A 57,671-nucleotide genomic window follows, 5' to 3' on the forward strand; every position below is an offset into this window, starting at 1 on the left:
GTACGAAGAACCAGACTACCAGCGTGCCGGCGAAGAGTTGGCCGATCGGGAAAAGTACCAGCGCCCCTGCCGCGGTCACGATGGTGCCCAAGATGGTGATGACATCCGGCGTCAAGCCGACCCGCAGCAACGCTCTTGCGGTCGGAGTCGTGAGCCGCGTGAACGCCTCCCTGGACAGGAACGGCACCTTGCTCATATACTTGGCTTTGTATCGTCGCCACTGCGGCTCATGGGCTGCTTCGTCCACTCTGTTGCAAGCAGTTGCCGAGTATCCCGGAGCAACTGCGGGATTACTTTGGAGCCGCCGATGATGGTGATGAAGTTTGCGTCGCCACCCCACCTCGGCACGACATGCACATGCAGGTGCTTGGCTAGCGACCCTCCCGCTGATGCCCCCAAGTTCAGGCCCACGTTAAAGCCATGTGGCCGAGACACGTTCTTGATGACGCGAATAGCCTTCTGAGTGAATGCCATCAACTCCGCACTCTCCGCGTCGGTTAGGTCTTCAAGCTCGGAAACCTGCCGGTAGGGCACCACCATCAGGTGCCCGGGGTTGTACGGGTAGAGGTTGAGCACGGCGTAGACGAGGTCACCGCGGGCCACCACCAAGCCGTCTTCATCGGACAGTTGTGGAATGTCGGTGAACGGCTGCGCCGGGGTGGAGTTGTCGTGATTGACTGGCGCTTCAGCCAGATAGGTCATTCGGTATGGTGTCCACAGCCGCTGCAAGTGGTCGCGTTCGCCGACGCCCCTGTCCAAGATAGTGCCGTCTGCGTGATCGGCACATGCGTCAGGTCTTTCCTGCTCACTCACAGCCGGTTACTTTCACCAATTCTGCTGTGGGAAAATTATTTTCGCGTTCGGCGATCCAACACACGATGGCTTCGACGGCGTTGTCGCGGGCGACACCGTTGATCTGTGTGCGGTCACCAAAGCGGAAGCTCACCGACCCGGTTTGCACGTCGCGGCCGCCGGCCAGTAGCATAAAAGGCACCTTCTGGGTCGTGTGACGGACGATTTTCTTGGCCATCCGATCGTCGCTGACATCCACCTCCACCCGCACTCCACGCGATTTCAATTGCGCGGCGACCTCTTCCAAGTAGGAGATGTGCTCACCGGTGACCGGTATACCAACCACCTGAACGGGCGCTAGCCAGGCAGGGAACGCTCCTGCGTAGTGCTCGGTGAGGATGCCGAAGAATCGCTCGATTGATCCGAATAACGCCCGGTGGATCATGACTGGGCGCTGCCGGGTCCCGTCCGCGGCGGTGTACTCCAATTCGAACCGCTCGGGAAAGTTGAAGTCTACCTGGATGGTGGACATCTGCCAGCTGCGACCCAGTGCATCGCGCACCTGCACTGAGATCTTGGGGCCGTAGAACGCGGCGCCACCTGGATCGGGAATCAACGCAAGAGCCGAATCCCGGGCGACCTCAGCCAGCGTGGCCGTAGCTTCTTCCCAAATCTCTTCGGAGCCAACGAATTTCTCTGGGTCTTTAGTAGAAAGCTCAAGGTAAAAATCTTCTAGCCCGTAGTCGCCAAGCAGATCCAGTACGAACCGGAGCAGCGACGCCAGCTCGCAGTGCAACTGCTCGCGGGTGCAGAAGATGTGAGAGTCGTCCATGGTGAACCCGCGGGCACGGGTAAGCCCATGCACTACACCGGATTTCTCGTAGCGGTAGATCGTGCCGAACTCGAAGAGCCGTAGTGGCAGCTCCCGATACGAACGTCCGCGCGAGGCGAAAATCAGGGTGTGCATTGGGCAGTTCATTGGCTTGAGATAGTAATTTTGCCCCGGCTTACGCACCGTGCCGTCATCGTTGTGTTCGGCGTCGAGGTGCATCGGGGGGAACATACCCTCGGCGTACCAGTCCAGGTGGCCCGAAGTGTGGAACAGCTGCGCCTTGGTAATATGCGGGGTGTTCACGAATTCATATCCGGCTTCGATATGCTTGCGCCGGGAGTACTCCTCCATTTCCCGACGGACTATACCCCCTTTGGGGTGGAAAATCGCTAAGCCGGAACCGATTTCGTCGGGGAAACTGAACAGATCTAGCTCAATGCCCAGCTTGCGATGGTCGCGGCGCTGGGCCTCGGCAATCATCTCAAGGTGGCGATCGAGGGCCTCCTGGGATTCCCATGCGGTGCCGTAGATGCGCTGCAGGTTGGCGTTCTTCTGATCGCCTCGCCAGTACGCAGCGGCACTTCTGGTCAATTTGAACGCAGGAATGTGCTTAGTAGTCGGGATATGCGGTCCGCGGCACAGGTCACCCCAAATGCGTTCCCGGTTGCGGGCGTTGAGGTTGTCATAGGCGGTGAGCTCGTCGCCGCCGACCTCCATGATCTCGGCATCGCCGGATTCGTCGTCGATAAGTTGCAGCTTGTATGGCTCGCCGGCCCACTCGGTACGAGCTTGCTCCTTGGATTCGTAGATCCGTCGCGAGAACAGCTGTCCGTCCTTGACAATCTGCCGCATCCGTTTTTCTAGCGCCTCCAAATCTTCAGGGGTGAACGGTTCGGCCACGTCGAAGTCGTAGTAGAAGCCATCGGTAATAGGCGGACCGATCCCCAGTTTGGCTTGTGGGAACAGATCTTGGACGGCTTGGGCCAAAACATGTGCCGTCGAATGCCGGATCACGCTGCGGCCGTCGTCGGTGTTGACGGGTACTGGAGTAACCTCGACGTCGACGTCTGGAACCCAGCTTAGGTCGCGTAATTTCCCGTCGGCGTCACGCACCACCACAATCGTGTCGGGAGTGCCACGTGTCGGCAACCCGGCCTCGCTGACCGCGGCCGCCGCGGTACTACCGGCAGGAACCCGGATTGGGACTTGCGGCGACCGCAAGCCCGGGGTAGCCGGGCGCAGCGGGTCGCCGCCGTCGGCTCCAGGGACAGGGTGTACGGGGGCGCTCATCGGGTTGGTCTCCAAGACGTATTTGTAGCGGGGTTGTAATTGGGGAGTTAACTGATAACGGTTGCCATGCTATCGGGGCGGGCTTTGAGGAAACCAAGCCCATTAAGGGTCGAGTGCGTCTTGGTCAGTCCGCATCATGGCTGGGTTTAAACCGCACAAACAACGTGTCAGCTTTGTTCAACAGCGTGTCGCCGTAGATCAACCGTTCCGAAACGAAGCTCTTGCGCCCGTACACCCGGTTGACGCCGACATCGAGCTGCAGCTCCTTGCCAATCGACGCGATGTGCCGATAATTGATTTTGAGGTAGGGCAGTGCGCTGGTAGGGAGCTTCGGTTAGCCCCGTGGGCATCAACCGCAGCACAGCATCGAACAGCATTCCGGGAGCTCCGCCGTGCGCAACATCGTTGCTTACCAGATTAAGCCGGGCCGATCACGCCCAGCCACGAATGCGGCCGTTGTCGATTTTATCGGCAGACATCGGCACCGTCAGGACTTTGTCGCGGACAGTTTAGGTCCATCCGGTGACCCGACTTGCCGACCACCACGATACGGAATTCCTATCGAGGCCTAGGCCGCTGGCACGGTCACTGAGCCCCAGCAGCCGATAGCATCTCGAACTCGTCGTCGGAAAGGTTGATCTCGGCGGCGGCGACGTTCTCCTCCAGGTGCGCCACCCGCGACGTCCCTGGAATCGGCAACATCACCGGCGATCGCTTCAGCAACCAGGCCAGTGCCAGTTGCGACGGCGTCGCGTGATGGTTGGCGGCGATACGCTGTAACGGTCCGTCCGGGGCCGCCAGCGGTCCCGCGGCCAGTGGGAACCACGGGATGAAGCCGATGCCCCGGCTGGTCACAGCATCTAACAGTGGTTCGGCAGCTCGCGCCGACAAGTTGTACATGTTCTGCACCGACACGATCTCTGTGATCTGCTGGGCCGCGGTGAGTTGATCAAGGTTGATCTCGGACAGACCGATGTGGCGGATCTTTCCTTCGTTTTTCAATGTGAACAGCTCGCCCACTTGGTCGGCCAGTGGGAAGTTTGGGTCGATCCGGTGCAGCTGAAACAGATCGATGGTGTCGACGTCGAGACGGCGCAGGCTCATTTCCAGTTCTTGACGCAGGTAGCTCGGATTACCCAGCGGGATCCATACGTCCCGGCCGGTTCGCACCAAACCGGCCTTAGTTGCGATCACCAGCCCCTCGTAGGGATGCAGTGCCTCGGCAATGATCTCCTCGGAGATGTAGGGGCCGTAGGAGTCGGCGGTGTCGATGAAGTTCACCCCCAGCTCGACGGCGCGTCGCAGTACCTGCACGGCCTCGTCGCGGTCAACGGGCGGGCCCCACACTCCTTTACCCGTTAGGCGCATCGCGCCGAAACCAAGTCGGTTGACCTTCAGGTCGCCACCGAGCGCGAACGTTCCGGATGCCTGGGCCAGAGCCTGATGGTTTTGTGAGGTCACTTTTACGACTGTACGCCAAAAAGGCCGCATTTCTGAGCGCGGCAAGCCGAACAGGTGCGTTTCGATGCGCTATGAAGCAATGCCGCTGACCCACCGGGCGGTGGGCGCGACTGTAGTCGGCTAGCTGCTCACCAGACATATGACCATCTACGCATGCAGACCGAAATCGGCCGGGGGACAGCAGCGTTTCGCGTAAGCCGTCGACGCCGTCCTGCATTGGGACATGCAATGCGGAACTGGCCGGTGCGTGCGAGTCACTTCCGAGGTCGCCGTCGTAAGGACGGTGGTGCTGGTTCGAATGAGGTTCCTAGCTGCGTCGTACCGAGTAGTGGATGTCGTCGACAAGCCCGCTCTACACGGGTTCTCCTATGGGACTTTGCGGAGTGCGGCGAGGAACGGTTTGCGGTCCACTTTTACCTGGCGGAACCGGTATGGCGGCCTGCTGGCGGCCCAACGTTTCACCGGCAACCGTTGCGTGCGCGTAATCCGATGTCGTAATAGCCGGACAGGAGAAGCAGGTCGACGATGATTGCGGCCACCCAGGTACCGATCTGTAGCGCAGCCTTCGCCAGCATACCAGCCGCAATCTCAAATTGCTCCCACGAGATACTATGCACTGGTCGGCGCTGCCAGAAAATAGGTCGCTAATGTAGCCAAGTACATTCTCTAGTAATGCGGTTGGGTCAACAGATTGAAAAATTTTTCTAACCCAAAAACAATGGGGGCGATAGTCAATATGGTGCGTAGCACCAGGTATGCTGGATTCTTTAGCTGATTTCGTAAGGGCAGGGATTGCAGCAGCCGGCTTGGCACTTCAAGACTATGAAATTAAATTATAGTAGTTTTAGTTTGATAAAGTGTTTATCAGTTAGAAAAAGGAATGTATGTATGGGGTGGCGTAGCTTCATCAGTGGCGTGCTGCTGGGTTTGGTATGCTTGCTGACCTAGCAGCTTAACCAGTTCTACCGGTTCGTCTGTGCTCAATCAGCACTGGTCGGCCGTGACCAGGCAGCCGATCCCGTTGGAATTCCGCGTCACCAGGCCAAATTCACTTGGATCCACTTACGGCCCAGGGTCTGTTGGAAAGCGACTATGCAGGCCTGATTGACCGATCCGGTCCCAGCACGGGGCGAACCTCCAGGCGGCACCACAGGACCCGCCGCGACATCGTGGTCAGTCTCCCGTAACGGGAATACGAGTTGCCCGGACGACTGATGGTCGTGGCCATGGCGCAACCAGCTAACAACGGAGAACCCGTCATCGAAGTGCTGAACCGCGTCGCTCATGACTACGGGTAGACTATCGGCGTTTCTGCCTGCAGACAACTGCCCATCGAGCCTCGCGCTGGACGGCAGCCCTATCTCCCACAGGTGGAGAGCGGACTCCGCTCGCCCGAGCGCATCGTTTCGATAACCTCGTTCATTGAGGCGTCGTTGCCGATCATCCCTAGACCCTGACCGGGGGCGTCAACGGGGGAGGTGTGTGCAATCGTCGACTGCGATCGAGGCAATCTAGATCGGCACGCACTACAGAAAACGCGCCGAACAAGGCAGAACCACGGCGACATCGAAGATTCGAGTGATTGTGGTATTGGGTATTGGTTGCCTTTGTCGCGCTTGGGGCCCGACAGCTGCTATTGCCGGTCACCGGCTCTGGGCATGTTGCCAGGTGCGTGGCCCACCCACGCCCCGCTCGCGCCGGCGACCAATACCTCGGTCAGTCTGCGGGACAAGACGATTCCGCCTTGGACAAACGCCGACACCGCATCCACGACGCCGTCAAGAAACGATAGCGTACTGCAGATCCGCCAGCAACCAGGATCTCGACACAGGCGTCGATCGCTTGACGGGTTCTGAGGCTGTCATGTACGTGTGTGACTGTGGGGATTTCGGCGTCATGCGCCTGACCAAACCACGACCAATCCGCACCGCTGCCGGTAGACTGAACATCGTCGGCATCGACGATGTTCAGTCTACCGGCAGCGGTGCGCGATCAACTCAACGCCGCCGGCGATCCCACCCATTGGTGCGTTAATGATCGGTACCCGCAGACCGAACTCCTTGATCAGAGAGTCGATAACATCGCTGCGCGCTATTGCGGCGAGGGAGCGATGCTTTCAACACTGTCAGGATGATCACCGAATCCTCAACCGTGTGCAGCGCGTGCCGTTGCTATGGAATTGCTACGTAGTTAACAGCCTTGCCATCCCGGGCGTCGCCACCGACAGTAAGGTAAAGGTATAAGTGACTGCTCAGCACCTGCAATATAACCGCACTTAGGCTGTAGTGTTCCGACAGATCGTGGCTGACAAGCAGCGCCAGCACGTTCTGGCAAAGTTAGTGGGTATGACCACTGTGGAGTGTGCGGTGAAGGCATTGACACTATTGAGACTGCATATTGCGCTGCCAGTCCGTTCGGGTATTTATCCGGAGTACTCGTTGGCCAAGTTGGTCAATACACGTGGGGAGCAGCAGTATCGTCTTTAGCCTGAATGATCCGACGAGTGTCGGCTGCGGTCCGGACAACATGCCCTGGCTGGACGATCCAGGCCTGTTCCTCCGGTCATTGCGAGTTCCGTCTCAGTGGCTGGACTGGCTGCTGCGTGATCCCGGTAGCTTCAGCGGCTCGTTCGTAAACAGCTTCCTGGTTAACCGGGTACATGCTGCACTCGGGCGAGCTTATCTAGCTCGGATCGACCGTGCTTTACTTTGTAGCAGCGCAGTAGCAGCGCAGCACCCGGCGATCGTCCCGTCCACCTAGCCAGGCTTCCTGACATCACTGGACGACGAGATCGAGCTTGTCACCAGTCACAAAATGCACAGACTGACGGCGCTAGTCGAAATCACCAAGGCCCTATAGCAGGGAACTGGACAAGATGACCATCCTGAAGACGATCGTCGACAAGGGCGTCGAGCTCTGATGAAGGTCGAGTGCGGGTTCCGGGTCCTAATGCATGCCGGGGAACTCTAAATTCAGGGTGGTGCGCAATCGCGAAAAGACGGGTATTCAGAACCCGTAGAAGCCGATTTCGCGCTCCGTGTGCGACAGTGCCCTGAAAGTTTTTGAGCCGATGCTGACAACGGATGCGTGGACCGCGTTTCGCCGACCCCAGTATATAACCGCACTGGAAGTGCGCTCGCTTATCTGTGTGCCACTACGGCTGAAGGGATCGTATCCTTGGCGCGTTCTAAGTGGACAGCAAGGTTGTGCTGGCGAAATTTGATGAGGAATCGCAGAATCTTCTGCATGCCTTCGCCGAACCAAGTGGCCATCGCCATCGAAAACGCCCGGTTTTTCGACGAGGTCGCCGAGTTTGCGCGAGGAGGAGAATAGCGTCCGCCAAGTGTTCCAAGAAATTATGTGCCTGCTGACATCGACCGGTGAGGCACTCAAGATCATGGATGGTGGGCGTGTGCGCTCGAGGTACATAACGACTGTGCTTTTTACCGACATCCGCGGTTTCACCTCGATCAGCTAGAAGATGTTAAAGGAGGGCGTAGTCAGTTCCACCAATCGACTGCCTGCAGCGCATGGTCGACATCGTTTTCGACGAGGGCAGAAGCGTCGACAAGTTCATCGGCGATGCTGTGATAGCCGTTTTTTTGGTACACCGGTGCCTAATTACGGATGACGCCACCTGTTCCGTCCGCGTGGCGATGCGCATGATGGAGGAAAGCGGTCGCTTTAACGACGATCGAGGTGACTTAGGTGCAGCCTTCCCAGTGCACGAGTTGCCGCAGGTACAAGTCAAGGGCAAAGAGTAGCCGCTGCAGCTGTACGCAGTGCTGAGCGAGGCGGTCGTTTTCCACCGCAATCGAAATCATGCCTTACTCAGCGGCCCGTGAATCAGATACGGTGCGCTTTCGGCAACAACCGCAGGCGAACCGTCATCAGCATTGTCGCTGACAAGCTCCAGTAATGGCGGACTGCTCCGCTACCCCGGCTGGTGTTACCGCAATGATGACCCGCTCATCGTCGGGAAAGCTCGGTGTCCAACCCGGGTGCAGTTGCCGATCGAGCATGATGTGATGCGCTCTTGCTTCTCCGTCCGAAAAGTTAGTTCGCGCAGTACACCTTGGAGACGTTCTGGTTGGGATTGGCCGCGGCTACCGCTGTGAACGTTTAGGCGATGTTGAATCAGCTGTGCGACGCTATTAGTCTCGGCTCCGTGGTGGACGGTTACACCAGATTCACGCGATATGTGGCCATCGGCGACAGTCAGACCGAAGGTTTATGGGACGGTGACGACACGGTCGGGCTTCTAGGATTTGCTGATCGCCTCGCCGCACTGGTCGATGCAGTGTATCCCGGTTTGGCATACCCTAACCTCGCTGTCCGCGGTAAGTTGCTGGCCGATGTACTCACGGAGCAGGTTCCGCAGGTACTGGCTATGAGGCCGGATCTCATCACTGTGTGCGCCGGGATGAACGACGTTATCCAGCCTGGACGATCGTTCGGCCGTGCGCTTGCCGATCTTGAATCCGTGTATGCCGCCCTGGCCGAATCGGGGGCGACGATAGTGACGACAACCTTCCCCAACGTCGTGCAGTTCCTCCCGCTCGGACGACTTGCAGCCGGGCGACTGTTGCGCATTAACAATGCGATCACCGCTGCCGCCGGCCGTTACGGGTTAAAGCTCGTCGACCTTTATAATGCAGCCTCGATGCACGATCCGGCTACTTGGGACATCGACCGCGTACATGCGTCTACCAAGGGGCATATCCTGTTTGCTGCCGCAGTCGCCGAAGCTCTCAATTTGCCCAACAGTAACCATGATTGGGCCGAATCGAGTGGCAATCACACGCAGGTGTCATTCGGGGTCCGCAGTTATGAGCAGCTGCGCTGGATACGGGAAATTTTTATGCCTTGGGTGTGGCGACGGCTGCGTGGCAAATCTTCAGCCGATGGGCGAGTACCTAAACGCCCGCGGTTAGAACGTGTTAGCGTGCCACACTTAGAACACCACGACGCGTCAACTTGACGCTAAGAACCCGCGGCGCGCATCCCGGTCGGGCATTCTGGACACATGGACGTGGATGCCCTGCTGCAGTCAATCCCACCACTCGCGGTCTACCTGCTGGTCAGTGGTGTGGTCGGGGTCGAGAGTTTGGGTATTCCCCTGCCGGGAGAAGTCATGCTGGTCAGTGCGACGTTGTTGTCGTCGCGTCACGACCTGGCGATCAGCCCGATCGGTGTCGGTGTCGTCGCCGTGATTGGCGCCGTAGTCGGCGACTCGATCGGTTACACCATCGGCCGCCGATTTGGCATGCCGCTCTTTGACCACCTTGGCCGGCGGTTTCCGAAGCACTTCGGTCCGGGGCATGTAGCTCTGGTCGAGCGGTTGTTTAACCGCTGGGGTGTGCGGGCGGTCTTCTTTGGTCGTTTCATCGCGCTGCTGCGCATACTCGCTGGGCCGCTAGCGGGAGCGTTGAAAATGCCCTACCCGCGCTTCCTAGCTGCCAACGTTTCGGGCGCCATCTGTTGGGCGGGTGGCACTACCGCGCTGGTCCACTTCGCCGGGATGGCCGCCGAACGCTGGATGGAACGATTCTCTTGGATCGCGCTCATCATCGCCGTGGTGATCGGCATCATCGCCGCAATCTTGCTGCGCGAACGAACGTCACGCATAATCGCCGAACTCGAGATGGAGTACTACTGTAAGCAAAATCCCCAGCGCTAGCCGCTCCTAAAGCCGTTTGACGCCCCCCTTAGGTTCGGAGTGGGCCCGGGGGTTGCTCGATGAGAATGCAGGCCATCTCCTGAGGCATGGTGCGCTGCACCCGAGCCAACCATAGCCGCGAGGTCAGTGGCCACTCTTCATCAGGTGGCCACCCTTCATCAGGAAGTACCATGACAACGCACACTCATCAACATCGACTAGCTTTGGTCACTGCGGCACGGCGGCGCACGATATCGTGAACCTTGTCGATGTGAGCGATGCAGGCCGGTCCGGCGGGATGATCCGCGTCGATTCGGACAACAATTTTGAAAACGAGTAGCTTTCATAACCATCGCCGCCTTGGAACCAGTTGTGGAGGACATAAAGATCACCAATAATTTTCCCTCAAGAGTATCGCTTAACATTAGTCACTGCACTTCGAACAACCTATGAGTCCAAAATTGTTCGCGACGCTCCAGCATCGCCAGTACCAAGTCGTTCTTCGTCGCGTAGTGGCGGTAAAGAGTGCCCTTCGTGACACCCCGCTCGTTCGCTTACCTCGTCGGCGCCTATCGCGTGGATGCCACACCGGCGGAACAGCACATATGCCGTATTTACGATCCGCTCGCGAGCCTGGGCGGCGGGCGTCACTTCAAACGCTAGTCGTCACTATCCTCACCGTACCCCCAGGAAGTCGATATAGACAGAGCGCCCTAAATTTCATTATAGAAATGAAAGCATCGAACTTGGCTGAGAAGTTTGGCTTTAGCTAACAGGATGGACGTCCATACGGACGTTTTAGCGCCAGGTGATTTAGGGAGTCCATCATGCATTCTCTTACGATAGATACATGGCTCCACTCAACGTAACCCCCAGTACACGGCTTGTTTACGAGTTAAGGGATCCGTACAATATTCTCAGAGCAACTATCGATCGCAGCAGTCAGGTGGTGCTGATTAACGCAAGCGGCTAGTTCGACTTATGAAACGAGTACACTTTGCGCCAGCTGATCAGCGAGGCGACAGAGTCTTTGGTTGTCGAAGTCAACGGCTTGGATGTCATGGCTTACTGCCCGTTCGCTGTACTAACCGACCAGGGGAATTGGTGTCACCGTTGCGGTATCGAACTGCGTCGGGTTAAGTCGCTAGCCGATCATGGCTCGACTGGTCGAAGCATGTGGGCTCAGCGGTGTTCTGCACATTTTTTCGACCGCGGACGCCGCGCGCGACAACCATGGCCAGCCGGTGACGCGGCGGTCAGCGACCGGACGATTCGGTTTGCGTCATTCCTATTTCTAGGTTGTTCCATATTGGATCATGGAGAATTCGCAACGCCGAGCTAACCTCTGCGTGTAACGTCGCTAGCGAAGAACATGGAAGGCGTCGTGGACGTCGTACTAGGGATATCAATGGGGTCCACGGTGATCCGGATTGCTTTATCGAAGGCGAATGTGCTTACGATGCTTTTGTAGACGAAAACGACTTTCGGCGTCATTGTGCATGACCCGGTGGCTTCATAGCCGTACCCGCGCAAGTGCTTGCGACGATTCTGCTTACCTGGGAAGGCACTGCCGCAGGTGGAGACCAACTAACATTAACCGAGGTTGGCTTAGAAGGGATCTAACAGAGGTCGCGGCATCTCTGGCCCAAAACGTTGGTTGCGGAATTGGCTACCAGCGCACCGCGATGCTGCTCATTGAGCCGGGGATACGCGACAGTCAGCATTGTCGGCTCCAACGACGGTTCAGTCACTGACGTGCACCAGGAACCGCTGGAGCTTTCTCCGCGCTGTGCTGACTTTGTCGAACAGCTGGACGCCATGCCCACCGATTTCGATGAGCAAGAGTCACGCCCATAAGGTGTGTTCATTGTCCGGGAGCGGCATCGACATCGCTCCGTTCAAGCCGGCGTTCTAAATGGTTACTCCGCTTAGAGCGGGTGCCCCCAAAGAACCGTAGATGGCGCTGGACCGCGGGGTGGCGTTGCCATCAGCCAATGTGCCGTTGTTCGTTTCGTCCACCGGCGCACTGACTTACACGCAGGATCTCTCGAACGGCACGATTGCCTTGAATATGTCCCCAGTGTTGCTAACGACCCTGCAAAGGCCAACGCCAATAAATAATTATTATATCCGATCCGTTGCGCTAGACCAGACTCGACAACAACGTAAGCCGGTGTTGTTGGTCAGCATCGCGTTGGCGGTAATGTTCATCGCTGCCGTGGTGGAGCTGGCAGTCGTACTGGTGATCACTATTCGCACGACGGTCGTTTCGCAGTCCAGCCCTAAGCAGAATCTCATCGTGCCGACCCTACAAACCCCCGCTTACCTCGGTGTATGAGTCTGCACCGCTGTCTGTCCTCACCGATGCCCGCAATACCGGTCCCAGCTGTGTCGTCCCCCCACGCCGGTTCCAGAGGTTCCGGTGCTCGTTCCGCTGCCGCTATAGCGTTCTCACTACCGGTTCAAACATCCAGCCTCCGGGTGAACCTGTCAAGTTTTCCGGTTTACCTATAGAGTCCACCAGTACAGGTTCCAATAGCGCGGCTGCAAATGCCCATCCCCGAGCCACCCGGTACAAACTACCCAGCTCTAGACCATTGATACAGTTGTCAACACTCAAGCAGCCGGTGCACTTACCGGAGCTCGAAGTTCCCTCGCGGTGGTCTCTTTCGCAGCACTGTCGGCACCAGCCACGCCCCAAGTACCAGTGTTAATTTCCCGCTTTGGTAATTAGTTTAGCGCTATACTGCGAGTAAGCAAGCCAGCCCGATTAGGCCGACCGCCACGATGGTGGCACGCAAAGCATTTGGCGATAACTGGCGAGCGTAACGGGTCCCAACTAATCCTCCGACCAGCGAGCCCGCTGCGATCAGGCCAGCCGTCGACCAGTTGATCCGATCGAAGGCCACCAGCGTATAGCCAACTGCCGCAGTAATATTTACCAACATCGACAAAAGGTTCTTAGCTGCGTTAAGGCGCTGTATCGACTCTGGCAGCAATGCACTCATTATGCTGACCAGCAGGATGCCTTGCCCGGCAGTGAAGTAACCACCGTAGACGCTGACAGCGAAGGTCCCGAGCGCCAGCATAGCCATCCGGGCCGGTGTGATGTGTTCGGCGCAGCGGCCGGCCGCTTTGGCCCGACGCCGCGCCCAGGACTGAATCCGCGGCCCGGCCACTACTAGCACCAACGCCAGGACGAGAAGCATTGGAATGATCGAGGTAAACACCTTCTCAGGCAGGTGCAGGAGCAGAAAGGCGCCCAGCGCTGCACCGGTTAGCGACACCGGGATCTGCCAGCGCAACCGACTCCACCGACCGCCTAACTCGGCGCGGTAGCCCCAAGTAGCCGATACACCGCCAGCCACTAGACCTACCGCGTTAGACATGGTTGACGTGACCGGTGAATAACCAAGCGCGACGAGCGTTGGAAACGTGATCAAAGTGCCAGATCCGACGAGCGCATTAATCGCGCCAGCACCGAACCCGGCCAAGCCGATCGTAGCCAGGTGTGAAACCAACACTCCGGGACCTTAGTCCGACATAGGGTTGCACTGCCAATAACAGTGGACTAAATCACGTCGCACCACCGCGGTCCGGCGCGAGGCGCCTCGGGGCCGAGGTCTACTCCGGTGTGGAGCTTGACCGAGGCTGAGCTTTTTGCTGATCGAGCTCACCGGGTCCGATGGCACTCATTTAGGTTGACCTGGTCAATCACTGATCGCTGGCGGCGGGATCCGGTGGGTGAGAATTCCCGTTGACAGGTGAAGTCTATGAACAACGCAGTAAGTGTGACTGGGTATTTGATGGCGACCAAGTGCCTGGCGCCATCGATGGTGTAGTGGTGGGTATTCGCAAAAACCTCGACGTTTGCCGGGTAGCACGAACCTGTCAGTATGGCCATTGACGAGTATGACCGGGTTTTAATCAACTCCCAGGGCGGCAGTCGATAGCCGCGCGCCTTGACACGGCAAGGAACACCTCATCCCTTTATAGCTTATGCACCAATACTACATATGGGCTACATTTGGCGGTGTAGTCATAGTTCAGCTCCCGGACCGCGGGTCAAGACCTAAGTGTTCATAATGCGACCAGGTGATGATTGTGTGCCACGTGTCGTCCATCGATCCATCCGTAGCGCTCGCTATTCGCCAGTCTCCCGTGCCCACACTCTCCCGTAGCAAACGCCTGACGATTAACTGCCGTCTTCTGACCAGGATCTTTTTGGTGAAAAATGCTTTACCTAATCAGGTATAGCTAGTCATCGTGGGATGACCATAATCGTGCAGCACCTAACCTCAAGCTGCTCTGCAGATTGTACCTATCAATAAAGGTCAGCGAGCGCCACGCATTTCGACGACGACAAAGCGCGGGGTGTACCCGACGCTCGGCCGGGTACCGTTTCCGGTTGTGACTCGCAGTAAGGAATGCGTTTGACTAACCCAATCCGTAATAAAGTCAACGTAGCCGGCGATGCCCGAGCGAATCAACCTGTGGGCGAGTACCGGCTACGCCACGCCATGGCTGCGCCACTGACGGTAGTGTAAACCATGACGCCATTTACTCATTCAGAGGATCTATGTCACGTGTCGGCGCCGGACGGAGTACCAAATTACTATAGCGATTCGCCCTGGTGAGCGACAGTGGTCCTGGGCACAGTGGATGTTGCGGATTCGTCGTACAGCGGGCGTGTTACACACAGCCGGTGTAGCGCAGTGGCCAGTGCGTGGTATTCCCGGACGAGAACCACCCGACTTGCTTCCACATTCTGCCTGTGGCCGCGTTGATTGGCGCGGTGGCTACCATCGTCAATTGTCGAGTAATCGGCGATGAACTCGGCTACATGCTCAGGACGCACGAGTGCTTTTCGTTGGTGCCAAACTGCAGTCATCAATGGAGGCAATTAGCGAGCGAGTCCCCGGTTTGGTACGCATCGTTGTGGTGGGTTATGGCCCTAGTCAGAACGAAGACCAATACGAATCCTGGCTCGCTGCAGCCCTATCGGTCGCCGCCGACCCACATGGTGCCGACACTGATACTGCCCTGATGATCTACAGTTCGGGTATCTCCGGACAGCCCAAAGTGATTGGGCTAGGCCGGTGCGCTTTGGTCAACCACCTCGAGCTTGTCCTAGCTGTTTCACTTCGGCAAGAGGGACATCAACGTGGTCGCGATGCCCCTGTTCTAAGTCTGTGGGTTTTCGTACACATTTTTGGTATTGGGGCTGGGGTACACTAACCAGCCTGACCCGCGAACCCGGAGCCGCAACGCTAATCGGCGCTCTGAATTTCGGCGCGATATGCTGCTTTGATGCCCCCGGTGATTGCCCGGTTCCTGGAAGTCGGCCACGCGGCGGTCAGCGCCTTCTCCGGCCTGCGTTATGTGGTGTACGTAGCAGCCACTGTGCCTATGCTGTAGTGAGTACTCGCAGCCTTGCTCCACATTAATTTCATCCAGCTGTACGTACAGACGAAACTGTGCAACGCGATCACTGCCCGAATCGGAAAAACACTGCTATTCCAGGAGACTCAACGTGTTGTTGTAACACGGAAAAGAATTGCTGAGCAAAGAAATAAAGATCGTTGATCCCGAATCAGGTAACTGATAAAATACCGGACAATCCGGCAAGATTTGAGTGCAAAAAATTTTTTAGTGCAAAAACTGCTATCGCAATCAGCCATAAGCAACTGTCTATACAATTACCGCAGATGGTTAGTTGCGCAACGGCGACATCGGGCACCTCGATGCCGACGGTTATTTTATACATAGAGGACTGGTTGAAAGACATGATCATCACCGTCGGCGAGAACGGGTACGGACCCGAGGTGGAAGCGCGCTTATAGGAAATATTGCCGTTGCCTATGCCGCGGTAATAAGTGCTTCCGAAGACTTCTGTGGTGAATTCGTCAAGGCGATCGTTGTCACCATCGCTACCGAAATCGAACCTAATGGCATTATCGAATTTTTGCTATCAGCATCTGGAGGGCTACACATGCCCGCAAATCTTTTACTGCGTAGCAGCGATACCCCACGATGCAAGCAGTAAAATCTTCACAGCTAAGTTTCAGCAGCACTATTGGAAAGAAAGGCCGCGCGGAATTTAGGTACCCTCAGAATACGAACTGATCCTCGATGATGCCGATAACACATGCTGGGTGCCGTTGCACGGTGGCAGGTTTTGCACCACAAGACACTTCTCGCATCGGTGTCGACATGGGTGCAACATCGGCGCGGACCAACGGTGCGCCGGAGCTGTACTGGATCGCCTGATGCGGGCTCCCCTTGAGGACCGTTCCAACGGGATGGCTTTGCGGGAACTTAAGTTTTAGCAAAGCCAATCCCTGCTTGACTGGTTACCCTATTTCATCGTCCTTACCGAGATATTGGTCTTATTCTTGGTGCCACGACTCGTTGTCGTCCGGAGACTAAGAAGATCGATAATGGTCGCTCTCCACCCAACCTTGACCGGCCACCTCAGCGTTGGTAAGACTTGCATCCTTAGCAGAAGAGCGTAGAGGGTAGGTAGCACTGGCCACTCAGTATCAAGCTAGCGAAGTTCCTCAATTTCTGCCGAGGGCGTTGCCGCAACGGCAAATGGATGCGCAAAAAGATGGTCGCTTTTGCCTCTAGTCTGTGCTTATTGGCCGCGGGAGCATGGACCGGTCCATCTTCTCCAGTCTGCTCTAATCAAAGGTGACTCCAAGTTAAGTTTTTTTCGGCGCACTCATGGATCGCCACACCGGTCGCCGACTAGTCCGGCTCGGGGGCTTGCCTCCCGGCAACATAAAACGCTTTGTGTCGCGCTTGTGTACCGTCAACACCCTGCCTGAGGCGTCTCTCAACACCACGACACTGATCCAGATAATAACCCGCTAGATACTGCTCAAACCAACCGGAATTACCTCCATATCTCAATGCGGCAAGCACCTAGGCCGCACGTCTTACCGTCGGCGCGTCCACTTTATTTGTCATCGGCCGAGATAGTGTTGTGGCTCACTTAGTAGAGCCGATGCAACTGCACTAGACACTGCATGGTGGCCTTAGCGACACAGCTGATCCTCCCACGTAATCAACACTGTATGGCTATCCACCTCTAGTGGTAATGTACGCGGCTTTGTTGACCGTGAAGTTATTGAATTCCAGCATTGTTTCGACAAATTTTAAGCAGCCTGAAGAACTAATGGACCGAGTAGATATTTCGTACTGTATTTCCAAATGGTTCCCACAATGCGCTATCTTGAATATTAGCAAGCTGTGATAGTACCAAGCGTGATGATAAATTACGTTAGGATAGGCGAAACCATTGGTATCCAGAAAGTCCGTTAGCTCACACTGGCAATACGTATCGGTGTCATTATAACCATTTTATTGTATTAGGTGGTGACAAAAGTATTGCGTTCGTCAACATGTAGGGACCCGCCAAGCATCTCTGATTTCTAACGGATTCTGTAAACACCGTTTGGTCTCGTCATGTACGAGGCCCCCAACCTAGGATACAATTACAGACACAGCAAATCTATTGATAGCTTCCACCAGTATGGTGACCAAATTTTGACTAGATCTGTTGTTCAAAAATAATTTGCTAGCGCGGCAGCTGATCAGCCGGTAATTTAACAGTTGATTTATCTAGAGATGGCAAATATAACGACATTGTGACCCACAATTTAGCACTTGCCATCGTGTGTGGTGAACGGTAATGGAATCATTAGTGTCCCACAGGTCATGACGAACTATTTCTGTTACTGTGGTGTCAAGCCGCACATCATTGACCGATTCGGCAACAATTTTATTCCAGATGGATTCAAAGCCTCGTGAGAGCATGCTCATTAGTGCATTTTGAGTGGGCTCGGTGGCGCTTATTTTATGCTCGTGTTGGTTGTAGAGTCGCTGTGACCGCTTCCGAAATCTTACCCACTACTTCAGCACCAAACCAGTAAGTGCTGTAGTAGGTTGTTATGTGTGGGATATTCCCGTGACAGATTAGTGGTGTTGTGTAGAAAGAAAGGAACTTTCAAGGGTATAAAGAGTTGCTATGCAGAAAGTCTGAAAACGTCTCGGTGAGCAGATATTGAGAATCAACAGGCGCCCTGAGGGATGTTGTACGGTGGCCTACCGCAAACCTCTTCGCGCACAAAACAAGAGCATTCGATCCGGGTAGAAGGCTCTGAAATAAGGTTTGATGTCAACATTCGGATGCCGGCAGCTAATGAAATATTCGCAGGTAGGACAAGTAACGTCTTATTCGGTCGCTGTGCCGCGGTGGCTTTGTGCCGATATTGACACCAGGTCGTTACGCCAAGTGCGTAGTTTTAACTGCTTCAGTGCCTTTTTCTGCGTTAATGTTTAATTCTATAGTGTTGGCTGGTGTAGATACATTGTGCTATTGGGGGTTTTGAGATGGAACTGGAACTCATTCGCCTTTTTTCCGATCGCTAAATTACCCGAAATTGCAGGTTTCCTTGTTGGTTTTTCTAACAGCAGCAAAGCTACCGTCACTTAACGCTGTGTAACACCATTTAACTTAACTAGGACGTCAGGTTGTCGGTATCTTTCAGCTCAACTGTCGACTACAAACCTGGCTACGAATTACACCATATTTTATTTTAATAGACTTAGTTACATGATGTAAAGCCGCAACACAGGGTGTGGTACCGGTCCGGGATGCAACTCGCGGTTATGCACTTCTGCATACCGCTTAACGGCTTTCCGTAAAGTGCTTGTAGCAACACTAATTATCGTTGTCGTGATTGCCTAGCCCAGTGCCCGACGAATACCGCGACCGCAACCCGGACTTCGTTACGCAGCCACTGGCACGCACGGATAGCCAAGGATCAAGAGTGGAGGTAAGCTATGTCAAGGTTTAGCTATACCTAGCTAAAGTATTTGTGAAAAGTTAGGGCGGATCATGCTCAGGCGTAGGCAGATCTCACAGGGTCAATCTAGTTCGCATTCGTCCGGTTCGGTGATCCCGCTAACTCAGTTTGTGCCCGGCCAGCGGGCGATCATAGTAGGCACGGTGCACCACGCAACATCTGCTGTCGTGACTCGGCTACAGCAACTGGGTTTTCGTTCGGCGGCATCTATCACAGCGATCCGTGATATCTAACAATCTACCGGGTGCAAGACATCGAACTGCGTCTCCATCGCCGCTAAGCGCGACTGATCGAAGTTGTTCCAGTAGCACAGGGATGACGTCTTGCCTACGACGACGTTAGTGGCCTCATTGCTCTTGCGGGTACCCACCGAGTAGTACTGGTCGGCAATCTGAACGTCGGTAAGACCATGGTGTTCAATCGTTTGGCCGGGTTACGCGCACAGTTGGGCTCTTTGAACCGATGGCAGCGGTCGCTGATCCCCGCCGTCTGATCACAACGCTATCGATTCCCGGGGAAAATCGGTGCTCAATTTCGCTGATTACGTTGCACCACAAGCGGATCAGCATCAAATTAAAATTGATCATGTTGTGCTGCAACCGTTATGGTGCTTCGTCGTCTTCTTCGTGGTTATACTTGTCTTCTTCCAAGTCGTGTTCACCATTGCGGCGTCACTATAGGATTTGATCGACCAAGGGCTCATCTTGCTGGACTGCCAGGTCGCCGGTCATTACGGTAACTCCCCGCTGACAGGTATACTCGGCGACGGGATTATCGGCGGCGTCGGCACCGTTCTGCAGTTCATCCCGCAGATTGCACTGCTGTTTTGCTGATTCCGCTGCTGGAAAACCTGGGCTATATGACATGAGCTGCATTTCTCATGGACCGGGTAATGGTCAGACCGGACTGGAAGCCTGCGCTTTTTCACCTTCTGTACTCGTTCTCCTGTGTGGTCTTGGGCATCGTCGTCATCCGAACGTTGCCATCGTTACGTAACCGAATCGCCATCATCCTGTCTGCGCCGCTGATTACCTATTACGTTCGCCTAACGATATTCACGTTGCAGATAGGTGTGCTGGTCACGTCGTATAGACGATGGTGGGGCCTCAGCGCGCAGGGAGTGATGATGTTTTTGTTGTATCTCAGCGGTGGCGTTCCTCATCGCGTGGATGTTCAAGTCGACGATCCTGCGCAACAACCTGCTGCCGTTCACCGTGGAGCTTTCACCTTACACCTTAATTGGTTTTCCTACTCCAAAACTGTGCTGGTGACCATGTGGGGTGCGGCGAAGATGTTTCTGAATAAGGACGAACTATCCTTCTGGCTATGTCAGTGGTGTTGTGGGCGTTTTTTAATCTGCTACTGCGTACGCTTAGGCCGCGTAGTTGTCCCCGGACGACGTCACCACATACGTGGTAGACCACAGTTATGCCGCGGATATTGGCAAAGTCATCGAGCCGGTGTTCAAGCGACTCGGCTTTAGCTGGCGCACCGACGTCGCATTGCCCAGTTCTTTGGCGGCTTGGGAGGTATTTGTATCCACACTCGGCCAGATGGTGGTGGCAACAAATTCCAACGAACCGTTTGAGGAGTTGTCCACCATGACTGATGATCGTAGGAACCGGGAATTTACTGCGCCGGCGGTCATTGCGCTGTTGGCATATTTCATGTTTGTGCTGCAGTGTATGTCGACCATTGGGGTGATGCGCCGTGGGATCCACTCGTGGTGATGGTCGGCGTTCACGTTCAGTTACATGTTTGTTTTTGCTTGGGCGATGGCGTTCTTTGCACGATCGATTGCGATGTACCCCATGGCCATCGCCGATCCGCAGCAACTGCGCTGGGTGATCGCTCCTGATGATTTCTCAACTACCGGCACTGTCCGACAAGCCTCAGGTCGTTTTGGCGCACTGCTGGAAAGTGGGGTAATCGAGCAGCTGGTCGTGCGTATAGTCGACGTGTTGATCACGCTCAGCATCGGAAGCAGTTGGAGTGAAATTGATGACCAGCCCAAGAAGCACTTGTCGACGCGTTACTGCACCCGGCAACTTGATGGGTCGACGCGGTAACCGATGACTCCGCCAATTTGGCGGAAATCGCCAGCAAGCTACTCATGAGAGTGATCGGCTCCCTAGCGGATCCCAGTTTGGATCAATCGAATTAGCGTCGGTGACTAGAACCAACGTGGTGGTTCGGATGTCTGGTACTTGTACAGGTTTCCCGGCAATGGGCTCCACACTGCACAACAAGTTGCAATGCGAATTCCGTTGACAGGTAGGACAGCGGGTAACTGTTTCCAGTGAGACTTGTTCAACTCTATATATCTCTGGGTAAGAAGCTGTTCTTGTTGCTGGTCCGTCGAACTATCCGTCACAAACGTTCTTGCCAAAAAAGCTAAGTATGTATTAGATTTTCAAGAGGAATTCAAAGGTATCTGTCTCGGCTTGCTGCAATCACATCTGAGCCAGTCACGTATTCCGTGGGACCTGATTCATCATGCAATGATGAATCAGGTCCCACGGAATACGTACGAATGTAGTACAGACCTTTATGTGTTGCGCTTACTTAAGCTACTCCACCAACTCGATAAGTTCCTGTTCAACCGCCGCTGAACAGGAACTTATCGAGTTGGTGGAGTGCAGATCTACGCGCCGTTCAGGCCACAGATACGCATCTCTGCTGACGTAATCGACTCCCGTATCACGGGATGCTTGCATGCATGAGCCCAAGTGACACTCTCCAGCAGGCAGGCCATTCATGATCACGGTGGTGGATACATTACTAAATGAGCCGCTACCTGACCCTTTTGAGTCGTAACAGGTTCCAGATGGCTCTTTTTCGTTTTCCCATGACACAACGCGGCTATGGGGGCTGTTGTCATACAGGAGGGTCTTATCCGTTTTCCTTGCGGGATACCAGCTGACTTCGTAGTGAGCGCGTTGTGAGCTTTCCGATGATTGGCGTCTTGGCGTTGCAAGGCGATACCCGTGAGCACTTCGCCGCGCTGCGCGAAGCCGGGGCCGACTCCATGCCGGTACGTCGCCGTGGCGAACTGGATGTGGTTGACGCGCTGGTCATTCCCGGCGGGGAATCCACCACCATCAGCCACCTGCTTCTCGACTGCGAGTTGCTAGAGCCATTGCGTGCGCGCTTAGCCGAAGGGTTGCCAGCTTACGGTGCATGCACGGGCATGATTCTGCTGGCCAGTGAAATCCTCGACGCTGGCGCGTGCGGGCGGGAGGCGCTTCCGCTGCATGCTATCGATATTACTGTGCGGCGCAACGCCTTTGGCCGACAAGTTGACTCATTTGAAGGTGATATCGGGTTCGCCGGTCTCGTTGATCCGGTACGGGCGGTGTTCATCCGTGCGCCCTGGGTGGAACGGGCCGGCGAGAGTGTGCAGGTGTTGGCCCGAGCTGCGGGCCACGCTGTCGCGGTGCGGCAGGGCTCGATGTTGGCGACGGCGTTTCACCCGGAGATGACCGGTGACAGGCGCATCCACCAGTTATTCGTTGACATCGTCAACGGAGTTGCCTGAGTGTCGGGAACGTGCACATCAGTCACAATCTGTACCACCAACGAATGGCGGGGTGATTTCGATAAAGTGATACTATGTTATCACTTTATCGAAATCACCCCGCCATTCAAACCGGCATGTCTCAAAATTCTGTGACGCTTGGGGATACTGAGGCGGTCCCGGGAAGTGGGCGGCCAGTCAGCATGAGACACGTAGACTTGCTTGGGCGACTGTCAGGCAACAGAAGAGGTTCTAAACACTGATGAGCGGCCATTCCAAGTGGGCCACCACCAAGCACAAAAAGGCCGTCATTGACGCTCGTCGCGGCCGGATGTTCGCCCGGCTGATTAAGAACATTGAGGTTGCGGCTCGTGTCGGTGGCGGTGATCCAGTGGCCAACCCAACGCTCTACGACGCGATCCAGAAAGCGAAGAAGAGCTCGGTACCCAACGAGAACATCGAACGGGCGCGCAAACGCGGCGCTGGCGAGGAGGTTGGTGGCGCCGACTGGCAAACCATAACCTACGAGGGCTACACACCCAACGGTGTGGCGGTACTGATCGAATGTCTGACTGATAACCGCAACCGCGCAGCCGGTGCGGTGCGGTTGGCGATGACTCGCAATGGCGGTGCCATGGCCGATCCGGGGTCGGTGGCCTATCTGTTCTCCCGCAAGGGTGTGGTCACCTTGGAGAAGAACGGTCTCACCGAGGACGATGTACTCGCCGCGGTGTTAGACGCCGGCGCTGAGGAGGTCAACGACCTTGGTGACAGCTTCGAGGTGATTGCCGAGCCAGGTGATCTGGTTGCGGTCCGCACCGCATTGCGTGATGCTGGCATCGACTACGAGTCGGCTGAGGCCCGTTTCCAACCGTTGGTCAGCATGCCGGTCGACCTCGATGGCGCCCGCAAGGTATTCAAGCTTGTCGACGCGCTAGAGGACAGCGATGACGTGCATAATGTCTGGACTAATGCCGACGTGTCCGATGAGGTGCTGGCCGCCTTCGACGACGAGTGAGCCACAGCCGGACACACCGGGTTAAGATGAAGTAAGACCGAAAAGTCGCTGATGGATATGGTCATCGGCAGATTCCATAGTCATAGCCGTGTCGCCTGTCTTCGATGGTGCGTGGATTCTGGAGAGTCGACGGGCCGAGTGTGAGCGGCCCGATGTCGCCGGAAAACACGGTGGTCGTTTCGAGTACTTGCGGGTTGAAGAATCGCCGCGACGAAGCGTTGGCCGGCATGCCGAGTGTGGGCGCGGTGTCACCTGGGTGCGCCAAGATCAATCCCCAATAACCGAAGGTGGGCACGTAGACGTGGTAAGGTGTAGCAGTCGGTACAGATGCTCAAGACTACACTCCAAACGTTATCGGGGTGGGGGAAGAGCTGCTTGCACAACATATTCGGCCTTGTAGGGTCCAGCGCATGTGGAGCCAAATACACAGAACTCGGTGGAATACAACCGCCTCAGCATGAGCGTATCAGGGTCGGGAAGGTCGACGATGACCGCGTCCGTCGCGGGTCTTCCGGCCCTGTCCCCAGAGCTACCGAAGCCGCCAGCAATTCTCGCAGGCCTGCCCACACCCTCAAACTGCCGGTCCCGTCTCCTCTGCCGACCCTGCCACACACATGCGGACCCCAACTTGGTCTGTTCAAGGCCTGCACATAGTTGCAGCGGTTCCCGGGATCTGCGATCTCACGTTGTTGTGTGGTGGCCGGGGGTGTTGGTGTTTGTGGCAGGAATTGTTGGTCGGTTTCATAGGTGGCAGGTGAAGTAGTGTTCTGGTGTGCCATCGCTGGCCGATACGGTCGGGAGTTTGGTGGGCTAGCCTAGATCTTGTTGGCGCTGGGTGTTGGGGGCGCTTTCGGGTGCATGCTATGGCTGTGGGGTGTCTGTTTGTTCACCGGCCCTCGGCCAGCCGGTGTGCCCCCGGCTGTGTTGGTGCCGTGTTGGTTTCACAGTTCGTCGATGACCTCGCAGCCGGTGATGACGCGTACGGCGGTGCTCTAGCCTAGGGCAGTACTTGACTTTTTGTGGGGATCGACCGCGGAAGGAAGATAAAAGCCATCCACGGCGTGATCTGGTGACTTGTGCGCGTGGCGGGCTAACACATCACCAGAAAAGCGCAACTGATCCCCGGCCACCCGCCACACCAGACGCACCCCCAGCATCGCCAGCTTCGATGTCGCGGCCGGTGACCAACACCAACTACTCGGCGGCCCTTGCAAGCAGCCCACCTACGCCGCGACCAACCCTAAACCACCAACACAACCCACACCACCGATCCCCACCACATAACCCACCACACCCCTCAACCACACAAAACCAAACCAGCAAGAAATAACCACCAACAACCAGCACAACCACACCATGAGGATTGGCCGGAGCCATCGAGCACCAGTACCGAATGTGCATTGTTGCCGAGTGCGCGGTAGACGAGGCTCTCGGTGTACTGGTAGTCGCCTTGGTTGGAGAATTGTAGACTCCCGTCCAGGCACAGCCGCATGTCGTTAATGCGTTGAGTTACCGCGACCTCCTGGTGGGCGGTGCGGTGTGCCGGTAGGCGATATAGGGTCGGCGTAGAAACGTTGATGGTTGGTTGTCTCGATCTCGCTGAGCACTCAGCCAGCGTGGCCAACCGCCCGAGCGGCCGCGCACAGCGTGCACAACGCCGTAACGAACTCCGCTGTGGGCACGGCTCGACGCAGCAGAAAGATCGACACGATGATCGCAGCGACCAGGTTTATGATGCTGTGGTTGTCGTGGCGGGGATCATCCCAGCTGTGGCAGCAGGGCGAAGGGTCAGACTAGCCTGACGATTAACGAGCCCAGGTAGTCGGCTGCGGCGAGGTTCGCCAGCGTGCGGCCGGTAGCGGTGACATATCCCGATATCTGTAGTGGGTTTCGTAAAGCCGCGTTGCAGCAGCACCTCGGCGCGGGGGTAATGTGGTCGGTCGGCGTTGTACTCACCGCCAGGACTCGTCTTGACCCCGTCCATAAACGCTTAGAGTGCTGTTGCGGACAGGTTGCCGATCTGGACGGTGAAGTTCATGGCTGTTGTCGTCTTTGCTATACGCGTTCCACCGGGGTCTTCGTGGCGACCGCCGGTACCGTTCTATAGTGATCCGGGGGTGAACCCTGGGCCGAGGAATATGAACGCGCCGTAGCTGTATCCGGTGCTGGGTGGTTAAACGCGGATGCCTGCACATACAGTTGCTGGACAGACAGACCTACGGTCACCATGTTGTTGCTGTAGCGCAGGTATTGGTTGGTGCCATTGGCAGCGCGCCTCAGGTGTCTGATTAGTCAGCGAGTGTCTGTGCTATACTCGCGTCTGCCATCTAGTGCAGACGTAGCGAATTCCGTTGGCATCACGGGCGTATTCGTGATAGTGCGATGAGACATACGAGCTGGTGTTCTTGTCCGGCAAGATGATTTCGAAATCAGCGACACGGTGGCGGCGACGGTTAACGTGCCGGTAATCACCAAACAAGCGATTGCGACTCATGGACGCCACCGGCTCGCGGTTTGGACCACCGCACCGTCGGACCCCAAAGGACTATAGCAAATATAGGTGCCCCCATCTGCCAGCGCCAGTAAGTGCCATCGGGTTCAGCGGCAAGTGCGGTCTACGCGGCATCATCACCGGAGAATATGTCGCCAAGCCACTCGGTTTGCTGTGCGCATCGTTCGTAGAGTCCGTGTGCGCGCAGACGAAACGTCGTTTATTCGTGTGTGTTAGTGCGGAACGTAAGGTGGTAGCTGGCCACTCGGTGCACTCCGACAGATCGCTTCCGGAGCTGCGGACAAATGCAGGCGACTTGCTTGGAGAATCGGCAGCTGGGGTGTGCGATTGTCACCGCGTGCGATGCTCCGAGGGACCCCAAGCAGCAGGGCGTTTCCGTCCAGGGCTGGCCAGTAGGGGCGGTGCGGGCGCGTTAATGTGAGTCCGAGCCTTCTGACGTCGAAGTCGGCAGGAGCTATGGCGAGTTGATGAAAGCGGGCACCGGCCTAGTCCTCTGCGTTCTTATGCTGACGGCGGGCGCGCGGGGTAGATGGTGCGTTCGTCGGTTAGCATGGACTTGCCAGTCGATATTTACCATGGCAGGGCTCGATGCCCAGCGCTCGAACGACAGCAGCGTGGTCTCATCGACGTTGGCGCAGTCGACGAAGTCCATTTCCCCGCCGGTTGGTAGGTCCGTCGTGCCTTCGGTGGTTTAGCTAGCGCGGCTACGTTCGGATGCACTAAACATCACGCCATCAACCATTTGTTAGCTGTCGGGTTGCAACGACTTGATGTCTTTGCGGGTAACCAACATCACCAGTTTGAGGCGTCCATCGTCGTCCTTGATGCTGAACCAGAGCAGCTAGTCGCAGCTTTTCAGCAGATGCTCTCATCAGATCAAGGGGCCTTCACGGTAGGTGACCGATCCGCGGACCGGGAGTCCACGCCACCGTAACTGACGATGGTTCCGGGGCCGAACTGCCGGGACCCGAATTGCGGCATCGTGTTAATAAAAGAAAGCGGGGTCCTGACGCCAGCCTGTCGGCGCCGGTGTCCTGGGTTGCCGCAAAGCCATGACGAGAATAACGATGGATATACTGATCAGCACCGTGGCAAGGATGACCTGCAGTCATCTCATGCAGACCCTTTCGTGCTGTACAGCGAGTATGCGCATAAAATTAAGAGTTTTCGGTGGGCTCGGCGGTGTAACGAGACCGTTGACAAGCCGTGTACCGCGTGTCCTACCTGATGCTGCCGATGTTAGCCGCTAGGCTGTCGAACAATTGTTCGGTGTTAGATGGGGGTATGTTATGCGCGTGATGGGCGTCGATCCCGGGTTGACGCGGTGCGGGTTGTCCGTCGTCGAAAATGGGCGCGGTGGCCAAGTTGTTGCGTTGGATGTCGACGTGGTGTGCACACCATCGGACGCACCGGTGTCCAAGCGTTTGCTAGCGATCAGCGATGTCGTCGAACACTGGCTGATCACCCATCATCCGGATGTTATGGCCATCGAGCGGGTTTTCTCTCAGCAGAATGTGTCGACAGTGATGGGTACGGCACAAGCCGGCGGTGTGATTGCGTTGGCCGCGGCGAAACGCAGTATCAACGTGCATTTCCATACCCCCAGTGAAGTTAAGGCCGCAGTTACTGGCAATGGTGCTGCCGACAAAGCGCAAGTTACTGCGATGGTGACCAGAATCCTTGCGCTGCAAGCTAAACCGACACCAGCCGACGCGGCCGACGCGTTGGCCTTGGCGATCTGTCACTGCTGGAGAGCACCAATGATCGCGCGGATGGCAGCGGCCGAAGCGCTGGGCGCGCAGCACCGTCAGACCTATCGGGCCAAGGTTGTCGGTGAGGTTAAGGCCACCCAGTGATTTTTTCGGTACGCGGCGAGGTGCTCGAGGTGGCACTTGACCATGCCGTCATCGAAGCCGCCGGCATCGGCTACCGGGTAAACGCGACGCCGTCGACGTTGGCGACATTACGGCAGGGCAGCCAGGCCCGCCTGGTCACCGCAATGGTCGTGCGCGAGGATTCGATGACGTTGTATGGGTTTTCCGACGCCGAGAACCGTGACCTGTTCCTAGCGTTGCTGTCAGTCGCGGGAGTTGGTCCTCGCCTTGCCATGGCGACACTGGCTGTGCACGACGCGGCGGCACTGCGACAGGCACTGGCCGATAGCGATGTCGCCTCGCTGACCCGGGTGCCCGGTATCGGCAAACGTGGTGCCGAACGGATAGTGCTGGAGTTACGCGACAAGGTGGGTGCGGTCGGGGCACCTGGATTGACTGTGGGTACTGCCGCTAACGGCCACGCGGTGCGAGGTTCCGTGGTCGAAGCCTTGGTTGGGTTGGGTTTTGCGGTCAAGCAAGCTGAGGAAGCAACCAGCCAGGTGCTCAGCGGTGACCTTGGAAAAGATGGAGCGGCGGCGACGTCCAGCGCTCTGCGGGCTGCCTTGTCGTTGCTGGGCAAGGCCCGATGAGCGAGGATTACTCGGATCGGGCTGTTTCTCCGGTGTTGACCGTCGGCGAGGGCGACATCGACGTCAACCTGCGGCCCTGCTCATTGCGGGAGTTCATCGGTCAGCCGCGGGTGCGTGAACAGCTCCAGCTGGTCATCGAGGGGGCCAAGAATCGTGGCGGCACGCCGGATCACATCCTGCTGTCCGGCCCGCCGGGGCTGGGTAAGACGTCACTGGCAATGATCATCGCTGCTGAACTCGGTTCCTCGTTGCGGATGACGTCCGGGCCTGCGCTGGAACGCGCAGGTGACTTGGCAGCGATGCTGTCCAACCTGGTCGAGCACGACGTGTTGTTCATCGACGAAATCCACCGCATTGCCCGGCCCGTGGAGGAGATGCTGTACCTAGCGATGGAAGACTTTCGGGTCGACGTGGTCGTCGGAAAAGGCCCTGGAGCGACATCGATTCCCCTGGAAGTCGCACCCTTTACTTTGGTCGGCGCGACTACACGGTCCGGCGCACTGACCGGACCACTACGTGACCGGTTCGGGTTCACCGCACATATGGATTTCTACGAGTCTGCCGAGTTGGAGCGGGTGTTGGCTCGCGCGGCTGGGATTCTGGGCATTGAGTTGTGCGCCGAGGCAGGCGCGGAGATCGCTCGACGCTCACGTGGGACGCCGCGGATCGCTAACCGGTTGCTGCGCCGGGTCCGTGACTTCGCCGAGGTCCGTGCTGACGGCGTCATCACCCGCGATGTTGCTAAGTCGGCGCTGGCGGTCTACGACGTCGATGACCTGGGCCTGGACCGACTGGATCGGGCGGTACTGTCGGCGCTGATCCACAGCTTCGGCGGCGGTCCGGTCGGGGTTTCGACGTTAGCGGTGGCCGTCGGGGAGGAGGTGACCACCGTAGAAGAGGTGTGTGAGCCGTTTCTGGTGCGTGCCGGCATGATGGCGCGGACCTCGCGCGGCCGTGTGGCTACTGCGCAGGCCTGGACGTACCTGTGCATGACACCGCCGGCCGGGGTCACCGGGCTGAGTCAGTCGGGGTTATTCGAGTCGTGAGGAGCGGGGTAATGATCATCACCGGTTTTATCTGCGTTGCCCTGACTGCCGGTACTAGCACGTCTACGTTTTCACCATGGAATCGTTTACGTATACTTCCGCGCCCCCCGAACCATGTTCAGTATGACTGCTTATGGAGAATAATATCGTAACCTGCTTGCCTTCACCCACGGGCTTCTACAACTTAAACTTTATGTTATTTCTGCCGATCGCGAGTGGCATCAGCATTGTTGAGTTTACTCGTGGGACACGACCCCGTTGGGCCGCCCTAATTTTCGCTGGCGTCGGATCTGTGGTTTTAGCCTCGGTCGTGCTGCTGGTGCTTGGCCTACTATCGGAACATCAGAGACATCTGTTGCAATCTGGTTGGCGGAATCCTCGGTCGGGCGCAAGCGTGTAGGTTACATCTTGCAGTGTCGGGTACTCTAGCTAGTGCTGGAGTCGTTTTGGCATGTCTTACCTTCCGGTCGGCCCGCTACATTGCTCTGTAGCAATTGCCGCAGCGGGCGGTTTCGGTGCCGGCTTTCGAGCCGTATGTCTCGGTTCCGGAGGAGTCAACGCCCGAGGCGTCACCGGATGCGCTGACCACGCCACGGGCGTAGTCGCATTGACAGTGTGCGGGTGCCGGCTGCCGCACGCTGTCGTTGGTGTTGGTCGGTGCTAACCACCGGGCTGGCTAGCGCTGCCCTAGGCGCTGATGGTGTTTAGGGAGCCGCTACCGCTTTGGCCTCCACCGCCGGTACCACAGTCGAAGTGCCCGCGGTGCCCTTGACAAGGGTCGTTCGGTTGCCTCCACCGGGCAGGTTGAAACGTTCAAGACGGTACTCGAGCTGGCGATCGATCTGCCTGCCTTCGGAGCAGCCCGAGCAGCTGTAGATCGCTGACATATTTGCCGATTATTGCCGACGAGATGTGCGGAATATCTTTGTCCTGAACAATTTTCGATTCTTGAACAGCTGTACGGAACCGGTCTGTGGGTGCCAGCGACCCGTTTAATGGCTTCTCCGGCTTCTGGTAGTTGTGCAACAACGGCAACAGTGAGTTGTGACGCTGCCTTTCGGGTAGGGCGCGCAGCGAAATCTCAAACCGTCGCAGCCATTCGTCGTAGTCGTTGATGCGCTGTATCGGGCAGCCGGCGTCAATGAGCCAGTCCACAAACTCGTCCATACCGATGCCGTCGTCGTGCGGGTTCATCACATGATAGGTTGCGAACCCATCTCGACCGTGCAGGCTTTGGGCTCCCAGGGTGGAGATCGCTTCGGCGATGAACTCGACGGGCAGACCGTCGTAGTGGGCGCGTTGCCGATTGCTCTCGGCGTCTAGCTCGTAGAACGAGCCGGGTGCGATGCCGGTGGCGGCCAGGCTCAGCATCATTCGAGTGAACATGTCGGGGACGTTGAGCTGACCGGCGTAGCTGGTGTCGGCCAAGATCATGTCGCAGCGGAAAACTGCAACCGGCAGACCGCATAGTTCGTGGGCCTCGCGCAGCAGCACTTCGCCGGCCCACTTGCTGTTGCCGTAGCCGTTGGCATAGTTATCGTTGATTTTGCGCGTCGGGCTAGTGACTCGGATATCGGAGTCTTCGGTGAATTTTGCCGGCTCAATCTGATCACCGACGCCGATTGTCGATACGTAGATGTACGGCTTTTGCTTACTGGTCAGCGCGATCCGAATCAGCTCGGCGGTACCCAACGCATTAGGGCCGAATAGCTCGCTGTACGGCAGCACGTGGTTGACCAGGGCGGCGGGGTCGACGATCAGATCGACTGTGTCGGCCAGTCGTCGCCACGTTTGCCGGTCCAATTCCAGTTCTACTTCGCCTTTGTCGCCGGCGATGACCTCCAAGTGGTCGGCGGCCAGTTCCTGGTAGTGCGCCAGCAGTTTGGGGTCGCCGCTATCGAAGGTCTTGCCGAGCCGGGCCCGAGCTTCCTCGTTGGACTTGGCTCGCACCAGGGCTATTACCTTCCCATCGACCAGGTCCATCCGTTCGAGCCATTTCAGGGCTAAGTAGCGCCCCAGGAAGCCAGTGGCGCCGGTCAACAGGACGGTGCGCACTTCGGCGTCGGGTTGCGCCAACATGGGCGCGGCAGTCAACGTTGACACATCGATGAACTTGTCTAGGGTGAGGTCACTGGCGTGCACCTCGCCAGCGTCGCGACCGTGTATGGCAGTGAAAGTGGGCCGCTTCGTGCCTTGCTGTTCGCTCTCGATATAGTCGGCGATTGCCGCCAAGTCGTTTACCGGGCTGACAATGACGCCCACCGGCACATCGATGTTGAAGAGCTCGCGCAGCAGGTTACTGAATGTCAACGCGGACAACGAGTCTCCTCCTAAGTCGGTGAAGTGCGCATTCGACGGCAAGTCGGTGGTCGCCGCACCCAGAATGGTTCCTGCGGCTCGGCTCACCGTCTGTAGTACCGGCGCTTCCGCCCCGCTTTGCCGTAGCGCGTGTAGTGCATTTGTCTGCCCCTCAGCCAGATCGGCGTAGAGCTGTTCGAGCCGCGCGCCGTAGTGTTGCTTGAGCTTCGGCCACGCCAGCTTGCGAATACCGGTGAGCAGACCATTCTCTAGGCTGAACGGTGTAGTCTCGATGATTAAGTCGCGCGGCACCTCGTAGGACTGCAGTTCGGCCTCTTTCGCTACTTCCTGCAACGAATCGATAATCAGCGGTTTAAGCGCCTCAATGTCATTAGTAGCCAACGCATCCTCAGTCGGCACCACAACAGCCAGCAGGTAGGGGTGTGCGCTGTTGCCATAGATATAAATCTGCCGGACCAGTGGGCTATTGCTGAATGCTGCCTCGAGTTGCGCGACGGTGACGAATTGGCCCTGCGCAAGTTTCAGCACGTTGTTGCGGCGATCGACGTACACGAGCCGGGCGGGACCAACTTCGGCGACGATGTCTCCAGTCTGGTAGTATCCGTCTCCGTCGAACACGGTGGCGGTAACCTCAGGCCGCTTATAGTAGCCGGGGAACATGTTCTGAGTCTTAAGTAGCAATTCACCTCTTGGATAAGGCTGGTCGGTGCTGAAATAGCCCAAATCTGGAACGTCGACCAGCTTGTAATCGATAACTGGCGGACGTTGCACTTCGCCGTCAAACAAGACCATGCCGGCTTCGGTGGAACCGTAGCCCTCCAACAGATGCATTTCAAGCAGGGACTCGACCCCGTGCTTCAACTCCGGGGAGGTGGGCGCCGAGCCCGTCATAGCCGCGATGTACCGTCCTCCTAGCAGGGATTGCCGCTGTTCATCCATAACTTCGGCTTCTATGGCTGCACGGTCGGCGGAACCGCTGTTGGTTAGCCGACGGTCAACTGCGTGCTGGCATTCGTCGTAGAGGGTTTCCCAGATGCGCGGTACGAAGTTCAACTCGGTCGGCCGCACCAGCTTGAGATCCTCCAGTAGCGTCGAGAGGTCGCTGCGGGCGGCGAAGTAAGCCGTGCCGCCGTTACCGAGCGTGCCGTAGAGGATTCCGTGGCCCATGACGTGGCTCATCGGCATGAAGTTGAGCGTGATTGACGCGGCGGTCGATCTGAACCAGTTTCCGTCTGACCGGCGCCACATCTTGCCGACATTGCTTTGCGGATACATCGCGCCCTTGGGTGCGCCGGTGCTGCCGGATGTGTAGATCAGCAACGCCAACGGGTCATCAGAGTCATCGGCCACGGGGATCGGTGTAGCTGGCAGCGTCTTGCCGCGGTCGAGGACCTCGATCAGGCTCTCGACCACTACGTTGTTGTCCACCAACCGCTCCCGGGCAGTTGCCACGGCGTCACGCTGCTCGTCGGCCTCGGGGTGGTAGTCAAACACAACGAGCTTCGCTGGCGCCGGGCCAGACAGGATCAGCTCGACAGTGTCGGGCAGCTGGTTTACGCTCGCCGCGATCACCCTGGGTTCGGTCTCGATAACGATCGGCTGCAGCTGGGTGATCGCTGCACTGGTCTGCAGCGGAACCGCTACGGCACTGATCACGCCGAGCGCCATGTCGATGATGGCGTAATCGACACTGTTGAAACCTAGTACGCAGACCCGGTCGCCGGCGTGCAGCAGGTCGTGTATCCAGGCGCGCGCCAGCGCTCCGACGCGGTCGCTCAACTCGCGGTAGGTGATGGTCTCAAAGCAGGGGAGCAGCTCTATTGAGGTGCGTCCGGTCTTCGGGTCTTTGATGAACTCGACCACGCGCTGGCCCAGCGCCGGCCGCTCCGCGTAACCGTCCAGCGTGGTCTGGATGATTTGGGGCAGTCGCAACCCGGGCTGAGCAAGGGCAGCAACGACCGCCGGGTCGGGCTTGGCGGCGGCGAACTGCGGGTCGTTGGCGGTGAGGTAGTCAACGCGGCGTGCGAGCTGTTCTTCCTGCGTATTGGTGGTCGACATAACAGTTCCTTGCGATGAGAAATAGACCGTTAGTGCCACACGGCACAGACGATTAGAAAATTAGCTGCGCTAAAAGGTATTCCTCAATGGCTGGGTTAGAGATGTGAGATCGCCCATCTCAGGAGTTCTTGGTTTAGAAATCACCCAGGATCCGGCCCAGGATGTCAAGCCCTTCGGACAGCAGTTCGTCACTTATGGTCAACGGCGGCAACAGTCGGATGATGTTTCCGAACATGCCACATGTTAAGATTACGACGCCGGCGGCGTGGGCTGCGGTGGCTACTTTTTCGGTTAGCTCGGGGTCAGGCTCGGCCGTTCCTGATTTCACCAATTCGACGGCGATCATGGCACCCCGACCACGTACATCACCTATCCGATCGTCGGCGTTCTGAAGCCGCAACAACCGGTCGGTGATCAGCCGTTCGATCTGTTGGGCTCGCTGGATAAGGCCGTCGTCCTCGATGGTCGTGATAGTTGCCAACGCCGCCGCGCAGGCGACCGGGTTGCCGCCGAAGGTGCCACCGAGGCCGCTGACGTGCGGGGCGTTCATGATCTCAGCCCGTCCGGTTACCGCCGACAGCGGCAATCCGTCGGCGATGCCCTTGGCAGTGCAGATCATGTCGGGCACGATTCCATCGTGCTCGCAGGCGAACATGGCGCCGGTGCGCGCAAATCCCGTTTGCACTTCATCGGCGATGAATATCACATTGTTCTTGCGGCACCAATCCAGCAAGGTGGCTAAAAACCCTTCGGCCGGAACGATGAAACCGCCTTCGCCCTGGATCGGCTCAATAATGACGGCAGCTAGGTCGTTGGTGCCGACCTGCTTCTCGATGATGTTAATGGCCCGCGTGCCGGCCAATTTGCCGTCGGTGGCGAGGTCTTTGTTGAGTAGACCGTCTCGATAGGGGTAGGATAGCGGAGCTCGGTAGATCTCTGGTGCAAAAGGACCAAAGCCACTTTTGTACGGCATAGACTTGGCGGTAAGTGCCATCGTCAGGTTGGTGCGACCGTGGTAGGCGTGGTCGAACGCGACCACTGCGGGCTTACGGGTGTACGAACGGGCAACCTTGATGGAGTTCTCCACTGCCTCTGCGCCGGAATTGAACAGCACCGAGCGTTTTTCGCCGGACCCTGGGGTAATTCGATTGAGTTGCTCGGTGACGGCGATGTATTCCTCGTACGGTGTGATTATGAAACAAGTGTGAGTGAAGTCAGCCACCTGGGCGCGCACCGCGTCCACGACGCGAGGCGACGAGTTGCCGATTGTGGTGACAGCTATTCCAGAACCCAGGTCGATAAGTCGGTTCCCGTCGACGTCCTCGATAATGCCGCCGGCAGCGCGCGTTACAAACACTGGCAGGGCGACTCCCACCCCACGAGGCACCGCCGCGTCGCGGCGTTTCGTTAGATCGAGTGATGCGGGGCCGGGGATTTCAGTGACCAGCTGACGGCTCTGCTCGACGCTGATCACGTGGATCCTCCTGACTACGACATACCGGTTGAATCGCAGGTAAAGCATAGCCGTTATCGGGGTTCTCACACTGGGCGAGCGTGGCTAGGCCACGTCCCTGGGCGGGGTGTGCCCACCGTGCCGGTTGGGTGCGACCTGGGACCTGCCAGACTAGATGAGCACAAAATGGACGGTTGTTTGGTGCGCGCCCGCTGGTCGGCTTGCCAGCTTTGCGCGCAGTACCTATACAAAATACAGGTGGGTTGATGGAGAGTCTGGTTTTATTCTTACCGTTCCTGCTCATCATGGGTGGGGGCATTTTTTTCGCGTCGCGACGTCAAAAACGCTCGATGCAAGCCAGGATCGATCTGTACGACTCGCTACAGCCGGGTGACCGAGTGAGTACCACCTCCGGCCTGCAGGCCACCATCGTCGTCGTCGGGAACGACACCGTTGATCTTGAGATCGCGCCAGGCATCGTAACTACCTGGATGAAGCAGGCGATTCGTGACCGGATCCTCCCGGACGATGTGGATATGGACGCACACGAGGCCGAACCGGGGGACTTCGCGGACTGCGATGAGCTAGAAGAGTGCGACGGCTCCAGCTAACGTCGATAAACGAGTTATGAGGGATTCCTGACGACGCTTGTGTCTTGTGTGAAGGGCCTAGTGATGCGACACGTAGGCTCTATTGAGAAAAACCGATTTCAAGGAGATACAAGGAACGTGGCATCGTCTTCGGCGTCGGTGCATTTTGGTCGCTACCTGTCGATGTTCCTGGTGTTACTCATCGGGGTTTGTCTGTTGGTGTTTTTCACCGGAGACAAGCGGGTCGCTCCTAGGCTCGGCATCGACCTTCAGGGCGGTACTCGCGTAACGTTGACCGCGCGTACGCCCGACGGCTCGCGTCCCAGCCGGGAAGCGTTGTCACAGGCGCGGCAGATCATCAGCTCCCGGGTTAACGGGCTCGGAGTATCGGGTTCGGAGGTTGTCGTCGATGGCGACAATCTGGTCATCACGGTGCCGGGGAATGACGGCAACGAGGCCCGCAACCTGGGCCAGACTGCGCGTCTGTACATCCGGCCGGTGCTTGACTCGCTGCCCGCGCAAAGTGGTCAAGAACCCAACCCGGGTTCCCCTGCCGGCACGTTGCCCAGTCTCGCGCCGACTCCGCCCAGCCACCCAGGCGCACAACCACGTTCCTACCTGCAGGATCCGACGCCATCACCTAGCGCAGCTCCGCCGCCAAATCCAGTATCAACCCGAGCGGCACTACCGGATGAGGCTCCCTCGTTTGAGCAGCCCGCTCCACCGGATCCCCGTAAGGATCTCGCTGAACGCATTGCTGAGGAGAAGAAGTGGCGGCAAAGCACCAAACAGGGTATTCAATTCCTCGCCCTGAAGTTCGAAGCCACCCGCTGCGACAAAGACGACATTCTGGCCGGCAATGACGACCCGAATCTGCCTCTGGTGACCTGCTCGACCGAGCATAAGATGGCGTATTTGTTAGCTCCATCGATCATCAGCGGTGACCAGATCCAAAACTCCACGTCCGGCATTAACCAGCGTGGGGTCGGCTACGTCGTCGATCTGCAGTTCAAGTCTGCGGCAGCAAATGTCTGGGCTGACTTTACCGCCGCCCACATCGGTACTCAGATCGCTTTCACCCTGGACTCCGAGGTGGTCAGCGTCCCGGTAATTAACGAAGCAATCCTGGGCGGGCGTACTCAGATCAGTGGTGGAGATCCGCCGTTCACTGCCGCAACCGCACGCCAGCTGGCCAACGTTTTGAAATACGGATCGCTGCCGCTATCCTTTGAACCATCGGAAGCCCAAACAGTTTCGGCGACTTTGGGGTTGACATCGCTGCGGGCGGGACTGATCGCAGGTGCGATCGGTCTGATTCTAGTGCTGTTTTACTCGTTGCTGTATTACCGAGTGCTGGGATTGCTCACGGCGTGCTCACTGTTCTCTTCCGGCACAATGATTTTTGCGATCTTGGTGCTCTTGGGTCGATATATCAACTATACCTTGGACCTCGCGGGTATCGCGGGTCTGATCATCGGTATCGGCACCACCGCCGATTCGTTCGTGGTGTTCTTCGAACGCATCAAAGATGAGATCCGCGAAGGCCGTTCGTTCCGGTCGGCCGTTCCTCGCGGCTGGGCGCGTGCCCGCAAGACGATCGTGTCCGGCAACGCTGTCACCTTCCTGGCGGCTGCGGTGCTGCACTTCCTGGCGATTGGCCAGGTGAAGGGATTCGCGTTCACCCTGGGCCTTACCACGATCCTGGATCTGGTGGTGGTGTTCCTGTTGACCTGGCCGCTGGTGTACTTGGCTTCCAGGTCCCCATTGCTGGCAAGGCCTGCATACAACGGCTTGGGCGCCGTTCAGCAGGTTGCCCGCGAACGACGGGCGCCCGCCAAGATGGGACGGGGGTAGTGCGATGGTCTCCAGAGCTAAAGTCGGCGCCGAGACCACTAAGGGTATCGGCGAGCCAGAACGAAATGACAACACCGACAAAGGTGCCGGTGCGGTCGAAGTCACCGAAGCCGCCGAGGATGCTGTGAAGCTGACTAACGATACAGCCACACAGCTGCCGCAACACGGCTTTCTTTCTCGGCTCTACACCGGCACCGGTGCGTTCGAGGTGATTGGATGCCGGCGGCGGTGGTACAGCGTGGGCGGCGTCATTGTGGTGGTTGCGGTCCTGTCCATTATCGTTCGCGGGTTCACTTTCGGGATTGATTTCAAGGGCGGCACCACGGTGTCCATGCCTGTTTCGCCCGGCGCGGGGGGGACAGGCACAATCGAAGTTGCACAGGTTGCCGATGTCTTTAATAAGACCCTTGGCAGTGATCCAGAATCGGTGGTCGTTGTTGGTAACGGCGCGTCAGCGACGGTGCAGATCAGTGCGAAAACGCTGTCCAATGACCAAACGTCGAAGCTGCGTAAAGCCTTGTTTGATGCGTTCGGACCCAAAGGCGCCGACGCTAAGCCTAACAAGCAGGTAATCAGCGACGCGGCGGTATCGGAGACATGGGGCGGTCAGATCACCAGGAAGGCGGTGATCGCTCTTGTGGTGTTCCTGGTGTTAGTCGGCCTGTATATCACCGTACGGTACGAGCGTTATATGGCCATCTCTGCATTGACAACCATGTGTTTCGACCTGACCGTCACCGCCGGCGCGTACTCGCTGGTGGGCTTCGAAGTCACTCCGGCCACTGTCATCGGCCTGTTGACGATCCTCGGTTTCTCTCTCTACGACACCGTTATCGTGTTCGACAAAGTTGAGGAGAATACCCACGGTTTTCAGCACACCACTCGGCGCACCTTCGCTGAGCAGGCCAACCTGGCGATCAATCAGACCTTCATGCGTTCGATCAACACCAGCCTGATTTCGGTACTACCGGTGCTGGCGCTGATGGTTGTCGCGGTGTGGTTGCTGGGCGTCGGCACGCTCAAGGATCTGGCATTAGTGCAGCTGGTAGGCATCATCGTTGGCACCTACTCGTCGATCTTCTTTGCCACTCCACTGCTGGTCACGTTCCGTGAACGCACAGAGCTGGTACGCACCCACACCCGCCGGGTAGTCAAACGGCGCACCCTCGGTTCGCAAGTGGGCGCAAAAAACGCTGACAGCCACGCTGCAGCAGGTAACCGAAATCCGCAGAATCAAGCGGAATCCTGCGCTGACGCGGCGTCTCAGGAGAGCACCGAGGTTGCCACCGTGTCCGTGCCCACGACACCTAGCAAGCCGGCATCGGGAGTGCGTCCGGTGCGGCCGACCGGTACCCGACGTCCTACTGGCAAGCGGAACGTTGGTCGGCGGTAATCTAAGGTGGATACCCGAAGTGGGCAACCTGTGAGCGATCACGGCTTGCGGGCCAGTTTACTCGGGGTTTTGCGCTGGACCGCAGTAGGTTTGGTTGCGACGTTGGTGACTTCTTTGACGTTCACTGCGTGCTCTGGAAGCGCCGCGGGGGAGATTGTCTATGTGGTCGACGGGGCTTTGGGCACCTACAACGCTAACACCATAGTCGGTGCCGCGTCGGCCGGAGCGCAGGCGTTTGCCCGCACACTCATCGGTTTCGGCTATCACGGCCCCGATGGACAGATGGTGGCTGACCACGACTTCGGAACCATCACGGTGGTGGGCGGGGTGCCATTAGTGCTCGACTATCAGATAGCCGACAATGCTGTTTACTCTGACGGCAAGCCGTTAACCTGCGATGATTTGGTGCTAGCCTGGGCGGCCCAGTCTGGGCGGTTTCCCGGCTTCGATGCCGCCACCCAGGCCGGTTACCGCGATATCGCTAATATCGAATGCCTGGCTGGGCAGAAGAAAGCCCGCGTATTATTCGTCCCGGACCGCAGCGTTGTCGATTATGACCAGCTGTTCGCCGCGACTTCGATGATGCCGTCACACGTCATCGCTGACCAGCTGAATATCGACGTGACGGAGGCATTGCTGACCAACAAGGCGACATTGGTGGAACAGATCGCGCGATTGTGGAACACCACCTGGGACCTCAAACCAGCTGTCGATTTGAGACGCTTCCCATCGTCAGGCCCCTACAAGATCGAATCTGTCTTGAACGGTGGTGCTGTGGTGCTTGTGGCCAACGACCGTTGGTGGGGCCCCAAGGCGATCACCAAGCGGATCATAGTATTGCCACAAGAAGCCGACATCCAGGACCGAGTCAACAACCGCAGCGTCGACGTCGTCGATGTCGCGGTTGGGTCGTTGGGATCGCTGGCCACTCCGGACAACTACGCGCGCACCGACTCGCCTTCGGCGGGCATCGAGCAGCTGATCTTTGCGCCGCAGGGGCTGCTGGCTGCGGCTGCTGCCCGCCGCGCACTCGCGCTGTGTACGCCCCGCGACGTAATCGCTCGGGACGCGGGGGTGCCGATCGCCAACTCACGTCTGTCCCCGGCCACCGAGGATGCCATCACTGCGGCCGACGGTGCCCCCGAGTCCGGCCAGTTCAGCAAGGCGGATCCCGCCGCAGCGCGCGATGCGCTTAGTGGTGAGGCTTTGCCGGTGCGGATCGGCTACCAAGGGCCCAACGCACGGTTGGCGTCCACCATCGGGATCATCGCCAAGACGTGCGCTGCAGCTGGTATTAGTGTGTCCAGCGTTGCCTTAGACTACTCGACGGACCCCTCGGGCCCGCAGGCGCTTCGGGACGGAAAGATAGACGTGCTGTTGGCAAGCACCGGTGGCGCCACTGGAAGCGGATCGACCGGGTCATCTGCGATGGATGCTTATAACCTACACACTGGCAATGGCAACAACCTGTCTGGCTATGCAAACGCGCAGGTTGATAACAATATCGGCGCGCTGGCGGTATCTGCCGACCCAGCCGAGCGTGTTCGGCTCCTCGCCGATAGTGCACCTGTGCTCTGGGCGGATATGCCGACATTGCCTCTATATCGGCAGCAACGAATGCTGCTGAGGTCGAAGACAATATATGCAGTAAGCAGGAATCCGACCCGTTGGGGCGCCGGTTGGAACATGGATCGATGGGCGTTAGTACACTGAAGGATTTTAAGGGGGTGTTCCCGTCGCTGACCTTATCGCTGCCTTGACTCGGAATGCGGCCGATTTCCCGACGACAGAATCCAGTTCAATGACCTCACTCCGCTGTTCGTCGAACGACAGGTGATAGCCGCGGTGATCGATGCGTTAGCAGACGTTGTAGCTAGGCGCTGATCTGGTCGTCGGCATCGAGTTCCGAGGGACTATTGTGGCTACAGCTACCGCGGCTCGGCGTCGGTGTACTGGCCGTCCGCAAGAGCGGTAAGCTGCCAGTGTTCAGTGAAGTTTACGTCATGGAGTACGGCAGTGGCACCATCGAGGTGCCCGTTGACAGTGTCGAGCTACGCGGACGCAATGTTATTGACGACGTTTTGGCGACTGACGGCACTCTCGATGCGGTGTGCTGATTAATTGGAGCGCGGTGGGGCCGGTGCCATTACGGCGGCGGTGATGATGGCACTCACGGTGCTAGGTGGTCGCGAGGCGATCGCGCCGCTGCAGGTACACAGTTTGAGCCGCGCCTAGCCTCGCAACCCGGGTACTTCCTTCCAGGCCAGAATGGCCCGGGAAAAACAGGTCAATCGGACTCAGGGATATTCTCAAGGTCGGAGGTGACTAACGTGGCGGACGACCAAGGCACGGCGCAAGCTTCGCAACCAGCTCGGGTGGTCCCTGGCCCTGCTCTTGAGGCACCGGAGCCACCGGTCGAAACCCTGAAGACTTCTAGCAGTGCGTCTCGTCGGGTCAGGGCCCGGTTGGCCCGTCGGATAACCGCTCAACGCAGCACCATCAGTCCCGTGCTCGAGCCGTTGGTGGCTGTGCATAGGGAATTTTATCCTAAGGCAAACCTTTCGATAGTGCAGCGAGCTTTTGAAGTCGCTGACCAACGGCACGCCAGTCAACTGCGGCGTTCCGGTGATCCGTACATCACCCATCCTCTGGCTGTTGCCAACATTTTGGCTGAGTTGGGCATGGACATCACCACCTTGGTGGCTGCGCTACTGCACGACACGGTCGAGGACACTGGTTACACGCTTGAGGCACTGTCCGAAGAATTTGGTGAAGAGGTAGGCCATCTCGTCGACGGGGTAACCAAGCTGGATAGGGTGGTGATGGGCAGTGCTGCTGAGGGCGAGACCATCCGCAAGATGATTACCGCGATGGCCCGCGATCCACGCGTGTTGGTGATCAAGGTGGCCGACCGGCTGCATAACATGCGCACCATGCGCTTTCTGCCTCCGGAAAAGCAGGCGCGCAAGGCCCGCGAGACGTTGGAAGTTATTGCACCACTAGCGCATCGGTTAGGTATGGCCAGTGTTAAGTGGGAGTTGGAAGACCTGTCTTTCGCGATCTTGCATCCCAAAAAGTACGAAGAGATCGTCCGGCTGGTCGCGGGCCGTGCACCGTCCCGCGATACTTACTTGGCCAAGGTCCGTGCCGAGATCACAACTACCCTGGGGGTGTCGAAAATCAAGGCGAAGGTGGAGGGCCGGCCCAAGCACTATTGGTCGATTTATCAGAAAATGATCGTCAAGGGGCGAGATTTCGACGACATTCACGACTTGGTCGGCATCCGTATCCTGTGCGACGCAATCCGCGACTGCTATGCTGCTGTCGGCGTGGTGCATTCGTTGTGGCAACCGATGGCGGGGCGGTTCAAAGACTACATTGCTCAGCCGAGATATGGTGTATACCAGTCGCTGCACACCACGGTTGTTGGGCCCGAGGGCAAACCGTTGGAAGTACAGATTCGTACCCACGACATGCATCGTACCGCAGAATACGGTATCGCAGCGCACTGGCGCTACAAGGAATCCAAGGGCCGCAACGGTATTCTGCATCCCCATGCAGCCGCAGAGATCGACGATATGGCCTGGATGCGGCAGCTGCTCGACTGGCAACGAGAGGCCGCCGAGCCGGGTGAGTTCTTGGAGTCGTTGCGTTACGACCTTGCAGTGCAAGAGATTTTCGTGTTCACCCCTAAAGGGGACGTTATCACGTTGCCGACCGGGTCGACGCCGGTGGACTTTGCCTATGCGGTGCACACTGAGGTTGGACACCGCTGTATTGGTGCCAGAGTCAACGGACGGCTAGTGGCGCTGGAGCGCAAGCTGGAAAACGGGGAATTCGTTGAAATTTTCACATCCAAAGCTCCCAATGCCGGTCCGTCGCGGGATTGGCAGCAGTTCGTGGTGTCGCCGCGCGCTAAGACGAAGATCCGTCAATGGTTCGCCAAGGAGCGGCGTGAGGAAGCACTAGAGGCTGGTAAGGATGCGATGGCCCGCGAGGTGCGTCGCGGTGGGCTTCCTTTGCAGCGTTTGGTGAATGGTGAGTCCATGGTAGCAGTGGCTCGTGAGCTGCATTACGCTGACGTGTCCGCACTGTATACCGCAATTGGCGAGGGACACGTGTCTGCCCGGCATGTCGTGCAGCGGCTGTTGGCCGAGTTGGGCGGTATCGATCAGGCTGAAGAGGAACTGGCCGAACGGTCCACACCGACGACCATGCTGCGCCGTCAACGTAGCACCGACAATGTTGGGGTTTCGGTCCCCGGTGCCCCAGGTGTCCTGACTAAACTAGCCAAATGTTGCACACCGGTGCCCGGCGATGCGATCATCGGGTTCGTTACCCGCGGTGGCGGGGTTAGTGTGCACCGTACCGACTGCACCAACACGGCATCGCCGCAGCAACGGGCCGAGCGCATCATCGAGGTGTTGTGGGCGCCGTCGTCGTCGTCAGTGTTTCTGGTGGCGATTCAGGTGGAGGCGCTCGATCGGCATCGACTGCTGTTGGACATAACTCGCGCGCTGGCGGACGAAAGGGTGGACATCGTATCGGCGTCGGTCACCACGTCGGGCGACCGGGTGGCTATCAGCCGGTTTACCTTCGAGATGGGTGACCCCAAACACCTCGGATACCTGCTTAATGTGGTCCGCAATGTCGAAGGTGTCTACGATGTCTATCGGGTGATGTCTGCGTCCTGACGTTCGGTGGTTACTCGTAGGCCCACTATATCCCTGACGTGGGTGACCGGCAGGTTAGTCGAGCCGCAACGACTCGATGGTAACTTCGGTGGCTGGTGGACCGTCATCACCGCCGCCGGCGATTCCGCCCTTAGCTATCTTGTCCAGCGTGGCCAGCCCGTCAGCCTGGATCGTTCCGAAGACGGTGTACTCAGGCGGTAACTGCGAGTCCTGGTAGACCAGGAAGAATTGGCTGCCATTGGTGTTCGGACCGGCATTGGCCATCGCCAGCGTGCCACGCGGATACAGAACAGGTTGCTTCAATTTGGGGTCGTTGAGCGGGTACTGATCTGTGGGGTATTCGTTAGCGAACTCGTAGCCTGGGCCTCCCGTGCCGTCGACTTTAGGGTCGCCACACTGTAAGACGCCCAGCTTCGGGGAAGTGGTCAGCCGGTGACATTTTGTGTTGTTGAAGAAGCCCTGGCCGGTCAGGCTAGCGAAATTGTTTACTGTGCAAGGTGATTCGGCGTTGTTTAGCAATAGACCGATATTGCCTTGGTTGGTTGTCATACTTACGCTCACTGTGGCTGGATCGGTCGGCACCTTGCCGGTCCGTGGCGGCTTTACCGGTTTAGCGGCCTTGTTCGCCGATGGTGGGTACTGGCAGTTGGCGCCCAGGTTGATCGACGGCTGGAACGACGGCAACGGCGGAACTGATGGCGTGACGGCGGGAGCCTCAGTTGCTGTCAGGGAGTTGCTGGCGGTCGTCGAGGCGGTATCGTGCTTGTGGCCATGCTTGTTGACCACTACGGTAGCCACTATTGTAGCGATTACGGCCACCGCCGCTACTACGCCACCGCTTATCACCAGGACTCGGCGCCATCGGGCCTGTCTAGCGCGGCGCTCCAGCTGCCGTTTTAGTTTGCGTTTGGCTTTTGCGCGTCGCTGTTCGTTGGTCGGCACGGCCGGGTATGCCTCCATGGTTGTCCGATTAACTTCCGATTAGGTGGGGCCGAGTTGCCAACCAAGGCTAATGTGGGCGCCTCGACCTGTGTCAAGTTTTCGTTTCGCGGCGCTTGTCTCGGCTGCTGAGCGGACCGCATTGTCGTCGACGGCTCGGGATGGGAAACTGGGATTGTGTTAATCACCGGATTTCCCGCCGGGATGCTGCAGTGCAACTGTTACTTGCTGGCCGACCGGCCGGGTACGGATGCCGTCATAGTGGACCCTGGCCAGCGTGCGATGGGCCCGCTGCGGCGCATCCTTGACGAGAATCGTTTGACTCCTGCCGCGGTGCTGCTCACCCACGGCCACATCGACCACATGTGGTCGGCCCAGAAAGTGTCCGACACCTATGGTTGTCCGACGTACATTCATCCTGAGGACCGGTTCATGCTGACCGATCCGCTCTTCGGCTTCGGCCCGCGGATGGCGCAAGTCGTCACAGGAGCGTTCTTTCGCGAACCCAAGCAGGTCGTCGAGTTAGACCGGGATGGTGACAAGCTCGATCTGGGCAGTGTGACCGTCAACGTCGATCATACCCCCGGACATACCCGCGGCTCAGTGTGTTTTTGGGTCGCAGCAGATACCGACGTGGTGTTGACCGGCGACACGCTGTTCAAGAGCACCATCGGTCGCACCGACCTGTTTGGTGGCAGTGGTCGTGATCTATACCGTTCCATCGCCGAAAAATTGTTGGTACTTGGCGACAAGACCGTTGTACTACCCGGGCATGGCCACTCCACCACTATCGGCGCCGAGCGTCGTTGCAATCCGTTCCTCGAGGGCCTGTAGCTTGTGACGGAGTCATGCCCTGTGTTTTCTGGCCCTAAGGGGGTACCGGATTATTTTCCGCCGGACTCGGCGCAATTTGTCGCGGTACGTGATGGATTGCTCACTGCCGCCCGCCGGGCCGGTTACGGCTATATCGAGTTACCCGTTTTCGAGGACACCGCGTTGTTCGCTCGTGGCGTTGGTGAGTCCACTGACGTGGTGGCCAAGGAGATGTACACGTTCGCTGACCGTGGTGACCGCTCGGTTACGCTGCGTCCCGAGGGCACCGCCGGGGTGGTGCGGGCGGTGATTGAGCATGGTCTGGATCGTGGCGCCCTGCCAGTGAAGCTGTGCTACACAGGCCCCTTTTTCCGATACGAGCGTCCTCAGGCCGGCCGATGTCGCCAACTGCAGCAGGTTGGCGTTGAAGCAATCGGTGTCGACGACCCGGCCCTAGACGCCGAGGTGATCACCATCGCCGACGCCGGCTTCCGCTCCCTGGGTTTGGACGGGTTCCGGTTGGAAATCACCTCGCTGGGCGATGGTACTTGTCGCCCGCAATATCGAAAACTGTTGCAGGCTTTTCTCTTGCAGCTCGACCTTGATGAGGACACCCGCCGACGCGCCGAGCTTAATCCGCTGCGGGTTCTTGATGACAAACGACCCCAGGTGCAAGCGATGACGGCCGCAGCGCCGGTGTTGCTAGACCATTTGTCCGACGGCGCCAAGCGACACTTCGATACGGTGCTGGCTCACCTGGACGCCCTGCGGGTGCCATACGTCATCAATCCTCGGATGGTGCGGGGGCTGGATTACTATACGAAAACGACCTTCGAGTTCGTCCATCCCGGCTTGGGTGCGCAATCCGGCATCGGTGGCGGCGGCCGTTATGATGGCCTGATGCGCCAGCTCGGCGGGAAGGACTTGTCGGGCATCGGATTCGGGCTCGGGGTGGACCGGACTTTGCTGGCCCTACACGCCGAGGGCAAGACCGTGGGGGAAGCCACACGCTGCGACGTATTCGGTGTGTCGCTGGGTGAAGCTGCCAAGCTCAAGGTGGCCATGTTGGCCGGGCAACTGCGTGCTGCCGGCGTCCGCGTCGACCTGGTCTACGGGGATCGCGGGTTCAGGGGCGCGATGCGTGCAGCGGTCCGTTCCGGCGCTCGCATCGCGTTGATAGTCGGTGATGGCGCCGTCGAGGTCGGCTGTGTCGGTGTGAGGGATCTAGCCACCGGTGAACAGGTCTCGGTACCTGTGGATTCTGTTGTCTTCGAAGTGATTTCGAGAATTGCTCCGGCTTAGCTAGGATGGCCTCGTCAGGCGAAATTTGTCGTTCTTCTGAACCAGGTGGCGCTGTTATTTACCATACAGTTGGGGAATGGACGTGGTCGTGGAGGCCGGTTCGCGGGGGGATGCCGAGGTGTTGAGAGCGAAGGCATGTCATTTGTGATTGCGGTTCCTGAACTGGTGGCGGCCACAGCGACGGCTCTGTAGGGAAGTCGGTATTTCGCTGAGCGAAGCCGACGCCGTGTCTTCCGCGCGTGGAGTACGGCCGGCCGGTGTTGACGAAGTGTCGGCGGCCATTGCGACGTTGTTTCCGAGCGTGATCCGACTTACCAGGCGCTCAGTGCTCAGGTGGAGCAATTTCACCAATAGGTTCGTGCAGGCTCAATATCGTTGCGGCGCAGTATGTCAGTGCTGAGTTGGCAAATACTTCGCTGTTGCAAACTTTGGAACAAAAGCTGTTGGGTTGGGTCAATGTGTCCACCGAGGCGTTGTTGGGACGTCCGCTAATTGGCAATGGCGGCATGAAAGGTAACGGCGGTCAATTGGCGGGCACTTTGGGGATGATGGGTGCGGTGCAGCGCTTCCGAGTGTGGACTTGACGAATACTCGAACTAATGTTCGCATATAAACATGCGTTGGGCTGGTCAGACCGCCGCGGTCAACGGGACGCTTGTCGACGACGGGGCGCTGCCAGGGCTGCAGCGGATCGGTCTCGTCTGAAGCGTGCGTGTTCCGCATTTCGAAAGCCGCTACGTACTGATGCCCGGCATCATCAACACGCTCGTCGAGTCCGGTACGCTGCTGTCAACCCTCTCGACCTAAGGTATCCTGCTGCGCAGGGACCTATCGTTCATCGCCGACGCGGTGCAACAGGTGTCGCTTTGCGGTAGCTGATGCAAAGGTACAGCCGAGATGTCGAATTGGGCACATCGACACTGCAGGAGCGTCTGGGACTGATCAGCGCAATCCGCGACGCCGGTCTCCTGGCATGTAATGGTTGCTGGTCTTGCCCGCATTTCACCGAGTCCATCGAGCGCCTCGACTGGTTGCTTGGCCAGATCGTGGCTACCGGTGTGAAGGTTTTCGTCCTACATTTACGTGGTTCGATCCGCGGCTGATTCATATCCTGGTTGGCCTGCGTGCATCTTGCACTCGTCGGCCAGTACCGGGAGCTATATCAGTGCAGAGTCTATCTGCCGTTGAGCTGCTGTGAGATGTTTCGGCGACGTTCTGCGTTGCTGATGACGAGGTATCAGCTGATGGGTGACTACCGCCGGTTGCCGTTGACGACCACATCGGCAGCGGTTCCGGTAACTGTCCAGTCGACCTTGTTTTGAACTAAGCGGCGTGCGGTTTGGTAAGGGTAAACTGGTCTATTACGATTATGGCGCCGCACAGCCCGCTCACCAAATAATACGTTGCCTTGATTAACATATTGTGGATTTGGTTGACCCGGATCGGCGTAGAAAGCCGCAAAGTTGTAAGGGGTGTTGCGGTCTCGAAATGCCGACCGCGCCGCATCCTTGTAAAAAGTATATCGGCACCTTAACGTGCGGTCGCGGGATCAAATGCACCGACGTCGGTCAGCACGCGGCACTATGGTTGGAGGAAACAAGCAGCGCGTTGTTAGGCAATGAGGTACTGCTGCCGATGACTATGTGCACTGTGCCCCAGGTGGTGTCGATGAGGTCGTTTCGTATGTCGGCGAGTTTGTCTGCAAGTTAGCGCTTCTGCTTTCTTGCCTAGGATTCGTGCACGTATGAATTGCCGCCGTCTTAGAAGGCCACGTTGTCTTTGTTCGGGCTTGTTACCTGCCCAGAACTGGCAGTGAATGAGTAGCATAGATCGTACAGCTGCGGTCTAGATCCCAAATCGGGCACCGCAAGGTAGATCTGATAAGAACCGTAACCAATTGGCTCGTTGCCTAATTCGTTTTCGTGATTGCCGACTTCCGGCATCAATGGCCAGTAACGCGCCAAACGGGTGTTGTTGTCAAGCAAGTGCAACCAGGTGAAAATCCGGTCTTAGGCGAGGTTGGCGTAGCACAGTTCACTGCTTACGAGGTTGAACAGCGGTGCGATGCGTTTGATCGCAATCGTGGTATCGTCGGCTGCGGGCGAGCAGATCTTATAGCTTAATATATGTATTTTTGTTCAGTCTGCCTAGCTTCGGAGTAGATAGGTCGCTGAAATTGTATTAATAGCAGAATTTCATCATTGTGGCGCGGTGTTCCTCGGCCCCTAGCCCGGACTCTATACCATTGTGCATCGCGGTGTAGATGTAGTCGATGTCCGCCGGTCAGGTTCGTCAAACGGGCGTTGTTGGCGCTGCCTTCTTTGTTGGACTGCGTGTCTCGGTAAGTTCGGGTGTAGGCCGGCATGGCTTGACCAAACCCAGATGTCGGCACGCAACGGCCGTGCGGGTTGCGCATGGCCTCGGTTGTGGCGTTTTTGCCAAATTGCAGATACAGGTTACCCACCGGCTGTGCGCCATGTCGCTCCGGCCGGAGTATGTATTATGCGTGACCGCGTGGGCGAGATCACAACAGTGCAGCCCCGCCCGCACCAATGATCGCCGATACCGTGCTCGCCATTAACCTGCGGCGGCTGACGCCGGGTCTGATGTTTGGGGTGGTCGGGTCAGGGCCATTGGCCCGTTGCGGATTGTCGCTCATTCAGTTTCACACCCTGAGCTGGGAGCCCGGTTAGTGTATCTGCCGGTGAACGTCTGCCGGGACTGCTATGTGGGTAACTGAATCCGGTAGTGTTTTAGTCGTGATGAACCTGCGAAAAGTGACCAGCGTGGTCGCGATCGCAACATTTGGGATGGTGCCGGAAGTCGCAGCGACTACGCCGATGGCAGCCGCGGACCCAGCCGTTCATCAGGTGGTCTACACTGTAGTAGCCGCTAGTGATCTGACTGTCGACATTAAGTACATGAACACCGATCCGCCCCACTAAGCGGCCTTTAACGCTGACTCAGCGAAATATCTGAACACCGTGCACACCCCGATATCATCAGTGGCCAGCCACTGGTCTGTACTGTCATGTGACAGATCCGAACTAGTTGACGATCGTTACCGTCAACAGTGGGCTGCGGATCTATCTCTAATTCCACTGTGAGATCGCGGTGGACGGTCAGGTGGTGGTGGTGTCGTAAAGTGATAGCTTTTGCTTCTCGTTCTTGATGTGGTCGTGGTAATTGGCACGCACGCAATAGCCGATAGATGCGACCGTGAGCGTGGTTAGGCGGTGCTCTTGTCCTTGGGTTACCTGGTTGGAAATCAGTCGCACTCTATCGACATCAAGCGCTTGTGCAACCTTGCGGAGTCCGTCAGGGTGTACTACATCGTGTGATAAACGTAATCGACATAGCTGTTTTCGTAGTAACAGTGGTCAGTTATCTGCTCTTAAGAGCAGGGCTACAAGCCATCATACCCGGTTGCAGGCATTGAACAATGTTCGGCGTTCGCTGGACCTACGACGCGAGTACGGCGGCTAGGTAAGCTCACGGGGTCTGGCCGGCTCGTACTCGAGATTGTAAGCTGTTACAGATACGCTAACTTTTATGCCGCCTTACCACCGTTGTGGTTTTTGACACCTGGTTAGCCCGTTAGACTGCGGTGATCTGCTGGGCTAACTTAGCCCCCGGTGCTGGTTGGCGGATGCCAAAGAATAATCGCTAGAAACGCGCGATACGCCGTCGAGTCATGAGTCCGCATTGCCGTACATTCTGCTCCTAGTAATCCAGGTATTGCGCCTCAAGGGTCGATCTCTTAGCAGCGCGTTGTTCGTTGCCAGCCGCTGTTTCTGAGAGCGGCGTTTATCGGTGATCTTCTGCGAGGCCAGTTACGTGCATCGCGGTAAGGTCCTATGGCGTTGTACGGTCTCTTGGTGAGTCACAGAGAGTTGTTTAACGACCTCAAGCAGACACTTCTGATACGATGGACCGCCTCAAACATTCACGTCGCCGACGGTCCAGACAGAATGAATCAAGTCTGATTGACATCAGTTCCTAGATGGAAATGCGTTGCGGTACAGTGCCTTGTGAAATCCCAGTGGTCAATCGTTCCAGGATTCCTATTATTGCCTATAGTAACCCGGCCAGCAGCGGCATCGATATGAGCACCGAACTGCTGGTCAGCATGTTTGAGTCCATCGATAACATCAGCATGCTCAAAGAATCCATCGGTGAGTTGTCCTGGATGCGGTGCATCATCGAACTCAATGGCGGCCGACGGCCCTTCTGTAACGGGAGCAACCTGCTAGTACTCGACGCGCTGAAGGTTGGTGCATCTGGTTGGCGCACTACAGCAACCACTTTGCGTCCGCAGCCGTACATCGACCTGTACGACGCAGTACACTTCGGCGATCTGGAGAAAGCACAGATTCTTTACGATGACTTCAAGCAGTTTCTGAAGTTCATCGTCGCAGTCGGGTTGGCCACCATCGTGAAAGCCGGTCTCAATTTGCTGGGATTGTTCGCCGGAGATCCGCGTGTGTCGTTGCTGCCGCCCGATGCACAAGGACGTGCCGAGTTGCGGAAGCGGTTCATTCTCAAATGAGTCGGTGTTCAACCCAGCATTGTCGGTTGCGATGGGTGGCCGATACGCCCACGATTACTAGATGACGTCAGAGCGAATGGCATGCGTGACGACACGCACCAATACGTCGTGAAAGATGTGTTGATTGTGCACTCAGAGTAATTGAGCTGCATAACACACTTTGTGTGTGCTCCTTTCCTCCCACCCTGATCGGTTGGCCAGTGTGTATGTCGCGGCTATCCCAAAATTCTTGGCGTCGAAGGTGTCACACTTCTTCGGGTCATCGCTCTGATACCCCACGGTGAACCACTTCTGCCGTTGCGCAGAGTAATCGTGTGTCCACCATTCTGGGGTGGTATGTCTGGTTGCGGCTTTCTGGATATGATCGTCGCTCACTGGGGACGCAGCCAAGAGGGCGTCTTGGGTGTCCCTGTCGTTCAACGGCTCCAGGTAGGGCACCCCAGTGTTGTCCTGCTTGATCGTCGCCGCTTCGTGTGCTCACACACCGCCTTCAACTTGGTGCGCACACCGTTGCCGTGGGCGCTTTGCTGGGCAGAGGCGGAGCACCCCCCTGCAGGTTTGCAAGTGATGGTCTTATTCGTGAGCTACCATGTATTCCCGGCCAATTGGGCCGCTGCTGGAACTGAATTTGTCGATAAGTACTTGGAGAAAGTCGGTGTCAAAGTACTTCGTCTGGTCCACCGAGCAGTAGAATGGTCCCACTGCGCGAGTGGTCGGTTTGTGGCTGCTGTTCATCTGGCTGCTGAACGGCCTGTATGTGCGATCGGATGTAGCTCGCAGCAGTTGTTTTCATACAGCGTCCACGGAGTTACCCGTGTCTACCTACCCGGCATTGCACGTAACTTATTGGCATCGTCCTCCAGGTTTGCCTCTGTGCAAGTCGAAACTGGGCACTACGTTATCGGTAGTGTAGATTCGCTGCTGGCTAAGAATGCCGTCCGGATCCATGCCTAGGAACATCGCAACCACTACGACTAACCGCCCCGCCGCCAGAGTTCGACGTGGTGCTGGTGTTCATCTGCGTACCCTCGTTGGAGGTACAACATACGCTTCGTTGCGCTTTGATCTTTGCATTCTGACCCAGCCTATAGTATTGGCTTTGCACACCGCAGACCCTGGCGTGCCAGCGTTGCTAGCCGGGTCCGTCGCTGACCGCAGCCAGCAGCGGCACCAACGACATCGCTGATCGGGGTCGCCAGACCGTGGGCGCGTGTCTTGCAGATGATCGCCGCGTTGCGGATATCCCATTCCAGCCACCCATGGCTTTCCCGGTCGGCCAGGATCGGCTTGCCCATATCTGCTGCCGTCTTACTGAAGAGCCTGACCAATTCGTCAGCCAGCTGTGCATCTTCAGGCCTGGGCGACGGTCAGACATTCGGTGACATAGCGGCGCGACAGTGCGGCGAAACATTCCACTGCGCCGACCCGACAGCGCCATAAATCCGGCCAGCGCAATCTTGGTTATGGGGTTGGTAGCGGCACGGTCGAAAAGTTACACCGCCCCTTAGACTGGGTAGTCGTTAGTTGTCAACTAAAATGGGGAGTGTTTGTGCTGCGTAGCCACGGCGCTGGTGTGTTACGGAAAAGCGATGCTGGGCAGCAGGTGACATTAGCTGGCTGGGTGGCTCGCCGCCGCGACCATGGCGGCGTCATTTTCATTGATCTGCGCGACTCCTCGGGCATCACACAGGTGGTGTTTCGCGAGCCTGACGTGTTGGCCCAAGCGCATCGGCTGCGCGCTGAGTTTTGTGTAGCGGTCTCCGGCGTAGTCGAGATTCGCCCGGAGGGTAACGCCAATGCCGAGATTCCCACTGGCGAGATCGAGGTCAACGCCATGTCGCTGACCGTGCTCGGCGAGAGTGCGCCGCTGCCGTTCCAACTCGATGGGCCTGCGGGCGAGGAATTGCGGTTGAAGTACCGCTATCTCGACCTACGTCGCGACGGCCCCGGATCGGCAATTCGGTTGCGCTCCAAGGTGAATGCCACTGCTCGCTCCGTGTTAGCGCGCCACGATTTCGTCGAGATCGAGACACCGACGATTACCCGCTCAACTCCAGAGGGCGCGCGCGACTTTCTAGTTCCGGCCCGGTTGCGGCCGGGCACGTTCTATGCTCTGCCGCAGAGCCCGCAACTCTTCAAACAGTTGCTGATGGTGGCCGGGATGGAGCGTTACTACCAGATTGCTCACTGCTATCGCGACGAGGACTTACGTGCCGACCGCCAGCCCGAATTCACCCAGCTCGACATGGAGATGAGCTTCGTTGATGCCGAGGACGTCATCGCGATCTCTGAGGAAATCCTGACTGCGCTGTGGATGCTGATAGGGTACCAGATTCCGACGCCGATCCCGCGGATCAGCTATGCCGATGCTATGCGAAGGTTCGGATCTGACAAGCCCGACTTGCGGTTCGGGCTGGAGCTCGTCGAATGCACAGAGTTTTTCTGCGACACCACTTTCCGTGTCTTCCAAGCACCGTATGTCGGTGCGGTAGTAATGCCCGGTGGTGCTGCACAGCCGCGGCGCACACTGGACGGGTGGCAGGACTGGGCCAAACAGCGCGGGCACCGCGGCCTGGCCTACGTGTTGGTGACTGACGACGGTACACTCGGCGGACCGGTGGCCAAGAACTTCAGCGATGCCGAACGCTCTCACCTGGCCTCCCACGTGGGCGCCGAACCCGGGGACTGCATCTTCTTTTCAGCGGGCCCGGCGAAGTCGTCGCGGGCGCTGCTGGGGGCCGCCCGCGGTGAGATCGCCAACCGGCTGGGCCTGATCGACCCCGAGGCGTGGGCGTTCGTTTGGGTGGTCGACCCGCCGCTTTTCGAGCCCGCCGACGAGGCCACCGAGGCCGGAGAAATGGTAGTGGGCTCTGGTGCGTGGACCGCGGTGCATCACGCTTTCACATCGCCGAAAACGGAATTCGAGGACAGCATCGAGTCCGATCCCGGAAGCGTGTTGGCCGATGCCTACGACATCGTCTGTAACGGCCACGAGATTGGTGGCGGCTCGGTTCGTATTAACCGCCGCGATATCCAGGAACGGGTGTTCGCAGTTATGGGACTGGACAAGTCCGAGGCAGAAGAGAAATTCGGGTTCCTTTTGGAGGCTTTCACATTTGGCGCACCTCCGCACGGCGGTATAGCCTTTGGCTGGGATCGGACCAATGCCTTGCTGGCCGGGATGGAGTCGATACGCGAGGTGATCGCGTTTCCCAAGACCGGCGGTGGTATCGACCCGCTCACCGATGCGCCGGCTCCGATAACCGCTCAGCAGCGCAAGGAATCCGGAATAGACACCAAGCCCAAACAGGTTGAGCAGTCATGACAGAACAGTTTCCGGACGCGGAAACGGTAAAGGCGTTCAACAAAACTAGCGTCGGCGAGTTCTAGGACAACGGCGGCAAGGTCGGTGGGCAATTCGCCAATTCAAACTTGCTGCTGCAAACAACGACCAGCGCCAAGTCTGGCCAACGCCGGGCTTCACCGCTGACCTATTTCCGCAGCGACGGCAAACTGGTCATCACCGAGTGCCCTCGTCGGCGCCTCGGTCAGTCTGACCTGGGTGCACAACCTACGGGAACACGTCGAGATCGGGGATCGAAGCGTCCGACGGGACGGCGCGCGAATTGCCGTTTCCGAAGCGTGACCAGAGCTTCCCGAAAGTTACCTCTTCCGCACCGGGATTCGCAGACTGCCGAGTCAAGACCAGTCAAGTGGTCCCGCTGTTAGAGCTGTACCAGATCTAGCAGCAGGTAAGTAATTAGAGTGATTCCCTGTGTTTTTCAAAAACTGATGCTCTCAACACAATTACGGAGTTTTCACGGCTTAGGAGTTCCAACTCTGCGCATACCTTCAGCGTTTAGCATCGCCGGTCGCGGCCGTTTGGTATTGGAAGCCACACCCAACACCCGGCATGTGTCCGCCGAGACCGATCTCGGAGGTGACATGCACTACACAGACCGCCATTCTCAATCGCTAGGCGGACACACTGCTTTGCGTAACTCTGGGGTGTACTTCGCGTATAACCCCGAAGGATATATATCCTTCGGGGTTATATATTACCTACTGGCTAGCTATCCACTACCAGGGGTCAACCCGAATTTTGCATGGTCTTTGGGATTTGCACAGGGTCGATGCGCAAAGATCGCATTTCAATATCTACCACCGACAGGCCATACCTGGCGTGTCGGATCACGTATACCGAATTTCTGAATACTATACTATCATTGTGTAGTAATGAAACGAGAGGTGTTTTCATCTGGCTATATATTTTAATATAGGCCCAATTTGCAGTAATGTACGTGGAATTGACCTCTTAGTCTTGTTGCTTAATTTTAGTCGATAAACTTAGTGAACGTGCATGGGTTCGTTAAGCACAAGGTAAATTTGGCATGTCTTTGTAAGTGTAGGGACTGAGGCGTTACAAGTTATTTTCTATGGAAATGTGGAAATTCTTGATTGGGATGTTGTCATCGATAAGTAAGGTGGCCCTAGCAACAACCGTCGTGAATTCTTCTGCGATCAATTCGGAATCACAAAAGGTGACAGCATATCCTGGTCAGTTATGCGCAGCAGGATCAGAAGACCATCCTTAGGCGATAGTCTGCGGTCGTTGAAGTCGATAACGCCAAGACTTTGAGCAAAACGAGCTATGCTACATAGTCTTCATGAGCCAGAAGGAACAGCTAACAAAAATGATGTATTCCCAACTGCTATCATCGAAGATAAACTTAGGCAACATGTATACCGACCCGGCGGGTTCCTACTTGCTGATACTCGCCGCCCAGGTGTGGAAGGCGGTGGGTTAGAAAGTAAGGGTCATCAGGTTGTTGTTCAAGAGAATTCTTCTCTAATATCGCTACGGACGACTGGTCAATTTGCTGCTGCGACACAGGAAATTGATGTAGTCAAGCCGTTTATTAAAGTGGCTGAATGACCTTGGTGGGAAGTTCTCGGAGATTGAGGAACAAACCTATAGCCCATAGTATCAAACTTTCTCGATGTACGTAGTAAGATAATGTATTCGGAGTGGACCGCTGTTAACCGTGCGCGGAGGGCGAGACTGGTAAATAACAACTTATTCGTGCTATACTTAGGTGGAGACCGCGGCACTCGGCCTGGACTACGCAAGGTAATGTTTTGAGGACGGTCAGGCGGTGAAAAGGCATAGGCCGTCGAGGCTGCCTTCGTGGAAGCAACTGCCGTCGATCGCCAACAATACCCAGTTTATTCAGTCGATGCCACTTTCTACAGAATCACCTTAGTTCGATGATCCATTGTGATGGTGTTAGGCCGGTACGATTTATAGCGTTGCGTGCATCTAGCCCATGGAAAAATTTTGTTGTAGTTAGGTGAGTTAGTCGTTGAGCCTGCAATTCGAATCGGGGTTGCCCAGATGATGTTTTGTTGTATTGGAAGCAGCACGTGTGTAACTTGTTCGGCTTGAAGTCATTCCGTTATTTATAAACTCCCCATAGAACGTCGCGACCTTACGCACTTTACTGTGCACGTGGTTCGCCAACCGCTACACTCACGCACATCGTCCGGGAGGCGGACTGCTGCCGCCGCTTGTAGCTTATGTACGTTGATTTCGGCAACCTTCGAAAACACGATCTCCCTTCTTAACGCTTCCTCCGCTCACTACTTAAGGAACGTCACCCGCGAGCGCGCGAAATATTCGAAACCCAGGCATCCACTCACGGCAACAACCTGGAACACCTCCCGGTATGGACTCCAGCGTCACTCTAAATTTAGTTTAGTAGTTAGTACAAATTTTGACAATACAAATATGCGCCGGCATCAGAGGGTAACGTACCACCAAGTTCAACTATCCGTGAGCGCCTAGCCAGAATCATAACCCTTTTCAATGGAACTCCTTGGTCGGTGCGGGTGACTGTTGGTGCAATCATTGTCACCGTCCCGAACGCGAGCTCCCTGATCAACATGACAAACAAGGGAACGGGGAATTCTACCTAGCCACCAGTAGGGATATCCCTCTGATCGCTAATGGGGACTTTCACATGGCTACGGCCACAGTTCACTCGTGTAACAGGGCACGCCGTGACGAAGATGCTTAATGACTCTATAGCTGCAGTCTATCCCGTAGACAAATTAATGTGATTCGCCCCACCCTTTCACAGACCATTCTAACACAGCCGAAGTGACACGAATAGCAGCAATCGTTAACCAGACAAAAGGAATAAATAGGTTATTTAAATTTTAATTTGATGGATTTTCGGTGTG

47 protein-coding genes and 9 pseudogenes (1 of these 56 only partly in view) are annotated in these 57,671 nt (G+C 57.3%); 36 read left to right on the forward strand and 20 right to left on the reverse strand.

Annotated elements, in window-relative coordinates:
• The 4 genes from pgsA to MLPF_RS02955 all read right to left on the reverse strand — a co-directional run.
• Positions 1-196: the beginning of a phosphatidylinositol phosphate synthase gene (pgsA, locus tag MLPF_RS02940; RefSeq protein WP_045842479.1), read on the reverse strand. The gene continues 518 nt to the left of window position 1, outside the view; the window shows 196 of its 714 coding nt (coding positions 1-196); it begins with the start codon at positions 194-196; its stop codon lies off the left edge, out of view.
• Positions 193-813: an ATP adenylyltransferase gene (locus tag MLPF_RS02945; protein WP_045842480.1), complete on the reverse strand. Its 621-nt coding sequence runs from the start codon at positions 811-813 to the stop codon at positions 193-195. The genes pgsA and MLPF_RS02945 overlap by 4 nt, the downstream gene beginning before the upstream one ends.
• Positions 806-2,914: a threonine--tRNA ligase gene (thrS, locus tag MLPF_RS02950; protein WP_045842492.1), complete on the reverse strand. Its 2,109-nt coding sequence runs from the start codon at positions 2,912-2,914 to the stop codon at positions 806-808. The genes MLPF_RS02945 and thrS overlap by 8 nt, the downstream gene beginning before the upstream one ends.
• 585 nt (positions 2,915-3,499) lie before the next feature.
• Complete coding sequence (locus MLPF_RS02955) at positions 3,500-4,405, reverse strand: aldo/keto reductase (protein WP_045842481.1); 906 nt, start codon at positions 4,403-4,405, stop codon at positions 3,500-3,502.
• A 178-nt stretch (positions 4,406-4,583) separates the two neighbouring features.
• Between MLPF_RS02955 and MLPF_RS16940 the strand changes: the two are divergent.
• Positions 4,584-4,904, forward strand: a pseudogene (locus MLPF_RS16940) (DUF1990 family protein); the annotation flags it as partial.
• Here MLPF_RS16940 and MLPF_RS02960 read toward each other — a convergent pair.
• On the reverse strand, positions 4,834-4,992 hold the full coding sequence (locus MLPF_RS02960; RefSeq protein ID WP_162196864.1) for a hypothetical protein: 159 nt from the start codon (positions 4,990-4,992) through the stop codon (positions 4,834-4,836). The pseudogene MLPF_RS16940 and the gene MLPF_RS02960 overlap by 71 nt on opposite strands.
• A 315-nt stretch (positions 4,993-5,307) precedes the next feature.
• On the opposite strand from MLPF_RS02960, the pseudogene MLPF_RS16945 reads away from it, so the two are divergent.
• A pseudogene (locus MLPF_RS16945) lies at positions 5,308-5,670 on the forward strand (transcriptional regulator); the annotation flags it as partial.
• A gap of 735 nt (positions 5,671-6,405) precedes the next feature.
• On the opposite strand, the pseudogene MLPF_RS02970 reads toward MLPF_RS16945, so the two are convergent.
• A pseudogene (locus MLPF_RS02970) lies at positions 6,406-6,738 on the reverse strand (cupin domain-containing protein); the annotation flags it as partial.
• 97 nt (positions 6,739-6,835) lie between these two features.
• Between MLPF_RS02970 and MLPF_RS02975 the strand changes: the two are divergent.
• The 4 genes from MLPF_RS02975 (at position 6,836) to MLPF_RS02990 (ending at position 10,055) form a co-directional block, all read left to right on the forward strand.
• Positions 6,836-7,135 carry an FHA domain-containing protein gene (locus tag MLPF_RS02975; RefSeq protein WP_236684853.1) on the forward strand — a complete coding sequence of 100 codons (300 nt, stop codon included), beginning with the start codon at positions 6,836-6,838 and terminating at the stop codon, positions 7,133-7,135.
• A 770-nt stretch (positions 7,136-7,905) separates the two neighbouring features.
• A complete protein-coding gene (locus tag MLPF_RS02980) occupies positions 7,906-8,139 on the forward strand; it encodes a nucleotidyl cyclase domain-containing protein (RefSeq protein WP_045842485.1) in 234 nt (77 codons plus the stop codon).
• Between the two features lie 365 nt (positions 8,140-8,504).
• Entirely contained in the window at positions 8,505-9,356 is an 852-nt protein-coding gene (locus MLPF_RS02985; RefSeq protein WP_045842486.1) for an SGNH/GDSL hydrolase family protein, read from the forward strand.
• A gap of 45 nt (positions 9,357-9,401) precedes the next feature.
• Positions 9,402-10,055, forward strand: coding sequence for a DedA family protein (locus MLPF_RS02990; RefSeq protein ID WP_045842487.1), 654 nt, complete (start codon positions 9,402-9,404; stop codon positions 10,053-10,055).
• A gap of 407 nt (positions 10,056-10,462) precedes the next feature.
• On the opposite strand, the pseudogene MLPF_RS16950 reads toward MLPF_RS02990, so the two are convergent.
• A pseudogene (locus MLPF_RS16950) lies at positions 10,463-10,576 on the reverse strand (TetR/AcrR family transcriptional regulator); the annotation flags it as partial.
• A 1,123-nt stretch (positions 10,577-11,699) separates the two neighbouring features.
• Between MLPF_RS16950 and MLPF_RS02995 the strand changes: the two are divergent.
• Complete coding sequence (locus tag MLPF_RS02995) at positions 11,700-11,891, forward strand: hypothetical protein (protein WP_156146953.1); 192 nt, start codon at positions 11,700-11,702, stop codon at positions 11,889-11,891.
• A 100-nt stretch (positions 11,892-11,991) separates the two neighbouring features.
• Positions 11,992-12,372, forward strand: coding sequence for a hypothetical protein (locus MLPF_RS03000; protein WP_045842488.1), 381 nt, complete (start codon positions 11,992-11,994; stop codon positions 12,370-12,372).
• A gap of 403 nt (positions 12,373-12,775) precedes the next feature.
• Here MLPF_RS03000 and MLPF_RS03005 read toward each other — a convergent pair whose 3' ends face one another.
• Positions 12,776-13,543, reverse strand: a complete 768-nt coding sequence (locus tag MLPF_RS03005; RefSeq protein ID WP_175266333.1) for a sulfite exporter TauE/SafE family protein — start codon at positions 13,541-13,543, stop codon at positions 12,776-12,778.
• Positions 13,544-14,894: 1,351 nt separating this feature from the next.
• Between MLPF_RS03005 and MLPF_RS03010 the strand changes: the two genes are divergently transcribed.
• The 8 genes from MLPF_RS03010 (at position 14,895) to MLPF_RS03030 (ending at position 23,442) form a co-directional block, all read left to right on the forward strand.
• A complete protein-coding gene (locus MLPF_RS03010) occupies positions 14,895-15,272 on the forward strand; it encodes a hypothetical protein (RefSeq protein WP_050038906.1) in 378 nt (125 codons plus the stop codon).
• Between the two features lie 3,984 nt (positions 15,273-19,256).
• The gene (locus MLPF_RS16955) at positions 19,257-19,400 is read left to right on the forward strand and encodes a GTPase (protein WP_156146955.1); all 144 of its coding nucleotides are present in this window, start codon (positions 19,257-19,259) and stop codon (positions 19,398-19,400) included.
• Between the two features lie 211 nt (positions 19,401-19,611).
• The gene (locus tag MLPF_RS15515) at positions 19,612-19,740 is read left to right on the forward strand and encodes a hypothetical protein (RefSeq protein ID WP_272946071.1); all 129 of its coding nucleotides are present in this window, start codon (positions 19,612-19,614) and stop codon (positions 19,738-19,740) included.
• 315 nt (positions 19,741-20,055) lie between these two features.
• Positions 20,056-20,178: a hypothetical protein gene (locus tag MLPF_RS15520; protein WP_272946072.1), complete on the forward strand. Its 123-nt coding sequence runs from the start codon at positions 20,056-20,058 to the stop codon at positions 20,176-20,178.
• Positions 20,179-20,292: 114 nt separating this feature from the next.
• Complete coding sequence (locus tag MLPF_RS03015; RefSeq protein WP_082082302.1) at positions 20,293-20,637, forward strand: nucleoside recognition domain-containing protein; 345 nt, start codon at positions 20,293-20,295, stop codon at positions 20,635-20,637.
• Between the two features lie 81 nt (positions 20,638-20,718).
• The gene (locus MLPF_RS03020; protein ID WP_237817240.1) at positions 20,719-20,976 is read left to right on the forward strand and encodes a hypothetical protein; all 258 of its coding nucleotides are present in this window, start codon (positions 20,719-20,721) and stop codon (positions 20,974-20,976) included.
• 872 nt (positions 20,977-21,848) lie between these two features.
• Positions 21,849-22,445, forward strand: coding sequence for a pyridoxal 5'-phosphate synthase glutaminase subunit PdxT (gene pdxT / locus MLPF_RS03025; protein ID WP_045842491.1), 597 nt, complete (start codon positions 21,849-21,851; stop codon positions 22,443-22,445).
• A 241-nt stretch (positions 22,446-22,686) separates the two neighbouring features.
• The gene (locus tag MLPF_RS03030; RefSeq protein ID WP_045842493.1) at positions 22,687-23,442 is read left to right on the forward strand and encodes a YebC/PmpR family DNA-binding transcriptional regulator; all 756 of its coding nucleotides are present in this window, start codon (positions 22,687-22,689) and stop codon (positions 23,440-23,442) included.
• Positions 23,443-23,503: 61 nt separating this feature from the next.
• Here MLPF_RS03030 and MLPF_RS03035 read toward each other — a convergent pair whose 3' ends face one another.
• Positions 23,504-23,737, reverse strand: coding sequence for a hypothetical protein (locus MLPF_RS03035; RefSeq protein ID WP_045842494.1), 234 nt, complete (start codon positions 23,735-23,737; stop codon positions 23,504-23,506).
• 530 nt (positions 23,738-24,267) lie between these two features.
• On the opposite strand from MLPF_RS03035, the gene MLPF_RS03040 reads away from it, so the two are divergent.
• Positions 24,268-24,438 (forward strand): hypothetical protein, encoded by a 171-nt coding sequence (locus MLPF_RS03040; RefSeq protein ID WP_237817104.1) that lies wholly within the window; start codon positions 24,268-24,270, stop codon positions 24,436-24,438.
• On the opposite strand, the gene MLPF_RS03045 is transcribed toward MLPF_RS03040, so the two are convergent.
• The 5 genes and pseudogenes from MLPF_RS03045 to MLPF_RS03055 all read right to left on the reverse strand — a co-directional run bounded on the left by MLPF_RS03045 (position 24,435) and on the right by MLPF_RS03055 (position 27,062).
• Positions 24,435-24,665 (reverse strand): hypothetical protein, encoded by a 231-nt coding sequence (locus MLPF_RS03045; protein WP_237817102.1) that lies wholly within the window; start codon positions 24,663-24,665, stop codon positions 24,435-24,437. The two genes, MLPF_RS03040 and MLPF_RS03045, sit on opposite strands and share 4 nt — an antisense overlap.
• Positions 24,666-24,791: a hypothetical protein gene (locus MLPF_RS15525; protein WP_272946133.1), complete on the reverse strand. Its 126-nt coding sequence runs from the start codon at positions 24,789-24,791 to the stop codon at positions 24,666-24,668.
• 439 nt (positions 24,792-25,230) lie between these two features.
• Positions 25,231-25,398 carry a hypothetical protein gene (locus MLPF_RS03050; RefSeq protein ID WP_156146957.1) on the reverse strand — a complete coding sequence of 56 codons (168 nt, stop codon included), beginning with the start codon at positions 25,396-25,398 and terminating at the stop codon, positions 25,231-25,233.
• A gap of 755 nt (positions 25,399-26,153) precedes the next feature.
• Entirely contained in the window at positions 26,154-26,288 is a 135-nt protein-coding gene (locus tag MLPF_RS16085) for a hypothetical protein (RefSeq protein WP_337588810.1), read from the reverse strand.
• 167 nt (positions 26,289-26,455) lie between these two features.
• Positions 26,456-27,062 (reverse strand): annotated as a pseudogene (locus MLPF_RS03055) (DUF4178 domain-containing protein).
• 181 nt (positions 27,063-27,243) lie between these two features.
• Here MLPF_RS03055 and ruvC point away from each other — a divergent pair.
• The 3 genes from ruvC to ruvB are packed head-to-tail and all read left to right on the forward strand — an operon-like array spanning position 27,244 to position 29,464.
• The gene (gene ruvC / locus MLPF_RS03060) at positions 27,244-27,810 is read left to right on the forward strand and encodes a crossover junction endodeoxyribonuclease RuvC (protein WP_045842497.1); all 567 of its coding nucleotides are present in this window, start codon (positions 27,244-27,246) and stop codon (positions 27,808-27,810) included.
• Positions 27,807-28,418, forward strand: coding sequence for a Holliday junction branch migration protein RuvA (gene ruvA, locus MLPF_RS03065; RefSeq protein WP_045842498.1), 612 nt, complete (start codon positions 27,807-27,809; stop codon positions 28,416-28,418). Before ruvC ends, ruvA begins: the two co-directional genes overlap by 4 nt.
• The gene (ruvB, locus tag MLPF_RS03070; protein ID WP_045842499.1) at positions 28,415-29,464 is read left to right on the forward strand and encodes a Holliday junction branch migration DNA helicase RuvB; all 1,050 of its coding nucleotides are present in this window, start codon (positions 28,415-28,417) and stop codon (positions 29,462-29,464) included. Before ruvA ends, ruvB begins: the two co-directional genes overlap by 4 nt.
• An 813-nt stretch (positions 29,465-30,277) precedes the next feature.
• Here the strand turns inward: ruvB and car are convergent.
• Positions 30,278-33,841, reverse strand: coding sequence for a carboxylic acid reductase (gene car, locus MLPF_RS03075; RefSeq protein WP_045842500.1), 3,564 nt, complete (start codon positions 33,839-33,841; stop codon positions 30,278-30,280).
• Between the two features lie 133 nt (positions 33,842-33,974).
• Entirely contained in the window at positions 33,975-35,315 is a 1,341-nt protein-coding gene (gene gabT / locus MLPF_RS03080) for a 4-aminobutyrate--2-oxoglutarate transaminase (RefSeq protein WP_045842501.1), read from the reverse strand.
• A 245-nt stretch (positions 35,316-35,560) separates the two neighbouring features.
• Here gabT and yajC point away from each other — a divergent pair, with 245 nt between their 5' ends.
• From yajC to MLPF_RS03110, 6 genes and pseudogenes are all read left to right on the forward strand, one after another.
• Complete coding sequence (gene yajC / locus MLPF_RS03085; protein WP_045842502.1) at positions 35,561-35,905, forward strand: preprotein translocase subunit YajC; 345 nt, start codon at positions 35,561-35,563, stop codon at positions 35,903-35,905.
• Positions 35,906-36,022: 117 nt separating this feature from the next.
• The gene (gene secD, locus MLPF_RS03090; RefSeq protein ID WP_045842503.1) at positions 36,023-37,738 is read left to right on the forward strand and encodes a protein translocase subunit SecD; all 1,716 of its coding nucleotides are present in this window, start codon (positions 36,023-36,025) and stop codon (positions 37,736-37,738) included.
• A gap of 4 nt (positions 37,739-37,742) precedes the next feature.
• Positions 37,743-39,131 carry a protein translocase subunit SecF gene (secF, locus tag MLPF_RS03095; RefSeq protein WP_045842504.1) on the forward strand — a complete coding sequence of 463 codons (1,389 nt, stop codon included), beginning with the start codon at positions 37,743-37,745 and terminating at the stop codon, positions 39,129-39,131.
• Between the two features lie 45 nt (positions 39,132-39,176).
• Complete coding sequence (locus tag MLPF_RS03100; RefSeq protein ID WP_045842508.1) at positions 39,177-40,844, forward strand: ABC transporter substrate-binding protein; 1,668 nt, start codon at positions 39,177-39,179, stop codon at positions 40,842-40,844.
• 34 nt (positions 40,845-40,878) lie between these two features.
• Positions 40,879-41,366: pseudogene (locus MLPF_RS03105) on the forward strand (adenine phosphoribosyltransferase).
• Positions 41,367-41,461: 95 nt separating this feature from the next.
• Positions 41,462-43,825, forward strand: coding sequence for a RelA/SpoT family protein (locus MLPF_RS03110; protein ID WP_045842509.1), 2,364 nt, complete (start codon positions 41,462-41,464; stop codon positions 43,823-43,825).
• Positions 43,826-43,879: 54 nt separating this feature from the next.
• On the opposite strand, the gene MLPF_RS03115 is transcribed toward MLPF_RS03110, so the two are convergent.
• Positions 43,880-44,767 (reverse strand): peptidylprolyl isomerase, encoded by an 888-nt coding sequence (locus tag MLPF_RS03115; protein WP_045842510.1) that lies wholly within the window; start codon positions 44,765-44,767, stop codon positions 43,880-43,882.
• A 174-nt stretch (positions 44,768-44,941) separates the two neighbouring features.
• Here MLPF_RS03115 and MLPF_RS03120 point away from each other — a divergent pair, with 174 nt between their 5' ends.
• From MLPF_RS03120 to MLPF_RS03150, 8 genes and pseudogenes are all read left to right on the forward strand, one after another.
• Positions 44,942-45,598 carry an MBL fold metallo-hydrolase gene (locus MLPF_RS03120; protein ID WP_045842505.1) on the forward strand — a complete coding sequence of 219 codons (657 nt, stop codon included), beginning with the start codon at positions 44,942-44,944 and terminating at the stop codon, positions 45,596-45,598.
• Between the two features lie 3 nt (positions 45,599-45,601).
• Positions 45,602-46,879, forward strand: a complete 1,278-nt coding sequence (gene hisS, locus MLPF_RS03125) for a histidine--tRNA ligase (protein ID WP_045842506.1) — start codon at positions 45,602-45,604, stop codon at positions 46,877-46,879.
• Between the two features lie 148 nt (positions 46,880-47,027).
• Positions 47,028-47,279: a PE family protein gene (locus tag MLPF_RS16960; protein ID WP_082082303.1), complete on the forward strand. Its 252-nt coding sequence runs from the start codon at positions 47,028-47,030 to the stop codon at positions 47,277-47,279.
• A 1-nt stretch (position 47,280) separates the two neighbouring features.
• Positions 47,281-47,463: a hypothetical protein gene (locus MLPF_RS03130; protein WP_050038912.1), complete on the forward strand. Its 183-nt coding sequence runs from the start codon at positions 47,281-47,283 to the stop codon at positions 47,461-47,463.
• Positions 47,464-47,494: 31 nt separating this feature from the next.
• Positions 47,495-48,201: pseudogene (locus tag MLPF_RS03135) on the forward strand (radical SAM family protein).
• Positions 48,202-49,431: 1,230 nt separating this feature from the next.
• Entirely contained in the window at positions 49,432-49,572 is a 141-nt protein-coding gene (locus MLPF_RS03140) for a hypothetical protein (protein ID WP_237817241.1), read from the forward strand.
• A 69-nt stretch (positions 49,573-49,641) separates the two neighbouring features.
• Complete coding sequence (locus MLPF_RS03145) at positions 49,642-49,824, forward strand: hypothetical protein (RefSeq protein ID WP_175266332.1); 183 nt, start codon at positions 49,642-49,644, stop codon at positions 49,822-49,824.
• A 1,115-nt stretch (positions 49,825-50,939) separates the two neighbouring features.
• A pseudogene (locus tag MLPF_RS03150) lies at positions 50,940-51,428 on the forward strand (dihydrodipicolinate synthase family protein); the annotation flags it as partial.
• Positions 51,429-51,647: 219 nt separating this feature from the next.
• On the opposite strand, the pseudogene MLPF_RS03155 reads toward MLPF_RS03150, so the two are convergent.
• Both MLPF_RS03155 and MLPF_RS16095 read right to left on the reverse strand, forming a co-directional pair.
• Positions 51,648-52,446 (reverse strand): annotated as a pseudogene (locus MLPF_RS03155) (neutral zinc metallopeptidase); the annotation flags it as partial.
• Positions 52,447-52,513: 67 nt separating this feature from the next.
• Positions 52,514-52,756: a hypothetical protein gene (locus MLPF_RS16095; protein ID WP_193386716.1), complete on the reverse strand. Its 243-nt coding sequence runs from the start codon at positions 52,754-52,756 to the stop codon at positions 52,514-52,516.
• Between the two features lie 215 nt (positions 52,757-52,971).
• Between MLPF_RS16095 and aspS the strand changes: the two genes are divergently transcribed.
• Positions 52,972-54,753, forward strand: coding sequence for an aspartate--tRNA ligase (gene aspS, locus MLPF_RS03165; RefSeq protein WP_156146959.1), 1,782 nt, complete (start codon positions 52,972-52,974; stop codon positions 54,751-54,753).
• A 246-nt stretch (positions 54,754-54,999) separates the two neighbouring features.
• Here aspS and MLPF_RS16965 read toward each other — a convergent pair whose 3' ends face one another.
• Positions 55,000-55,131, reverse strand: coding sequence for a hypothetical protein (locus MLPF_RS16965; RefSeq protein WP_420329574.1), 132 nt, complete (start codon positions 55,129-55,131; stop codon positions 55,000-55,002).
• A 964-nt stretch (positions 55,132-56,095) separates the two neighbouring features.
• On the opposite strand from MLPF_RS16965, the gene MLPF_RS03175 reads away from it, so the two are divergent.
• Positions 56,096-56,236: a hypothetical protein gene (locus MLPF_RS03175; RefSeq protein ID WP_162196867.1), complete on the forward strand. Its 141-nt coding sequence runs from the start codon at positions 56,096-56,098 to the stop codon at positions 56,234-56,236.
• Positions 56,237-57,671: the final 1,435 nt, after the last annotated feature.

It is taken from the genome of Mycobacterium lepromatosis (assembly GCF_000975265.2).
Classification (GTDB): domain Bacteria; phylum Actinomycetota; class Actinomycetes; order Mycobacteriales; family Mycobacteriaceae; genus Mycobacterium; species Mycobacterium lepromatosis.

What these genes read in the sequence shown, in the direction of transcription:
- MLPF_RS02980 (WP_045842485.1), top strand. Translation starts at nt 7,906, where the DNA reads ATGGTCGACATCGTTTTCGACGAGGGCAGAAGCGTCGACAAGTTCATC.
- MLPF_RS03030 (WP_045842493.1), top strand. Translation starts at nt 22,687, where the DNA reads ATGAGCGGCCATTCCAAGTGGGCCACCACCAAGCACAAAAAGGCCGTC.
- MLPF_RS02985 (WP_045842486.1), top strand. Translation starts at nt 8,505, where the DNA reads ATGTTGAATCAGCTGTGCGACGCTATTAGTCTCGGCTCCGTGGTGGAC.
- MLPF_RS03020 (WP_237817240.1), top strand. Translation starts at nt 20,719, where the DNA reads ATGGCCATCGCCGATCCGCAGCAACTGCGCTGGGTGATCGCTCCTGAT.
- MLPF_RS03000 (WP_045842488.1), top strand. Translation starts at nt 11,992, where the DNA reads ATGGCGCTGGACCGCGGGGTGGCGTTGCCATCAGCCAATGTGCCGTTG.
- ruvB (WP_045842499.1), top strand. Translation starts at nt 28,415, where the DNA reads ATGAGCGAGGATTACTCGGATCGGGCTGTTTCTCCGGTGTTGACCGTC.
- MLPF_RS03145 (WP_175266332.1), top strand. Translation starts at nt 49,642, where the DNA reads ATGAACCTGCGAAAAGTGACCAGCGTGGTCGCGATCGCAACATTTGGG.
- MLPF_RS02990 (WP_045842487.1), top strand. Translation starts at nt 9,402, where the DNA reads ATGGACGTGGATGCCCTGCTGCAGTCAATCCCACCACTCGCGGTCTAC.
- yajC (WP_045842502.1), top strand. Translation starts at nt 35,561, where the DNA reads ATGGAGAGTCTGGTTTTATTCTTACCGTTCCTGCTCATCATGGGTGGG.
- car (WP_045842500.1), bottom strand. Translation starts at nt 33,841, where the DNA reads ATGTCGACCACCAATACGCAGGAAGAACAGCTCGCACGCCGCGTTGAC.
- MLPF_RS02955 (WP_045842481.1), bottom strand. Translation starts at nt 4,405, where the DNA reads ATGCGGCCTTTTTGGCGTACAGTCGTAAAAGTGACCTCACAAAACCAT.
- secF (WP_045842504.1), top strand. Translation starts at nt 37,743, where the DNA reads ATGGTCTCCAGAGCTAAAGTCGGCGCCGAGACCACTAAGGGTATCGGC.
- ruvC (WP_045842497.1), top strand. Translation starts at nt 27,244, where the DNA reads ATGCGCGTGATGGGCGTCGATCCCGGGTTGACGCGGTGCGGGTTGTCC.
- thrS (WP_045842492.1), bottom strand. Translation starts at nt 2,914, where the DNA reads ATGAGCGCCCCCGTACACCCTGTCCCTGGAGCCGACGGCGGCGACCCG.
- MLPF_RS03175 (WP_162196867.1), top strand. Translation starts at nt 56,096, where the DNA reads ATGAGCCAGAAGGAACAGCTAACAAAAATGATGTATTCCCAACTGCTA.
- MLPF_RS03140 (WP_237817241.1), top strand. Translation starts at nt 49,432, where the DNA reads ATGATCGCCGATACCGTGCTCGCCATTAACCTGCGGCGGCTGACGCCG.